Origin of the sequence: Paraprevotella xylaniphila YIT 11841, assembly GCF_900683745.1 — a bacterium.
Lineage (GTDB): Bacteria > Bacteroidota > Bacteroidia > Bacteroidales > Bacteroidaceae > Paraprevotella > Paraprevotella xylaniphila.
The window spans coordinates 3125757-3183427 of sequence record NZ_LR215980.1 but is presented as its reverse complement, the minus strand read 5'-3'; the positions used below and the strand labels follow the sequence as shown (position 1 = coordinate 3183427).

At 49.3% G+C, this 57671-nt stretch carries 44 protein-coding genes and 1 tRNA gene (2 of these 45 cut by a window edge); 30 read left to right on the top strand and 15 right to left on the bottom strand.

Annotation, left to right across the window (positions count from 1 at the left end; all coding sequences use genetic code 11):
* The 3 genes from E0E47_RS13275 to E0E47_RS17815 all read left to right on the top strand — a co-directional run.
* Positions 1-1234, top strand: partial view of a carbohydrate-binding protein gene (locus tag E0E47_RS13275; protein ID WP_130893941.1) — the 3' portion only. Its footprint begins 209 nt before the window's first position; 1234 of the gene's 1443 nt are visible here — the last part of the coding sequence; its start codon lies off the left edge, out of view; its stop codon occupies positions 1232-1234.
* A 14-nt stretch (positions 1235-1248) separates the two neighbouring features.
* Positions 1249-2682 carry a family 43 glycosylhydrolase gene (locus E0E47_RS13270; protein WP_008625877.1) on the top strand — a complete coding sequence of 478 codons (1434 nt, stop codon included), beginning with the start codon at positions 1249-1251 and terminating at the stop codon, positions 2680-2682.
* Between the two features lie 122 nt (positions 2683-2804).
* Positions 2805-5513: an FN3 associated domain-containing protein gene (locus tag E0E47_RS17815; RefSeq protein WP_130893940.1), complete on the top strand. Its 2709-nt coding sequence runs from the start codon at positions 2805-2807 to the stop codon at positions 5511-5513.
* Between the two features lie 99 nt (positions 5514-5612).
* On the opposite strand, the gene E0E47_RS13260 is transcribed toward E0E47_RS17815, so the two are convergent.
* Together E0E47_RS13260 and E0E47_RS13255 are read right to left on the bottom strand one after the other, a co-directional pair.
* Positions 5613-6275 (bottom strand): BamJ family beta-barrel-assembly machinery protein, encoded by a 663-nt coding sequence (locus E0E47_RS13260; protein ID WP_130893939.1) that lies wholly within the window; start codon positions 6273-6275, stop codon positions 5613-5615.
* A gap of 23 nt (positions 6276-6298) precedes the next feature.
* Entirely contained in the window at positions 6299-7840 is a 1542-nt protein-coding gene (locus tag E0E47_RS13255) for a glycine--tRNA ligase (protein WP_008625880.1), read from the bottom strand.
* 99 nt (positions 7841-7939) lie between these two features.
* Here E0E47_RS13255 and E0E47_RS13250 point away from each other — a divergent pair, with 99 nt between their 5' ends.
* The 4 genes from E0E47_RS13250 to E0E47_RS13235 all read left to right on the top strand — a co-directional run bounded on the left by E0E47_RS13250 (position 7940) and on the right by E0E47_RS13235 (position 12735).
* A complete protein-coding gene (locus E0E47_RS13250) occupies positions 7940-10675 on the top strand; it encodes a DNA gyrase/topoisomerase IV subunit A (protein WP_008625882.1) in 2736 nt (911 codons plus the stop codon).
* A gap of 1 nt (position 10676) precedes the next feature.
* Positions 10677-11579, top strand: a complete 903-nt coding sequence (locus E0E47_RS13245; RefSeq protein WP_008625885.1) for a DUF3316 domain-containing protein — start codon at positions 10677-10679, stop codon at positions 11577-11579.
* A 12-nt stretch (positions 11580-11591) separates the two neighbouring features.
* Entirely contained in the window at positions 11592-12608 is a 1017-nt protein-coding gene (locus tag E0E47_RS13240) for a S41 family peptidase (RefSeq protein WP_008625886.1), read from the top strand.
* A gap of 45 nt (positions 12609-12653) precedes the next feature.
* A tRNA-Leu gene (locus E0E47_RS13235) sits at positions 12654-12735 on the top strand.
* A 132-nt stretch (positions 12736-12867) separates the two neighbouring features.
* Here the strand turns inward: E0E47_RS13235 and E0E47_RS13230 are convergent.
* The 4 genes from E0E47_RS13230 to E0E47_RS13215 all read right to left on the bottom strand — a co-directional run bounded on the left by E0E47_RS13230 (position 12868) and on the right by E0E47_RS13215 (position 19704).
* Positions 12868-14325, bottom strand: a complete 1458-nt coding sequence (locus tag E0E47_RS13230; RefSeq protein WP_008625889.1) for a PI-PLC domain-containing protein — start codon at positions 14323-14325, stop codon at positions 12868-12870.
* Between the two features lie 153 nt (positions 14326-14478).
* The gene (locus E0E47_RS13225; RefSeq protein WP_008625890.1) at positions 14479-15759 is read right to left on the bottom strand and encodes a Y-family DNA polymerase; all 1281 of its coding nucleotides are present in this window, start codon (positions 15757-15759) and stop codon (positions 14479-14481) included.
* The gene (locus E0E47_RS13220; protein ID WP_040602640.1) at positions 15756-16202 is read right to left on the bottom strand and encodes a LexA family protein; all 447 of its coding nucleotides are present in this window, start codon (positions 16200-16202) and stop codon (positions 15756-15758) included. The genes E0E47_RS13225 and E0E47_RS13220 overlap by 4 nt, the downstream gene beginning before the upstream one ends.
* A gap of 877 nt (positions 16203-17079) precedes the next feature.
* Positions 17080-19704 carry an exo-rhamnogalacturonan lyase family protein gene (locus tag E0E47_RS13215; RefSeq protein ID WP_008625894.1) on the bottom strand — a complete coding sequence of 875 codons (2625 nt, stop codon included), beginning with the start codon at positions 19702-19704 and terminating at the stop codon, positions 17080-17082.
* A gap of 192 nt (positions 19705-19896) precedes the next feature.
* Between E0E47_RS13215 and E0E47_RS13210 the strand changes: the two genes are divergently transcribed.
* Positions 19897-21318: a glycoside hydrolase family 88/105 protein gene (locus E0E47_RS13210; protein WP_008625895.1), complete on the top strand. Its 1422-nt coding sequence runs from the start codon at positions 19897-19899 to the stop codon at positions 21316-21318.
* Between the two features lie 215 nt (positions 21319-21533).
* Here the strand turns inward: E0E47_RS13210 and E0E47_RS13200 are convergent, their stop codons facing one another.
* From E0E47_RS13200 to E0E47_RS13190, 3 genes are all read right to left on the bottom strand, one after another.
* The gene (locus tag E0E47_RS13200; RefSeq protein WP_130893938.1) at positions 21534-22700 is read right to left on the bottom strand and encodes a hypothetical protein; all 1167 of its coding nucleotides are present in this window, start codon (positions 22698-22700) and stop codon (positions 21534-21536) included.
* Between the two features lie 52 nt (positions 22701-22752).
* Positions 22753-25446 (bottom strand): TonB-dependent receptor, encoded by a 2694-nt coding sequence (locus E0E47_RS13195; protein WP_130893937.1) that lies wholly within the window; start codon positions 25444-25446, stop codon positions 22753-22755.
* A gap of 162 nt (positions 25447-25608) precedes the next feature.
* Entirely contained in the window at positions 25609-27072 is a 1464-nt protein-coding gene (locus E0E47_RS13190) for a hypothetical protein (RefSeq protein WP_130893936.1), read from the bottom strand.
* 90 nt (positions 27073-27162) lie between these two features.
* On the opposite strand from E0E47_RS13190, the gene E0E47_RS13185 reads away from it, so the two are divergent.
* From E0E47_RS13185 to E0E47_RS13120, 14 genes are all read left to right on the top strand, one after another.
* Positions 27163-27984, top strand: coding sequence for a DUF4595 domain-containing protein (locus tag E0E47_RS13185; RefSeq protein ID WP_130893935.1), 822 nt, complete (start codon positions 27163-27165; stop codon positions 27982-27984).
* 709 nt (positions 27985-28693) lie between these two features.
* Positions 28694-29224, top strand: a complete 531-nt coding sequence (locus E0E47_RS13180) for an NUDIX domain-containing protein (protein ID WP_008627229.1) — start codon at positions 28694-28696, stop codon at positions 29222-29224.
* A gap of 124 nt (positions 29225-29348) precedes the next feature.
* The gene (topA, locus tag E0E47_RS13175) at positions 29349-31697 is read left to right on the top strand and encodes a type I DNA topoisomerase (RefSeq protein ID WP_130893934.1); all 2349 of its coding nucleotides are present in this window, start codon (positions 29349-29351) and stop codon (positions 31695-31697) included.
* Entirely contained in the window at positions 31694-32221 is a 528-nt protein-coding gene (locus tag E0E47_RS13170) for a shikimate kinase (RefSeq protein WP_008627225.1), read from the top strand. Before topA ends, E0E47_RS13170 begins: the two co-directional genes overlap by 4 nt.
* Positions 32222-32229: 8 nt before the next feature.
* Entirely contained in the window at positions 32230-34122 is a 1893-nt protein-coding gene (gene speA, locus E0E47_RS13165) for a biosynthetic arginine decarboxylase (protein WP_130893933.1), read from the top strand.
* Positions 34123-34124: 2 nt separating this feature from the next.
* Complete coding sequence (argB, locus tag E0E47_RS13160; protein WP_040602826.1) at positions 34125-34898, top strand: acetylglutamate kinase; 774 nt, start codon at positions 34125-34127, stop codon at positions 34896-34898.
* Positions 34899-34979: 81 nt separating this feature from the next.
* Positions 34980-35489 (top strand): RNA polymerase sigma factor, encoded by a 510-nt coding sequence (locus E0E47_RS13155; protein ID WP_008627220.1) that lies wholly within the window; start codon positions 34980-34982, stop codon positions 35487-35489.
* Positions 35479-35994, top strand: coding sequence for a hypothetical protein (locus tag E0E47_RS13150; RefSeq protein ID WP_008627218.1), 516 nt, complete (start codon positions 35479-35481; stop codon positions 35992-35994). Before E0E47_RS13155 ends, E0E47_RS13150 begins: the two co-directional genes overlap by 11 nt.
* Position 35995: 1 nt before the next feature.
* Positions 35996-36493, top strand: coding sequence for a DUF4252 domain-containing protein (locus E0E47_RS13145; protein WP_008627216.1), 498 nt, complete (start codon positions 35996-35998; stop codon positions 36491-36493).
* 235 nt (positions 36494-36728) lie between these two features.
* Positions 36729-37763, top strand: a complete 1035-nt coding sequence (locus E0E47_RS13140) for a glycoside hydrolase family 43 protein (protein ID WP_008627214.1) — start codon at positions 36729-36731, stop codon at positions 37761-37763.
* 110 nt (positions 37764-37873) lie between these two features.
* A complete protein-coding gene (locus E0E47_RS13135; protein ID WP_040602825.1) occupies positions 37874-38371 on the top strand; it encodes a M48 family metallopeptidase in 498 nt (165 codons plus the stop codon).
* A 147-nt stretch (positions 38372-38518) separates the two neighbouring features.
* Entirely contained in the window at positions 38519-39010 is a 492-nt protein-coding gene (locus tag E0E47_RS13130) for a GNAT family N-acetyltransferase (RefSeq protein ID WP_130893932.1), read from the top strand.
* Positions 39011-39247: 237 nt separating this feature from the next.
* On the top strand, positions 39248-40189 hold the full coding sequence (locus E0E47_RS13125) for a CDP-alcohol phosphatidyltransferase family protein (protein ID WP_008627205.1): 942 nt from the start codon (positions 39248-39250) through the stop codon (positions 40187-40189).
* Complete coding sequence (locus E0E47_RS13120) at positions 40182-40904, top strand: IspD/TarI family cytidylyltransferase (RefSeq protein ID WP_130893931.1); 723 nt, start codon at positions 40182-40184, stop codon at positions 40902-40904. Before E0E47_RS13125 ends, E0E47_RS13120 begins: the two co-directional genes overlap by 8 nt.
* A gap of 19 nt (positions 40905-40923) precedes the next feature.
* Here E0E47_RS13120 and E0E47_RS13115 read toward each other — a convergent pair whose 3' ends face one another.
* Entirely contained in the window at positions 40924-42045 is a 1122-nt protein-coding gene (locus E0E47_RS13115) for a nucleotidyltransferase domain-containing protein (protein WP_008627202.1), read from the bottom strand.
* A 409-nt stretch (positions 42046-42454) separates the two neighbouring features.
* On the opposite strand from E0E47_RS13115, the gene E0E47_RS13110 reads away from it, so the two are divergent.
* The 7 genes from E0E47_RS13110 (at position 42455) to E0E47_RS13080 (ending at position 51012) form a co-directional block, all read left to right on the top strand.
* Complete coding sequence (locus E0E47_RS13110) at positions 42455-43222, top strand: META domain-containing protein (RefSeq protein ID WP_232038440.1); 768 nt, start codon at positions 42455-42457, stop codon at positions 43220-43222.
* A 78-nt stretch (positions 43223-43300) separates the two neighbouring features.
* A complete protein-coding gene (locus tag E0E47_RS13105) occupies positions 43301-45223 on the top strand; it encodes a TlpA family protein disulfide reductase (protein ID WP_130893929.1) in 1923 nt (640 codons plus the stop codon).
* A 24-nt stretch (positions 45224-45247) separates the two neighbouring features.
* Positions 45248-45946 (top strand): DUF5041 domain-containing protein, encoded by a 699-nt coding sequence (locus E0E47_RS13100; RefSeq protein WP_130893928.1) that lies wholly within the window; start codon positions 45248-45250, stop codon positions 45944-45946.
* An 82-nt stretch (positions 45947-46028) separates the two neighbouring features.
* Positions 46029-47354 carry a TolC family protein gene (locus E0E47_RS13095; protein ID WP_130893927.1) on the top strand — a complete coding sequence of 442 codons (1326 nt, stop codon included), beginning with the start codon at positions 46029-46031 and terminating at the stop codon, positions 47352-47354.
* 23 nt (positions 47355-47377) lie between these two features.
* On the top strand, positions 47378-48469 hold the full coding sequence (locus E0E47_RS13090) for an HlyD family secretion protein (RefSeq protein WP_008627193.1): 1092 nt from the start codon (positions 47378-47380) through the stop codon (positions 48467-48469).
* Between the two features lie 4 nt (positions 48470-48473).
* Positions 48474-50114 carry an MFS transporter gene (locus E0E47_RS13085; protein ID WP_130893926.1) on the top strand — a complete coding sequence of 547 codons (1641 nt, stop codon included), beginning with the start codon at positions 48474-48476 and terminating at the stop codon, positions 50112-50114.
* 22 nt (positions 50115-50136) lie between these two features.
* Entirely contained in the window at positions 50137-51012 is an 876-nt protein-coding gene (locus E0E47_RS13080) for an AraC family transcriptional regulator (RefSeq protein WP_130893925.1), read from the top strand.
* Here the strand turns inward: E0E47_RS13080 and E0E47_RS13075 are convergent.
* A complete protein-coding gene (locus E0E47_RS13075; protein ID WP_008627188.1) occupies positions 51009-51617 on the bottom strand; it encodes an L-threonylcarbamoyladenylate synthase in 609 nt (202 codons plus the stop codon). The genes E0E47_RS13080 and E0E47_RS13075 overlap by 4 nt on opposite strands.
* Positions 51618-51780: 163 nt before the next feature.
* Between E0E47_RS13075 and E0E47_RS13070 the strand changes: the two genes are divergently transcribed.
* Positions 51781-54069 carry an NADP-dependent malic enzyme gene (locus E0E47_RS13070; protein WP_130893924.1) on the top strand — a complete coding sequence of 763 codons (2289 nt, stop codon included), beginning with the start codon at positions 51781-51783 and terminating at the stop codon, positions 54067-54069.
* A gap of 101 nt (positions 54070-54170) precedes the next feature.
* Here the strand turns inward: E0E47_RS13070 and E0E47_RS13065 are convergent, their stop codons facing one another.
* The 4 genes in view from E0E47_RS13065 to E0E47_RS13050 are tightly spaced (at most 18 nt apart) and all read right to left on the bottom strand, a layout consistent with a single transcriptional unit that may run on beyond the window.
* Positions 54171-54947: a CPBP family intramembrane glutamic endopeptidase gene (locus tag E0E47_RS13065; protein WP_040602831.1), complete on the bottom strand. Its 777-nt coding sequence runs from the start codon at positions 54945-54947 to the stop codon at positions 54171-54173.
* An 18-nt stretch (positions 54948-54965) separates the two neighbouring features.
* Positions 54966-55910 (bottom strand): riboflavin biosynthesis protein RibF, encoded by a 945-nt coding sequence (gene ribF, locus E0E47_RS13060; protein ID WP_130893923.1) that lies wholly within the window; start codon positions 55908-55910, stop codon positions 54966-54968.
* A gap of 12 nt (positions 55911-55922) precedes the next feature.
* Complete coding sequence (locus tag E0E47_RS13055; protein ID WP_008627184.1) at positions 55923-56534, bottom strand: HAD family hydrolase; 612 nt, start codon at positions 56532-56534, stop codon at positions 55923-55925.
* A gap of 1 nt (position 56535) precedes the next feature.
* Positions 56536-57671: the 3' portion of a calcium-translocating P-type ATPase, PMCA-type gene (locus tag E0E47_RS13050; protein ID WP_130893922.1), read on the bottom strand. The gene runs 1489 nt beyond the window's last position; only the last 1136 of its 2625 coding nucleotides appear in the window; its start codon lies off the right edge, out of view; the stop codon is at positions 56536-56538.

Here is a 57671-nt window from a genome sequence, read left to right as displayed (position 1 = left end):
CGGTTTTGAAGTTTCTCCCCACGAAATTTCCCCCAACGGTAAAGGCTCTGTTACCGTGAAACTGGTAAGCTCCAAACGGCAAACTGACGGCAAGGTTATCCTGCGGAGCGGTGACACGCGTTACTACGTGGATGTAAAAGGAGAAGGGAAAGACCTTCCGGTCAAAGACTTGTCTGCCACACCCGTCTACAAAGGAGGGGGGCAGGATTCTTTTGAAAAAGAGTTTTCACCCTCTAAAAACGGATATACCATAGAATTCAAAGTGGCCATTCCTGCCGATGGGAACGAGTTCAATCCCTTTGCCATCAATGCCGACGGACAGGGTTTCAAAAGCTATGTCACGTCTACGGCCTTCGGATTGTGCCACTCCACGTCCAAAGCCGACGGGTTCAAGAACCCTTCCACCAACGTGACCGGCGGACGTGGAAAGTTCTATAACAACGACGGCAAAGCACACATTTACCGCATCGCCGTGATGCCGGACAACCGCGCCTTCTTCTATCGCGACGGCATAGCCGTGGACACGGTGCGCCTGCACGATTACGGTTTGCAGCCCGAATTCGCAAGCGGTAACGGGGACATCAAGGAAAACCTGCTAAAGAATCCCGGATTCGAAGGTGAATTTGAAGTGTTCGGGGTTAAAAATGCGGAAGACGTGGCTAAGGGCATAGAGGGATGGTACATTGACATACACGACTATTGGTGCAGCCAACAGTTCATCGTTCCTGAAGAAATAGACCAAGCCATAGGTGTCGACAATCATGTGGCACAAATCAAGCCCTACATGTGGGCCAACGGTTGGGGCAACGGCAACATCAACCAAATTGTAGACGTGGCTCCTAATGAAACCTATACACTTACGGCACTGGTCAAAGGAGGCATCCGGGAAAAAGAAGGGACCTTGGCCGGCAGCATGTTTATCGAGGAGATGCAGAACCGTGAAAAGAGAGTCAAAGTGGATATTGCCAGCGATTCATGGGAAACATATTCCTTGGATTATACCACCTCGGCCGATTGTAAGCAAATCCGTGTGGTATTCCAAACGGAAAGTGGAAAATGGGGAGAGCACCGCAGCCCGTTGGAAGTAGACAACGTGAAACTGACCGGCGTATCGCGCCAATATACCCCCAAAATCGGTTTCACCAATCAGGACGCTCAAGTGGAATACTTCACATTCGACACCACAGGAGCCTACGCACCGGCATCTCCTGAAATCACGGTGAATATCAACTAACCTGCAAACGAAGCATGAAGAAACTGTTTTTGACCATCGTATGCTTATGGGCATGGCATGTCCACTGTACGGCACAACTTACCCAATTCCACCCGGGCGAAGTATGGAACGATGCCGAGGACGCTCCCATCAATGCCCACGGAGGCTGCGTGGTGTTCCACAATGGCACATACTATTGGTTTGGCGAGGATCGCACGAAATTCGAATCGAACGGCGTCAGTTGCTACGCCTCCACAGACCTGTATAACTGGAAGCGCGTCGGACTGGCCCTGAAAGCCGACGGAACGCCCCGTGAAGACTTGAACGACATCTCGCAAGGCCGCCTTTTTGAACGCCCGAAGGTCATATACAACCCGAAGACCAAAAAATGGGTGATGTGGAGCCATTGGGAAAAATCGAGCAGCGACTACGGAGCCGCACGGGTATGCGTGGCCGTGAGTGACAGTGTCACCGGCCCTTATACTTTCTATAAGACCTTCCGTCCGAACGGAAACGAATCGCGCGACCAAACGTTGTTCGTGGACAACGATGGAAAAGCCTACCATATATGCTCTACGGCTATGAACTCCAATACAAACATTGCCCTCCTGCGCGATGATTATTTGGAACCGGAGGGGACAAACCTTCAAGTACTGAAAGGCGAAAAGTGTGAAGCTGCAGCCATCTTCAAATGGAAGGACGTATATTACGGCCTGTTCTCCGGTTGCACGGGATGGAATCCCAACCCCGGAAGGAGAGCCATGGCCAAGGACATCATGGGAGAATGGAAACTCCACGGCAACTTTGCCACCGACCCACTGAAACAAGTCAGCTACCGCTCACAACCTTGCTACGTGTTGAAAGTGGAAGGCCGGAAAGACGCTTTCATCTATATGGCTGACCGTTGGAACCCCAACGACGTGGAACACTCCACTCACGTTTGGTTGCCTGTCAGCATGCGTTCGGGACTTCCTGTCGTCCGTTGGTACGACCAATGGGATTTAAGCGTCTTCGACAAAATGTACCGCTACAAACGGGCTGCGGAAATCGTCTCCGGAAACATCTATGCCTTGTTGGAACAGCAGGCCGACAGGTTAGTGTCCAAACCGGCCAATGGTTTTACCATTGCTGACGACAATGATGAAATCAACCTGAACTTCATCTTCCAGACCACAGGCTCTCCTGATGTGTACAAGTTAAAAGACACGAAAAGCGGCAAGTTCCTGACAAACACTTTCGGTTCCTTACGCCTGAGCAACGAAGAAGCAGACAGCGATAACCAAAAATGGAAATTTATCCGGCAAACAGGCGGATTCTATCGCATACAAAGCCTGCAAGACCAGAAATTCATTTCCGTCTCAGGCAACAACACCTTCGACGGGACTCCTTTATATCTCGCCACCGGAGGAGAACCGCACTACTTCGGAGTGTACTTCGATTCGGACAAATACGCATACCCTACATCTTAAACTATTCAATAAAAACACTTGAAATTAGGTTAATGTTATGTAAGTGCGTATCCGTGATGGCCTCGCACTTACTATCTTTAAAAAAAACTGCAATCATTTTATAAACATCAATTATCAATCTTATGATACAAAACAAATTACGAACTAAGGGTTATATCCTTGGTGTATTCTTGCTCGGCAACAGCTTACAGGGCATGGCCTCTACCGGCAAGACTGATGGCAAACATATAGTCATCGGGACTGTGATTAACCGACAGCCGCAGCTGCCCACAAATATCCAAATCGGGACGGACAAACTGGCTGTCAAATGGGAAAAGACAGATGCAAGCCTGTTCAATACGGCTTTCAAGCAAACAGAAATAAAAGGCGAAGTGAACCGGAAAGGCACAAAGGATACGGTTATGGCTTACGTGTGGACTTTGCCGGAAAATCTGGTGTACCTAATCGACGCAGGCCGTATCGCCCCACAATCTTCACAAATATTCGAGGCTGCCAAAGCTTTGCGCGGACAAGCCCTGCTCAACGACAAACCGGATCAGAAATATACCTCCGCAACCGATTTATGGGGTTATGTGGAACGCGAACAACACGAGAACCAAAAGGTATATGTCAAAGCCGGGAACGAAGCCGACTGGGCTTCCTCTTACCTGAGTGACGGAAAGGATAAGGACGAGGGACTGACCTATAAACTGACCCTCCAACCGGGAAGATATAAAGTGTGGGTCGCCCATGTCCCCAATGTCAAGCTTAATTTTACCAGTTATCTCCGAGTGAACCAAAAGATATACGACACCAAACAGGTTTCCACCACCATAGCGGAAGACTGGGTTCATCCACCTGTCTGGGTCACCCATGAGCTGAAACTGGCACAGCCTGCGACTTTCACTTATGAAAGCAACAAGATCGGCGGAAAGGAATGGGAAAACGGCAGCATCAGCCTGATTGCCGTGGAACAAGTCAGTGCCAATGTCGAACCGCCCTTCATTTCACCTTCGGGTGGTGACGTTTGGGGAAGCCAAACCGTAGAATTACAATATAAAGATCCATCGGTGGAAATCTACTATACGCTTGACGGCAGTGAACCAGACAAAAATAGCATAAAGTATTCCATTCCGTTCACCCTCAATAAAACCACAAGGGTGAACGCCATCGCCTACAATACGGAAGGGGCCAGCAAGATGACCTCGGCCGACTTTGCCATCAGTACATGGGCTGTCACGGCAACTCCGTTCAAGCTCGTCGGCGAAAACGAAGTGAAGAACGTAAAAATCAACTGGATGCAAAGGAATGACGCAGACGTGTACAAAATATACCGAAACGGCACCTTGATTGGGGAGACCCGGGGAGACACTTACGATGATTACGGGTTGTCTTTAGGGGAAAATTACACCTATCATGTAGAAGGCTACAAAGAGGGCCGAAAGATAGCCACGTCGGAACCGCAGTCGGCCATGCCCTTCAGACCTTCGCAAGATTGCGACGTATACGACAACCGCAACGGTCAATATCTGAAAAATAGAAAAGGCGGCATCGCCGGAATGAAAATAGGAAACCTTTATTTCTCTTATAGGTTGGAAAGGAAGAAAAAAGACGTAAGTGGACAGGAAAAAGACGGTTGGCTGCTGTCTGAATCTTATTCCAAGACTGGCAAGGAAGGAAGTTGGAGCACACCACGTGAAATCGCATTCTATCCGGGTGTAAACTTCGAAGGTATCGGTTTCCGTTATAATGAAAAGACTGGCAAGGTCGTACTCTCCGCCCATTATGAAGACCAAGGAGGATATACTGCCGCCAAGATATTCCTTGCACAGATTACCCCGAAAGGCGGAATCGAAGTAGGTACCATGGAACGGCCATTAGGATATGACTCCCGCGACCAGGCTTTGTTTATAGACGATGACGGCACGGGCTACCTTCTCTCTGCCACCAACATGAACAGCGATATCAATATCTACAAATTGGATGAGACGTGGACTCGTCCTGTCGCATTAGTCAATACAATATGTAAAGGACAACACCGCGAGACCCCTTCCATCATCAAAAAAGACGGCGAATACTATTTCTTCAGCTCCAAAGCATCCGGATGGTATCCCAGCCAGGCCATGTATGCCTCAGCTGAGAAACTGGACGGGGTATGGACTTCATTACGGGAAATCGGTAACAACTCTACTTTCGGGGCACAGTTCAACAACATCCAAAGGAGGGGGACGGACTACGAAACATTCGGCGTGTGGAGTTACCATTGGGGTGCCCAATACCACCACAAAGACCCAGACGGGAACTTCCCGAGGATTTCCGTAGCCAAATTCAACAAAGGCTATGCTTCCATGGATTATTACCGTTATATCGAATTTTATGATTCATACGGCATCGTCCCCGTACAAAACGGCAGGAATCTCACGCTGAACGCACCGGCCTCTACCACCACGGTTGGTGCCAACCCTCATACGGCATCCTGCATCACAGACGGAGCCGACATGAATTCCTCCGTTTACTTCCAGAGCAGCACGTACCCGTACGTCCTGACCATAGATATGCAGAAAAAGGCCAAGATATCGGAGCTGAACTTGTCTACCAAATTGGTCAATGGTTCGGAAACGGCATATAAATACACAATCGAAGGGAGCGTAGACGGCGAACACTTCCAAACCTTGGTAGACGGAACGGACAACTGGCAAGTAGGGTTCCAGATACTCCCCGTCACGGACTCATCGGTTTACAGATACCTCAGATTAACGGTACTGAGAATCATCAATGTGCATAACAATAATCCGGCCGCTTGGGCCGATGGTGTCTATGAGCTCACCGCATTCGGTACGCCCGTAGAATAAATCGAACAACATTACCCCAAACAAATGGCACGACAGTCACAAACCTGCCGTGCCATTCGTTTTCACATATCCATATAAAATTTATATTCCTGTTACTTCTTATTTCCAGTCCGGAACGTCCTCTCCCGGTTCGTAATATTCTACCAGATTGGCATAAAACGTCAACGTGGAATAAGGCAGCACCGAACCTGCCGACTGACTTCCGTAAGCCAGTTCAGAGGGTATATATACCCACCAGACATCACCTTTGTGCATGTATTGCAAAGCTGTGGCAAATCCGGGCACGGCACTCGAAACTCCCATCTTGGCCGGCACGGCAATCTGATTATCCAGTTCGCCCATGAAAGACTGGGAGAACACCTTACGTTCTTCCACCCATTCTCCGTTCACCATATTCTGGGTAGGCATCAGATAGCCCCGGTAATTGACACGGACCGTGTCGGACCATGTCGGACTGTCCGTTCCCGAACCCTGCTGCTCAATATACACGCAAATCGAATCGGTCAACGCCCCAAGTATATTTTGGGACTTCGTCGTCGACTTGAACATACGCCAATTACAATAGGCTTCCCACTGATTACCATATAGTTTTTTGGCTTGCGCAATGGAGTCCCTTGCCTCGGCAGCTATTTGGGAAAAATATTCAGCATTCCGAGCCGGCCAGTTCGCATAAGCATCATACGTGTCATCTTCTTCTTTACAAGCCCCCAAAGTGCATAAAGAAAAAAGAACGACCGCCAGATACAATAAACCTTTTTTCATTGATGTCCGTCTTTTAGGCAGGATTACATAATCTTTTTCAGCAACGAAGTGATGCTCACACGGTCTTCAATGATACCTTGCAAGTCGGCAATGTTCACTCGCTTCTGTTCCATCGTGTCGCGATGACGCAGGGTCACGGTATTGTCCTTCAGCGTATCGTAATCCACCGTCACGCAATACGGCGTACCAATGGCATCCTGTCGGCGGTAACGCTTGCCGATAGAATCCTTCTCATCGTATTTGCAGTTGAAATGGAAACGCAGGTTGCTGATGATTTCGTGCGCTTTCTCAGGCAGACCGTCTTTTTTTACCAACGGCATGACGGCCAGTTTTACCGGAGCCAATGCCTCCGGCAATTTGAGCACTACGCGAGTTTCCCCGTTTTCCAGTTTCTCTTCCTCGTAGCTGTGGCACATGATGGAAAGGAACATACGGTCCACACCGATAGAGGTCTCAATGACATACGGCGTATAGCTTTCGTTCGTTTCGGGGTCGAAATATTCTATCTTCTTGCCCGAATACTTGGCATGCTGGCTCAAATCAAAGTTCGTACGGCTGTGGATACCTTCCACTTCCTTGAAACCGAATGGCATGTGGAACTCGATGTCACTGGCCGCATTGGCATAGTGCGCCAGTTTCTCATGGTCGTGGAAACGGTAGTTTTCCGCCCCGAAACCTAATGCCTGATGCCAAGCCATACGGGTCTTTTTCCACGTTTCGAACCATTGAAGCTCCGTACCGGGCTTCACGAAGTACTGCATCTCCATTTGCTCGAACTCGCGCATACGGAATATGAACTGGCGAGCCACAATCTCGTTACGGAACGCCTTGCCGATTTGTGCGATACCGAAAGGCAGCTTCATGCGCCCCGTCTTCTGCACATTCAAGTAGTTCACGAAGATGCCTTGGGCGGTTTCCGGACGCAGGTAAATAGTGGAAGAACCTTCGGCCGTAGAACCGACCTCGGTCTTGAACATCAGATTGAACTGACGGACATCGGTCCAGTTGTGCGTGCCGCTGATGGGACACACAATACCCTCATCCAAGATAATCTGTTTCAGTTCATTCAGGTCGCCCGCATTCATCGCATCGCTGTAACGTTGGTGCAACGCATCGCGTTTCTGCTGATGTTCCAACACGCGGGGATTGGTTTCGCGGAACTTCTGCTCATCAAAGCTATCCCCGAACTTCTTGGCCGCCTTGGCTATTTCCTTGTTTATCTTTTCTTCGTACTTGGCAATCTGGTCTTCAATCAATACATCCGCACGATAACGCTTCTTGCTGTCGCGGTTGTCTATCAAAGGGTCGTTGAATGCGTCCACGTGCCCGCTGGCCTTCCACGTCGTAGGGTGCATGAAGATGGCGGCATCGATACCCACGATGTTCTCGTGCAGCAACACCATGCTCTGCCACCAATATTGCTTGATGTTATTTTTCAACTCCACACCGTTCTGACCGTAATCATACACGGCACCCAATCCGTCATAGATGTCGCTTGAGGGAAACACGAAACCGTATTCCTTACAATGTGACACTATTTTCTTGAATACATCTTCCTGAGCCATACTCTATTCGTAAAATATTGATAAATCTTTCGCAAAAGTACGCCTTTTTTTTCATTAAAATGTTATTTTTGCGTTAAAATAGATATATCATAAACAAATATGAGCGAAGACAAAGACGAGTTGACAGACCTGACTACGGAAACGCCTGAAGAGGACAACAATGCACACTCCAATTACCAACCGGAAACAAATCCCCATGACAGCATTACACACCACTTGAGCGGGATGTACCAGAATTGGTTTCTGGATTATGCCTCTTACGTGATTCTCGAACGGGCCGTGCCCCATATCAACGACGGTTTCAAACCGGTACAACGCCGCATCCTGCACTCCATGAAGCGTATGGACGACGGGCGCTACAACAAGGTGGCCAACATCGTGGGACATACCATGCAATTCCATCCGCACGGAGACGCTTCCATCGGGGATGCCTTGGTGCAGTTGGGACAGAAGGATTTGCTCATAGACTGCCAAGGGAACTGGGGAAACATCCTTACCGGTGACTCGGCGGCTGCTCCGCGTTATATCGAGGCCCGGCTTTCCAAATTCGCCCTCGACGTGGTGTTCAACCCCAAAACCACGGAATGGAAACTTTCATACGACGGACGGAACAAGGAACCGGTGACGCTTCCGGTCAAGTTCCCGCTGCTGTTGGCCCAAGGCGTGGAAGGCATTGCCGTGGGCTTGTCATCCAAAATCCTGCCGCATAACTTAAACGAGATATGCGATGCCGCCGTAAACTACCTGCATGGCGAACCGTTTCAACTTTACCCGGATTTCCTGACAGGAGGAAGTATCGATGTAAGCAAGTATAACGACGGCGGACGAGGGGGCGTAGTGAAAGTACGTGCCAAAATCACTAAGATAGACAACAAGACGCTGGCCATCCGTGAGATTCCATACGGAAAGACCACCACAACCCTGATTGACTCCATTCTGAAAGCCATCGAAAAAGGCAAAATCAAAGTACGCAAGGTAGAGGACAACACGGCTGCCGAAGTAGAAATCTTAGTGCACCTGACGCCGGGAGTAAGCTCGGACAAGGCATTGGATGCTCTCTATGCCTTTACCGACTGCGAAGTCAGTATCTCGCCCAACTGTTGCGTCATCGACGACAAGAAGCCTTGCTTCCTGACCGTCAGCGAAGTACTGAAACGTTCAGTGGACAACACGCTCGGACTGCTCCGCAAGGAATTGCTCATCCGAAAGGGAGAGCTTCAAGAGAGCCTGCATTTTGCCTCGCTCGAAAAGATATTCATCGAAGAGCGGATTTACAAAGACCGCAACTTCGAACAGGCCAAAGATATGGACGCGGCCTGCACACACATCGACGAACGGCTCACGCCCTTCTATCCGCAGATGATAAGGGAAGTGACCCAAGACGACATCCTCAAACTGATGGACATCAAAATGGCCCGGATCCTGAAATTCAATAAAGACAAGGCCAACGACGCCATCGCCCGGATGAAAGATGAGATCGCACGCATCGACCGCGACTTAGACAACATGGTGGAAGTCACCTGCAACTGGTTCCGTATGTTGAAAGCCAAATACGGCAACGAACATCCGCGTCATACCGAACTGCGCAATTTCGATACGATCGTAGCTACCAAGGTGGTGGAGGCCAACGAAAAACTGTATATCAACCGCGAAGAGGGCTTTATCGGCACATCGCTCAAAAAGGACGAATTCATTGCCAACTGTTCCGACATCGACGATGCCATTATTTTCTACCGCGACGGAACTTATAAAGTCATCCGTATCAGCGACAAGACGTTCGTGGGCGAAACGGAAAGAAGCAAGGCTGAAAAGAAAAAAGCCGAAATCATCCATGCCGCAGTTTTCAAACGCAACGACAAACGGACGATTTACAATGTCGCCTACCGGGACGGCAAGGACGGTTTCTATTACATCAAGCGTTTCAATGTAACTTCCATCACCCGCGACCGTGAATACGACCTGACACAAGGCAAACCCTTTTCACGCGTCGTCTACTTCACGGCCAATCCGAACGGAGAAGCGGAGGTCATTAAAATTACCCTGAAACCCGCCCTGAAACTCAAAAAGATATTTGTGGAAAAGGATTTCAGTACTGTGACTATCAAAGGCCGCCAAAGCATGGGTAACATTTTAAGCAAAAACGAGATACAGCGTATCGGCCTGAAATCCCACGGCGGTTCTACCTTGGGCGGACGCAAAGTATGGTTCGACCACGATGTCAACCGCCTGAATTACGACGAGCGGGGAGAATACCTGGGTGAGTTCCACAGCGAAGACCTGATTTTGGTCATCCTGAAAAGCGGAGAGTTCTACACGACCAATTTCGACGTAAACAACCATTATGAACCGGGCATACTCCGTATCGAAAAATTCTCACCGGACAAGATATGGTGTGCCGTTCTCTACGATGCCGACCAACAAGGTTATCCTTACGTCAAGCGTTTTGCGTTCGAACCGAGTACCAAGCCCCAAAGTTTCATGGGAGAAAACAAGGACAGCCGCTTCGTCTTGCTCACGGACGAAACCTATCCAAGGTTGCAAATCACGTTCGGCGGGCACGACAGCTTCCGCGACCCGCAGGAAATTGATGCGGAAAGTTTCATCGGCATAAAGAGTTTCAAAGCGAAAGGCAAACGGCTCACCACGTTCGATACGGCAACCATTACCGAACTGGAACCCATACGCCGGCCGGAACCGGAAACCGAAGAAGCCGTGGCGGAAGAAACGGAAGAAAAAGACACAGAAAAGGAGAATCTGGATCCGGATGCCGGTAAAAGCCAAAGCGACATCATAGATGAGCTTACCGGGCAAATGAAACTTTTTGAAGACGAATAATATGTCTCACTTCTTACCGGCCTATACAACCGTTTCGTCCCGAATGTCCCGCTCCGTCAGAGAGCGGGCACTCATTTTCTTATTAGCCATAGGGACATTTCTTGGTATCAGGCCATGCCAAGCCCAAGATGCCGCCCCCCTTCCGGAAAACCGCTATACGACACACGCCACACTCTTCGGTGCGGGACGCACAAGCCTATACGAGACTTACCTGTCTCCCTCCACTTATACCGGGCCTCACCTGAGCATTCTGCATGAGACCTTACGTAAAACCCACTGGTTAGACGGACGCATCACGACACAAAGCATCCTCGACGGATTTTTTTGTTATACCTCCAACCGGGCCGGAAACTCCGACGAACTGGGGGGCAAGATAAATTATTCCATCGGTTGGCATTACAACTGGGTCGTGGGCAGACGGTTGCGGCTGATGGCCGGAGGAGAAGTCCATGCCGGACTGGGAGCGATTTACAACAACCGTAATTCCAACAATCCGGTACAGGCCAAGGCTGACATCGACATAGACGCATCCCTGATGGCCGTCTACCCGTTCCATATCCGCAAAGTACCCTTCACCGCCCGCTACCAAACCAGCCTGCCGCTCATCGGAGCCATGTTCTCCCCACGCTACGGACAGTCTTACTATGAGATGTCATTAGGCAACTATGACCACAACGTATGTTTTACTTATCCGGGCAATGCGCCGTCCATGCGCCATTTCCTGACATTGGACTTTCCCATTGCAGGATTTACGTTCCGGGCCGGCTATTTGTGCGACATCCGCCAAAGCCGTGTAAACGGACTGCGCAGCCATATCTGGAACCATAGTTTCATGATAGGCTACGTGAAACATTTCAGCTTCGTCAAACGTAAAGAGCCGCAACACCGCCCGTTTATCCTGTAACCCACCATCGGTATGAAACATTACATCTTTTTTATATTCTGCGCCATTCTCGCCCTGCTTTTCTGCCCGAGTTGCATTCGTGAAGAAGAGCCGGACAACACGCCAGTCAATAATTTCGAGACACTTTGGCGCATTATCGACACCCAATACTGCTTCCACGACTACAAGGTGCAGGAAGGATGCCTGCCGTGGAACGAGGTATATGCCAAATACCGTCCGCACGTACATGACGGAATGACTTCAGCCCAACTATTCGAAGTCTTATGCGACATGCTGTCCGAACTTCGCGACGGCCACGTCAACCTTTATTCTGCTGCCGACGTAGGCCGTTACTGGAGCTGGCATGAGAATTACCCGAGTAATTTCAACGACAGTGTCCACCAAATTTATTTGGGGACGGATTACCGCATCGCCGCCGGCATGTATTACAAGATTCTCGACGACAACATCGGTTATATATATTATGGAAGCTTCAGTTCCGGCATCGGTGAAGGCAATCTGGATGAAGCCATGTATTATCTGCGCTTGTGCAACGGACTGATTGTGGACGTACGCAACAATTCCGGCGGCACGCTGACCTACGCCGAACGATTGGCCGAACGGTTCACCAACGAAAAACGACTGGTAGGCTACATCGCCCATAAAACCGGAACGGGACACAATGATTTTTCGTCCCCCGAAACCGAATACATCGAACCGTCGAAAGGCATACGTTGGCAAAAGAAAGCCGTCGTGCTGACCAACCGTTCGTGTTATAGTGCCACCAATACGTTCGTACGCGATATGAAAGAATGCCCCTTGGTCACCATTATGGGCGACCGCACAGGTGGCGGTTCCGGCCTCCCCTTTTCGTCCGAACTCCCCAACGGATGGTCTGTCCGCTTCTCCGCCTGCCCGATGTACGATGCCGGAATGAACCAAATCGAATTCGGTATCGAACCGGACACTTGCGTATCGCTCACACAAGAAGACCTGGCACGCAACAAAGACACAATGATAGAAGCCGCACGAGAATTTCTGAAACGATAATTTGGCCAAGCCGATAAATCTTTCTATCTTTGCAGCCGTCTTACCGCGCCTGTGGTGAAATTGGTAGACACGCCAGACTTAGGATCTGGTGCTTTGCGGCATGTAGGTTCGAGTCCTATCAGGCGCACAGAAAAAGAATCCTGAACACTTATTGATGGGGTGCTCAGGATTTCTTTTTTTATGGACATCAAAAGCCTCCTTCCGGCTTGGCTTTCGCAATCCCAATCCAACTTGTCTGTACCCAATACCAGAAGCGGCCTTATTGACAAACAACCTTCCGTACCTTGCCCTCAGGGAACTTCACAATGTTAACCGTACCACGACGAAGAGCATCCAAACGTTCTCCGGTGAGCGAGAATATCTGACAATCGTTTCCTATATGTTCAACCTGCACTGCATGAATATCCGACTCCTCATCAAACTTAGCTTGGGCTTCTTCGGCATCCTTCTCGATTTGCCTTATAATTTTATAGGTTCCGGTATAATCCACCGTATAACTTTCCGTGAACAGCCATCCGGCGTACAAACTGTCAATCTCATATTTTTGTTGGTCGATAACCTCTTTTGCCGCAGCCAGTTCATCCTCAAAGTCTGCGGCAACATCTGCACATTCGGTCGCAATAGCTTCCCGAACCTCTTGTAACTTCGTATAAAGTTTATCTATCCTATCTAATGCCCTATCGTACACAGTCCTATTTCTCCGTTCCAACCACTTATAATTGTTGGCAATCAAGGTATCCACCAACTCGCGCCCACGCGTCAGGTACTTTCCATCCACCTCGTTAGGGCTCCGGTCCACACAATAATCCATCAGGATAACCCCCGTAGGTCCCGCTTCATGCGTCTGCAAATACTCTATAATAGCCGCATTCGTGTAGGTCGCATTCTCGCGATAACCATTAGCTGTAGATAGCGACCCGGGATAAGCCGATGCAAAGTTAAATACCCACACCACGTCCGACTCGTCTTTTGTCACATGTTTCGTACTATGTTCCAACATTTCGGTTACCGCGCTTACCTTCTTGGCCACACCTCCTTCACTATCTTTCGTATTGGCATAATCCTGCACCCACAAAGGAGATTTATAATCCAATGCCGCGCTCTCCCCTATAATACTACACGAAGACTGTGCATTCCAATCCAACCAACCGCACCAACTTTGGAAAAAACCGCCTGTTATCGGTTTGACGGCATATTGGTCACGGCTCAACAGCAAGATTTTCCCCCGCATGTCCCCTACCGTCAAATTCCGCCGGAACGGCACAAAATAATCCTTCAAATCCTCACGCGACAACAATTCGCGCAACATGGTTTCATACGTGGCTTTATCGTTATCGTAATTGGAAGCATACAAACAATGGATTATCGCAAATTCGGAAGGATGAGCTTTCAACGAATCCCGCAGCAAATACAAAGCGGCATCAAAACGAAGTTTCGTCTCAGAAATACCATGGTTGATATTCAGATAGTCATCTTTCACCTTCGGGCGGAAATCGAAAGCGCGGATACCGATGGACCACTGTGTGGCCACATCTATGTCTTGGCACTGGGAAAAGGTTGCCAAAGTAACCCCGTTCCCCGTAGCTGCATCATGCGTTCCGGGAATAGAAACTTGGGATACAAAAAGATTGTCCGGCAGACGTTTCATCCAATCTCCAGCTTTCACATGGGCACTCATGCAAAGCATCAGTAATAAAGTAAAGTAAACGTTTCTCATGATTCTCAAAAATTAAAAGGTTCCTAAAAATTGTTTTTCTTTCTATTACAAAGGAAGCAAATGTTTCCAATATCAGAATGACAATCAGGAGAAAAAAAACGGATCAAGGGTTCATTTTAGCATAAAATAACATAAAGAGGTAAACTGAAGCTCTCACACTTTCACTACCAAGACCTCATCCAGATTCGTCGTATAACGTCGCGAAGCGTATTGCCTCTCCGAAGCATATTCCTGTTCAGCCCCCAATGCAGCCACTTTCACCACGTTATGCCCGTTCTTACGGTTTATCTCATCCACGGCACGTATCAATGCCCCACGCTTTCCACGATCCATCTTATCAAACAAATCCGTTTGAACCGCTTCACGCGGTGACAAATCCCAAACGATAACTCCGGATTTCTTATAGTCGAAGCCCCCGTCATGCGCATGCAACCGCAACGCTTCCAAAGCCGCATGCACGATTTCGGCCGTATCCTGTGTCGGTACGGGCATACGTACCTGTTGTTGAATCATATTGCCGGGAACATCTGTCCGGAAACGGCTAGTATAGGCAAACACCGTGACTTGTCCGCAACAAGTACCTTGTTCGCGCAACTTACGGGCACACTCCGAAGCAAAATAAGCCACGGCCTCTTCCAAGACATGCCATTCAGACAATCCATGCCCGGGAAAACTGCGGCTCATGCAAATACTTTTTTTATAAGGCAAGTCATCCAAAGCAATACAGCTCTCGCCCTGCAATTCGCGCCACGTACGGACTCCGGCCACTGAAAATTCATGGCGTACCCATCCTTCGGAACGGCACACGAAATCCCACGCCGTACGGACGCCATGGTATTCCAGAACCTTTTGCATGCGACGGCCTATGCCCCACACGTCGCCGACCGCAAACCGCCTCAAGGCCTTCTCGCGCTTCTCTTCCGTATCTATTAAACATACCCCCTCGTATGCCGGATAACGTTTGGCATATTTGCTAGCCATCTTGGCCAATGTCTTGGTCCCGGCTACACCCAACGAGACTGGTATCCCCACGCCCTTTCCAATCTTGCGCACAATATCCCGGCCATACCCGCGCAGAAACTCCGCATCCCCCATTCCCGTCAAATCAAGTACGGCCTCATCCACACTATAAATATCCAACCGGGGCGTATAAGCCGAAAGCAAAGACATCACCCGCCGGCTCATGTCGCCATAAAGCGAAAAGTTACTGGAAAACACCGCCACCCCATGCCGCGCCACCACGTCGCGCACCTTGAAAAACGGCTCCCCCATCCGGATGCCCAAAGCCTTGCTCTCGTTGCTCCGCGCAATGACACATCCGTCGTTGTTGGAAAGCACCACTACTGGCTTGTCCCGCAAGTCCGGACGGAACACCCGTTCGCACGATACAAAGAAATTGTTGCAGTCCACCAACCCGAACACCCCATCTTTCATCCTTTATGCAGTTTTTTAATGACGTAAGTCACCACGCCCCAAACCCTGAAATCATTTTCTCCCGTAATCTTTATCGGTTGGAACTCTTCGTTGGCGGGGACAAGCCAAGCACAACAGTTTGCCGCATCGAGCCGGAACTGTTTGAGGGTGAACTCCCCGTCGATACAAGCCACCACATAGTCTCCCGTCCGAGCCTCGAGCGACTTGTCCACCACTACCAAATCCCCGTCCTCGATGCCGGCACCGGCCATGGAATGACCAGACACCCGGGCATAGAACGTCGTCTCACGATGCCGCACCAACTCTTTATTCAAATCAATACCGCCCGACATGTAATCCTGCGCCGGGGAGGGAAATCCGGCTCTTACCCCCTCCTCGGAATAAGGAAGAACCTGCGGTACCGACAAGTCGACCGGGCTTATGCTTAGTTTCATCTCATCCATACGGCAAAGATACGATATTTTACCCATTACGGATGCTGCGACACCACGCTTTTCCTTTGTCATCCGTCATTCCTTACCAAGAAAAAACAATCGCACGGCAACCTCACAAGAAGTTACCGTGCGACCCTTATCCTTTCGGGAAAAGACTATCGGAGCATCCTCATTTCAATACCTTCTTGCCGCCCACGACATACACGCCGGGACGCAAACCATCCAAAGCCCTGGAAACAGGCACTCCTGCCTTCATCCTCATACCGGAAAGCAACAGAAGATTTTCAAGTCAAAAACGCATAGTTTACATTTTTTGGACCAAATGCACAGCCCAAACATCGGACTGACAATCTGTCAAAACCTCCCTCACGAGAATCGCCCATTGGCAGGTTCCTCCGGCACGAACCGAAAATAAACGATTCTCGCGAAACGGGATACTGACAAAAGGGAAGGACACAAAGGCGTTGGGAAACAAAACGGAACGGAAAGAAGGACTTTGTACGCCCGGATCAAACGTGGCGTAAGCCCCAACCGGAAACCGCTGACTTTTTGCCGGATGTTTTCGTACATGAGAATTCACCAGATATCTCCAAGAAACGGAATAAAACCCGATTGCACAGGCATTTTTCGCCCTCTCCAATACCGTCACGAGGACTACTTCAAAAAGTTCTGCGGAGAAACATTTTCCGTTTGCAGCCAAATGAAAAATCATTCGCCTGCAAACGATTTGCATATATGCAGGTTTACGTTGCATAAGACCTGCATAACTAAATATTTATGCAGTCCGGATACTTTTTTGAATCGTATTACACCGTATTTTATCTTCCTCGGGAACTCCAAAAACTAACAAAATGTTACTTATACATACACGTCACGCGGATATCAACTATTCGGGAATGACTTCCTGCATGTAAATGGCTGCCAAGCTCCATGTGGCCGCATCGTTGGTACATACCACGGGATTCTCGTCCACCGGTGCTGGGACCTCGGGCACCTCCACACGGCGCACCGTGAAAGGTTTGTCATTGTGCCACACGTGCCACAGCTCATCCCAAGCTTCGGCTGCCAGTTCCCGGCTTCCCGTCTGGGCGGCGGCATAGGCCGTAAGGCGCGTCACGGGAAAAGGATTGTGCGTAATCGTGCGCGCCTTCTCCTTGTATTCCCGGGCAAAGGTGAGCCACGTGCGGTTCCATTCCGGCAAGTCTATCATTTCCATCAGCTCGTTCATCACTTGGAAACCGCCCATGATGGTGGTCAAATGTTCGGTGCGCTGCAAACCGGGGTCTCCCTCGTAGCTCAACACGCCCGTGGCAGGGTCGAAACCCAACACGCCCGGCCCTGTGAAGATGCCGTGGGGCAAGGCCGAGATGCTCTTCATGCCTGCGATGATTTTGTCGCGGTAAGCCGTGTTGCCCGTCCGTTCCCATTCCGTCATCCAGTTTCCGGCGTAGGCCAACCAATCGGGCCCGACACGCAAACGTGCCGGAGCCGTACAGGGATACTTCTCACGCGGAAGAGCCAACCTCATCGGATCGATGTCGTAAAGCTTTTGTTCGGCATCGCGCACTTCGGTCATCAGGTCACCGCTGCGCTCATCCGTGGTCAGATAATAATAGAAACGGTTCCACGCCGCTTGGCTGATGCGTGCCTCCTTCGCTCCACACCCCCAGTGGCTCACGTTGTGGCGCGAACCTAACCCGGCCATCGGGCCAAGATGGTACACGTCGCATTCTGTCGTATGACGACTCATGGCCACGGCCATCCGCCAAAGGTCGGCACGGCCTGTCCGCAGGAAACTGTACCACAACCACATGTTAGAGGCCAGTTCCGTGTTATCCCACGCATATCCTCCCACGTCATACCTCCACGTATGGCGCACGGAATCGTAGGTGTGCATAAAGTCACCGTAGTTCCAGAAACCGTACCAACGATGTTGATCGACAGCCTTCACATAATAGTCCAAATAGTCTTCCAGACGGTCCTCCACCCGTGCCCGCTTCGGGTTGCTCCGGTCGGGCAGGCTCCACACCCCAAAGGCATGCTTGGCGTGGAGGTATTCCGGTGTGCACAACAAGGGGGCGTCTTCGGCCAACATGGATGCCGTCCGGGCTACCGTCTCCTTTCCCCCATAAGCCACAGACGGAACGAGAGTCAGCGTATGGGTACGCGCCACACCGTAGGGCGTGCTCATCCCTTCCTGCACGTCCTCATAACTGGCCTCCAAATCGTGCGCCACATCGTCGTAATGCCGCAAGTCCATCGGCCCTGCGTCGGGACTCCACATCCATACGGTCAGGCTGGCATTCCGGGCAGCGGCACTGTCCACCTGCAAAGCCGTGGGATAGGATTGCCAAAAATCTTTCAGAGCCACGCCCAATCCGCCGCTTACGTCTCCGGCAAACACATAACCCGGCGCACGGGTTCCCGAGAAAGTCCCAATCCACGGACGGTCGGCATGCGTACGTTTACGGATAGAAAAAGCGTCGGCCGTCGTCTGGCTCAACCGGAAACCGTCCCACACCGCCCAACGGTCGAGAAGATGACGGTTCTTGGCATCGAACTTCTCATAGGCCGGTATGCGTCCGCCACGCATCTGCCTCGCCTGCCAATCCTTTTTCCCATCCAACGACAACACGCGACGGCCCACCAAAGGCTGCACCGGTTCCGCCCATACCCCACCATCGGCCGTGGCGAAAGCTATGTGACGATTGTAAACGGCCTCGCGCATGGGAACCTCGAAACGGATGCCCAGACTACGGATGAAATCGTGATCCATGTCACCATCGAACACAAAAGTATGTACCATCTTGACTTGTTCGCTCCCGGCATAAAAATAAAAGCGTACGGTGAACGGAAGCCATTTCCGCCCCGTGACATCGTTCGCATAGCGGCCTTCCGCCCGCACCAATACCCGGACATCCCCGGCACGTTCCACCGTGACGCGTTCCACTTGCCCGCGATAGCCGGTGAAATGCAATACCGCCTCTCCTTCTGCCGACGGACGGTCCTGCGTGGAGCACAGCAAGGCGGCTTGTCCGCCTACCGTCTTCCCTCCGTAGCGGAGGCTGTCAAGCAGGCAACCACCCAGTTTGGGAATATAAGCCTCAACCTTTCCGGTGGACACCCGGAAGAAAGAGGGTGTCTCGTCCACCCGCACCTTTGCCCCGGAACGGTTCTCTTTTTTGGGTTTCTTCAAGATGGTTTCAAAACGGATGTCTTCCGCTTCTTCCGGTATCACGGCGGCCACTCCGGCCCATTTGACCGAACCGTCCGGCCAGTAAGCCAACGGCCAACAGTCCGACGGGATGTCCGTCCCGTCCCCGTATTTCAACACCACACGGCCATCGGCCTCCAGTTCCCCCTTCAGGAACGGAATGCCCAAACTGACCGGACGGTCAGACGAAGGCCGCGTACCGACCCAACGCAAATCGCCCGAAACCTTGTTTTTACCATAAAGTCCCATGGAAAGCATGGACAATCCCATACACAAAATTGAAATCAGGTTTTTCATGATGCTACAATTATCTACATGCAAAATTCAACATAACTTCCGTAATTTCCAATTTTATCGGAAAATAAATTTTAAAAAACCGCAGGATTATCCTCTTACGTTACGGATTTATTCCTAATTTTGCATTTGGATTACCTGTATTTTTGCGACAATCCGACACAGATTATTAACCTGATTTTATAAACGAGACGCATGAAAACCATCTGCAAAGCCTGCTTCCTTGCCGTAGGCATCCTATCCCTCGGTCACTCCGTCACTGCACAGGAAACTGAAATCAACGACATGACCACTCCGTTGCACTTGCTCCAACCGGAATACAAAGTACCCTATGGCAACCTGACCGTCGAACAAGTCAAGAAAGACATCGACCGGGTGTTCGCCTACATTGAGCAGCATACCCCTGTACGCGTATTGGATACCGACGGAAAAGAAGTGACCGACTACCGACACATCCCCCACGGCTCCACGCTCGACCGAGGCACATTCCGCATCGGAAGTTATGAATGGGGCGTGACTTACCAGGCACTGCTGGATGCTTCCGAAGTGACAGGAGATGCCCGGTACAAAGATTACGTCGTCCGCCGTCTCAGATTCTTGGCCGAAGTCGCTCCGGGATTCCGCAAGCTTTACGAACAGTACAAAGATACCGACGCACAGATGGAACAAATCCTGCACCCGAAAGCATTGGACGATGCCGGAGCCATGTGTTGCGCCATGATGAAGGCGTGTATCGCCGACCCGTCCTTGCCGCTGTCCGACCTGATAGAAAATTATTTCGCTTTCATCGAACACGGACAATACCGCCTGCCCGACGGCACATTCGCACGCCACCGCCCGCAACACAACACCATCTGGTTGGACGACATGTTCATGGGAGTCCCTTCTTTGGCCTATCGTGGCATTTATAAAAAAGAGGAATCCACAAAATATTTCAACGAGGCGGCCAAGGTCAGCCGTCAGTTCATCGACCGCATGTTTGTACCGGAAAAGGGGCTTTACCGCCACGGTTACGTAGAAGGACTGGCACAACAGCCCACTTTCCATTGGGCACGTGCCAACGGATGGGCCATACTGACCAACTGCGAACTGCTCGACGCCCTGCCCGAAGACCATCCCGACCGCCCGTTCCTGCTCGAACAACTGCGCCGCCACATCAAGGGATTGGCGGCCTACCAAAGTTCGGAAGGTTTCTGGCACCAGCTTGTGGACCGCAGCGATTCCTACTTAGAAACTTCGGCCACGGCCATTTATGTATATTGCATCGCCCACGCCATCAACAAAGGATGGATAGAAGGCATCACTTACGGCCCGGTGGCGCAGCTCGGATGGCATGCCGTCAGTACGCAAATCAAGGAGGGCGGGCAAGTGGACGGTACTTGCGTGGGTACAGGAATGGGATTCGATCCTGCGTTCTACTACTACCGTCCGGCCAACTATCAGGCCGCCCACGGTTACGGTCCCGTCATCTGGGCCGGTGCGGAAATGATACGCCTGCTCGGTCATTGGCATCCACGCACGAACGACAGCGGCTTACATTATTATAAAGTGAAACAAACCAACCCTTCTCCGCTCTTCTACCTCACCGAAGACGGGCAAGGAGAAGCCGTAGAATAAACAGTTACTACATCACCGTATGTGCCCGGCGTGAAAAAGACGGTTTCGAGGACAGCAAAGCATGGTTCGATTACTTGCGTCTGTGGAAAACCGAATTGGACAGCCCGTGCACCGCCAGCGTCCGATAAACAAGAGGCATACGGAAAGACCGAAACAATCCCCCGGTTGCACCACTGTGCATCCCGAGGGATTGTCTTTTAAAATAAAGGTATTGCTTATTGAACAGCCGTCACCCAAGCGTCATTCAACCAAGCGAAAGACAAATCACCGGCCACATCGTCCCACGTCGTGGCTATCCGGGCATTTTCAGCATTGCCTTGTCCTGTCAGGAAATTGGCCGAAAGATATTTTCCACCCGTCACGTCGTTCTTCAACACACCTGCAATCTGTACATTTTTCAACACGGAAGTACCGTTGGCCAAAGCATCGTCGGTCTGCGTCGTTTCAATAGTGAGCGGATTAGGCTTGCCCGCTACCTTCGCGCCGTCGATATTAGCCCGTGTACCGGCACGCAAACGGATGCCGCGCTTGTTCTCGCTGCTGCCGTTGCCCACCAAATAAAGGTTGCGCAAAGTGGGGTGAGCCACCGGAGTTGCGTCGAAATTGTCGCCGTTGTTGTCGGCTTCAATCAAACAGTCGCAAGAAGCATCGGTCTGGTAAGCCACAAGGTTGGTAGCCGTGCCGCTCCAACCTTCTGTCCAGTCGAAACTATCGTCCGTGCAATCCACTACTACGCAATGGTCTACATTCACCGTACCGCCAAAGAACTCCAAACCGTCATCGGCACCTACGTAAGTCTGCACGTATGAAACTTGCGTACCCGCACCCACACCGTAGAAAGAGATGCCGTTGGACTCGTGTTCGTCATCCAGGGCAAAACCCGTATATTCCAAACGTACATACTTCAATACACCGGAATTATCATTGGCATCATTGCCGCCATAAGCGGCATTACCGATTTCAGAAAAGCCCGAACCCGCATTGGTGGGAGCATAACCGCAGATGTGCAAACCGCCCCAACCACCAGCAGTCTTATTTTCGGCCGTCATCACGATAGGATTTTCCACTGTGCCCACTGCATTGATTTTGGCTCCTTGCTCGATCAGGATGTAAATAGGATCTTCGCTGTCGGCTGCCGTTATCTTCACACCTTCTTCGATGGTAAGCACGGCGGGTGCCTTTACCTGCAACTGACTGGTCAGCTTGTACTCCGTATTGGCCGTGAGGGTCATGTTTTCCGTCACGATGCCGCCTAAGTTTTCAACACTCGGAGCGGGAGGCGGCGTAGTTCCATCCTCGTCGTCGTTACAAGCCGTAAATACAGCCATAGAAGCACACAGAGCCATAGCCCACGTGGAAACTTTCATGAAATTTGTTTTCATCTTTCTCTCTTTTTAAAGTTTTGAATTGAATTAATTTATGCTTTTACTACTTTTATAATGTATACGTCACTCCGAAGCTCAACCCCACACCTTCGTTAAAGCGCTCCACTTCCACCTCGGTATTCTTACTCGGTATCTCCTGACGGAACACCACATCGGTATTCAAAAGATTCTTGGCCGAGAACTTCACGCTCCAATGAGCGTTGAACTTCATATTGGCATTGAAATCCAATGTATGGAGAGCAAGCTGCTTCACATCACCGATACCCTGTATACCCACTGCCTGTATGCGCTCGCCTTGCAAGTTGTAGAGCAAGGCCACGGTGAGTTGGCTTTCTTTTCCGAACTTAGGCGAATAGGTGAGGTCGGCATTCATCAGGTAGGGCGACGCACCTTGCAGCGGACGTTCGGCATTGGTGTAAACCCCACCTTCCGGAAGGTTTACGTTGGTGTACATGTAAGACGCGTTGATTCCCGCTTTCAAGTCTTTCACTATTTCCTTGCGTGCTTCCACTTCAATCCCTGCTGCCAAACCGTCGGACGCGTTCTGGAAAGAATGCATCATGGCTCCGCCGGACGTAGTCTGCGTACGCTCGATAGGACTGTCCAAATACTTGTAGTAGGCCGTGACAGCCACCATGTCGGTGGATGACGGACGAAAGAACTCATAACGCAAGTCTATGTTGTAGTTGTAACCGTTGTCCAGATTCTCATTACCACGTACTTGGGTGCCGCCATAAGACTCCTGATAAAGGAAAGGGGCCATCTCGACAAACGAAGGCCGTGTCACCGTACGCGAAGCCGCCAGACGCAAGCTGTTTTTCTTGTCGAACGTGTACTTAAGATTCAAGGCCGGGAAAAACTCATCGGTGTTCAGGTCGCGCCGCATCTCCATGCCGCCGTCGTTATAGTATTTCACCCACTGACGCGTGCTTTCCATACGTACGCCCAAGTTCACCAACAAGGCCTTCACCGGATAATAGTCGGCCTCGATGAAACCGGCCCAGATGCGGCTACCGGCCGAGTACTCATTGCGTTTCTGATGGCTGCGGTTGACGGTAATGCTACCATTCTGCACGTTCCCAAAGTTCAAGTAACCGTCGGTATGATAGATGTCGGTCACATTAAGAGATTCCATCTCTTTCAAGTTATAATAGAAGCTCGTGCAGGTAAAAGCCCTCGTCTTGTCACGCAAGGCCGCACCGAACCTCAACTTGTTTTCATCGGAAAAACGGTACTGAGCCTGTACGTCACCTACCCATTCGTCCTCGTCCAACTTGCCGAAATAGCGCATGGTTTCCTGGGCATTGAGCTTGAACAAATCCCAAGTACCGTCGGACATCTGCCGGAACATCACCTGACGACGGTCAGGTTCCTCACTGGAAGTCTTGCTATACGAACCGCTCCAATCCGTATCCCACATTCCAAATACGTGGTGTCCGGCCAACTGGTAGTTCTGCAATTCATACACATGGCTGTTTTGGTTACTGCCTTTCAAGCGGATACCTTCCTCGTCATGCCCTTGACGCGCCATATAGCTGTCCACCGCATTACGGGCATAAAAGGCCGAAAAGCCCACACGGTCTGCCTTGCGGAACGAATAGCCCACACTGGCCAAACCGGCCATCTTGAGCGTTTGGGTAAAAGAATCGTAATCAAAACGGCTCATCTCCGTACCTGACGCCTCGAAAGTACGGACATAAGCATTATCCAGACTTTCGTTGTCGGTATCAATACCGAAAGTAGCCAACACATCCATCTTGTTGCCCCCCAACCGGAAAGTGCGGCCGAAACCGAAACTACCGTTCAAGTCGGGGATAGCAAAAGACTTGTTCACCTCGAACGTGGTGGGGAAGATATTATGATTGCGACTGTACTGCCGGTAATCGGAAAGCGGCAAATCCATGGCCTTCCGGTCCATAGAAGGAGTCTTGAACATCGTATTCGCCCTATCCATCTGATAGAAGTCGCCAAAGACCGTCCCCACCTTACCACCGGTACCGAAGGATATGTTGAAAAAATCCTTCGTGCCTCCTTCTTTGGTACTGATGTCCACATGGGCACCGGAATAGTCGGCAAACGCACTGGCCTCGTACACCTTGCTCACCGTGATGTTCTGCACGGCGGAGGAAGGAAAGATATCCAACGGTATCAGCTTGTTATCCGGGTTGGGTGAAGCGATGGGAAGTCCATTGAGCGTGGTGGAACTGTAGCGGTCACCCAAACCGCGCACAATCAACTGGCCGGCTTCGGCGATGGAGATACCTGTAAGTTTTTTCACTCCTTCTTGTACGTTGGAAATACCTTTGATAGACATTTCGCTTGCGCCAAGGTTTTCAATGGAAAGCACCGCGTTCTGGCGTTCAGCCAGCAAGGCGCGCTCCAACTCCAAGTTTTTGCGCGCGGTAACGGTCACTTCGTTCAGTTGTTTGTCATCAGTAGACATCTCGACCTTCACGGCCACATCGCCTTTGGCCGGAACTTGCAACGTCAGTTTCTGGGGGAAAAAAGAAACATAGGAAACCTCCAAGGTATAGGTTCCCTTCTTCAATCCACGCAAATGAAAATTTCCATTGATGTCAGCCGTAGTGCCGATGTGCGTACCGGCGATACGCACGGAAGCACCCATCAGCGGTTCGTTCAATTCTTTGTCGACGACCACGCCCTTGATGTCGCCTGCCTGGGCTACCGCCACGACAGCGGTCATCAACGCTACAGCCAAATTACGCTTTTTCGATAAACTCATTCTTATGCCTCTTTTTGTTCGCTGCAAAAGTAGGCACGTCACATTTCAAAAAGCTTACAAAAGGATGAATCTTCCGAGACAGCACTTCATCGTAACAGGTTCTTAATGTACGTGAAAAAACTTCGTATCCGATTCTTCCAAACTATTTCAAAAAAACAAGTTTCACCACTCCATCAAGCCTCCGATGCCCCTGCGGGTCAGTGTGATCCGAAACCTACGATAACCAGTCTTGCCCTGATAACGGTAGCGCATGATGAAATGGACATAATAAACCTTCTCGGCCGCCTGCGTGTGAAACTCACCTTTCCCTTCATTCATATACACCGGTACATGAGGACTGTCCATCCGCCGCAAGAAATCCCGCAGATTGACACGAATGATGTCATTGAACCCTTGCAACGGGTAATGACTCAAATGCTTCAACTGCTTATCCAATATGGAAATACGGCGACGGTACACGATAACCGTCTCCCGCAAGGCACAATGGCCGGCCTCCAACTCCGACACACGGCCACGCTGCGCACGCACTTCGAGCGGCAATTTTTCTTCATTCACAAAATCACACCCTTCCTTTCCCCACCCCACCGGCTCGCCGTGCATCACCAGTTTGATTTTATAGTCGTAGAACTTACTGCCCAACTTGTTGGCGAACCAATAATGCATCAGGTCCTTGATGCGGTCTTTGAACATATAACTCACCACCAATGCAATGAAAAGCGGCATGGTGAAATTTCCGTAAGTCTGCTGGAAGGAAAAAGAAACGACCGTGGCAAAAACCATGCTCAGCCCGGCCGCCAACATGAAAAACACTTGCTGAAGGACGAAAGTATTGCTTTTCTTGTCTGCCAATATATACAAATCGCTCTCGATGTACTTCTTCAGTTGCCCGGCCCTGTGCAGGAAATTACGGTTATTATCACTGTTGCCTTCCTCCGGCAACAGAAATCCCCGCTCCCGCTGGTAAGCCAAATCCCCATCTATATAGGTTGCTGCAGCCGCCACCACACGGGTATAATCCTTCGGAAAATGCTCGCGTGCATATTCCATGATACGGAACAGATGCATGTTGACCATACGGCACAGATACTCCTCTCCCAAATCGTAACGCGACCGCAACTCGAAAGCCACACGGTCAAGACCGGCCTTACGGGGTATCTCCCGATAAGCAGCCATAATGCGTGCCAACAAAAGCACAATGCCGTCCAGGCGAACCTTGAAGGCATTCACTTTCGTTTCGCGGTAAAGCCCGATGGCTGCCGTACGCAAAGCACTACGAGTGATACTGCCGAACATCTTTATCTGGTGTTCATACGTTTTTTCATGCTCTTCCGAAGGTTCCTCCGCCAATTCTCGGCAACACATCTGCAGCCGCGACAATGGCAGGGCTTCTTCGTCGGCCACTTCCTCCAAAGTATAGACCGGCGTAATCAGGCGCACCAAAGCCCGGAAGTCCCGGTAGAAATTACTTTTGGGATACGTTTTGGCGTTGATATAAAGGGAGTCCGGAATGAAGATCCACGTATCCATCATGAAGTCGCTCACCGCAGCCGAAGGACTGTAGCGCGAATACCCCACCTTGAACTCCAGGGTATAACGGTCGTGTATCTTTCCTTGAATATCCAACATAATGTTATGGACAAATCTACGAAAAAAACATCAGAATGCCACACTAAAAAAACTGATTATTCGTTGTAAAGACATAATTAAAATGATATTATGAACAAGGTATTCAGCACGGTAGTTTTGACAGTTCTGTTATTTGCCAACTGCTCGCCCAACGAGGCATACACTCCGGACACAGAACTCGGACTTCCCCAAAAAGAGAAACCGAAGCGGTTAAGCAAAATGTGGAGTAACAATCCACACAATCCGTTTTTTGAAACATTCGATTACGATTCCATCGGCCGAGTTATCCATTTCACTGCCCAAATAAGATACTCAACGACTTCCGACACCATAGAATTCTTTTACCGTTACGAACCGGAAAATAACCGCATCATAGCTACCGGTGAATACTACCGGTACGAAGACTTGGACATTGCTCCCCAATTATCGCACATTACCATCGTAGACACTTTGTACCTGAACCCACAAATGAATATAGAATATGCCGTACGGAATGACTGCGTGAACGGAACAAGAAAGCGAAGATGGACATATTACTTTGAATACGACGACAACGGGCAACTCATTACTTCCGTTTTAGGACGGTTTAGGCCAAAAACCACCTGCCAATGGGAAAACGGAAACATAACGCGTATGGATGGTACAATCTACACATATACACATTTGACAAACAACCTGCCAAGTTCCATCCTTCCCGGAGTCAATTCGGATTGGTCACCCCTATCCCAATACGGATGGTTCGGCAAACATCCGCAGAATTTGCCTTATAAAATGGAATCGGAAGGCAACCCTGATACAAAATTCGTCTATAATTACCGAATGGAAAACGGACTCATCTCATTCAGTACATGTACACATTCCAACCATGGACATTTCGTTGAAGAAGACACCACATATTATGAATGGAAATAGGGCTGCCAGCACCGGCCCGCCCCACACGACCTTTGACGGACAGGCAACCGCACGAGCCGGAGTAGACCGGCACATTTCTTATTTGACAATATGACAACATTTTTACCTCCCTCATGGACAATATGAAAGAAAAGAGAGTGTTTCATGAACGGTCGAGTAGCCGTTAAGCATTCAAAACAGGAGCAAATGAAGAGATTTCCAGATACATATTTTTAGGATTGGGGCTATATTTTTGCATTCATTAAGCAAAAAGGCATTTTGTTTGGCTGAGAGAAATTTTTCGTTCGGCTGAGAAAACGTTTTTTTTCTCAGCAAGACGGGATACCGTTATCCATATGTCGGCGGAAAACGCGCCTGAAAACGGAAAAACAAACTGCTGAAAACACCTCTTTTTCCGCTATTTGGAGAGAAAAGAAGCACAAAAATGCAATGTCATTTTGCAAGGCGGAGCACCCTGCGGGCTTACACACCCCTCATCCAAGAGCGTAGGACACCATGGTCCGGCTGACTTTTTGGAAGCAAAAAATCCTTTGGAAATGACACTTCGGTTTCTCACAATGGTGCGAGAATCGCGTATTTGCAACGAAATTCCGGTTGGAATGCGAATAAACGAACCACTCAAAACCAGAATTGACGTTTTGACAAACCGGATTTATTCCGTAGCTTTGCAATCCAAGAGAAAATAAACTTAAAAAAACAGACTGTCATCATGATGCACGAACATCCTTTCGCACAATTCCACTTCTGCCCGAAGTGCGGCTCACCGCGCTTCGTGGAGCATAACGAAAAATCGAAACAATGCGAAGACTGCGGCTTCGTTTACTATTTCAACCCAAGTGCAGCTACAGTAGCGGTCATCCTGAACGAACGGCAGGAACTGCTGACATGCCGGAGAGGAAAGGAACCGGCCAAAGGCACGCTCGACCTGCCCGGCGGATTCTCAGACTGTTTCGAGAGCAGCGAGGAGGGAGTAGCACGGGAAGTCAAAGAAGAAACCGGACTGGAAGTAACCCACACGGAATTTCTGTTTTCCCTGCCCAACACTTACCTGTATTCCGGATTTCTGGTACACACCGTAGATTGTTTCTTCCACTGTACGGTGGCAGACAGCAGCCTGGCCCATGCCATGGACGATGCAGCCGAACTGTTGTGGATTCCCATGAAAGAATTGCGCCCGGAAGACTTCGGTCTGGCATCCGTGAGAAAAGGCATCGAAAAGCTGTTGGCACAATGCCCTTAATCCCCTCTCCCAAAGGGAGACTTGGCGCATGCTATTCCATTTATTCAAAAAAATTGTTATATATAAGGTGTAATCTATCTTTTTTTTCTACTTTTGCTGCCGAAATTTTATAAAGGTACAGACCATGCAGAAAAATTTGGTGATCGTGGAGTCTCCTGCCAAAGCCAAAACCATCGAAAAGTTTTTGGGAGCAGACTACAAAGTATTATCCAGTTACGGGCACATCCGTGACTTAAAGAAAAAAGAGTTCAGCATTGACACGACGAACTTCGCACCGCAATATGAGATACCTTCCGAAAAGACCAAACTGGTGAACGAACTGAAAGCGGAAGCCAAAAATGCCGGAACCGTCTGGTTGGCTTCCGATGAGGACCGTGAAGGAGAGGCTATCTCATGGCATTTGTATGAAGTGCTCGGCCTGAAACCGGAACAAACCAAACGTATCGTGTTCCACGAAATCACCAAACCTGCCATCCTGCAAGCCATCGAACACCCGAGGGACATCGACCTCAATCTGGTAAACGCCCAACAGGCACGGCGGGTACTCGACCGTATCGTGGGCTTCAAACTCTCTCCGGTACTTTGGAAGAAAGTAAAGCCCGCGCTCTCGGCCGGACGCGTGCAAAGCGTGGCCGTACGCCTGATTGTGGAACGCGAACGGGAAATCCAACAGTTCAGAAGCGAAGAAAGTTATCGCGTAGTAGCCCTTTTCACGCTTGCCAATAGCAAGGAAGGCACGGAAATCAAGGCCGAACTGAACCAACGCTTCAAAAACAAGGAGGAAGCCACCCGTTTCCTGGAAAACTGCAAAGACGCGGCCTTTACCATCCGCGACATCGCTACCCGGCCGCAAAAGCGTACACCGGCGGCTCCGTTCACCACTTCCACGCTACAACAGGAAGCGGCTCACAAGCTCGGTTTTACCGTGGCACAAACCATGATGATAGCCCAACGCTTGTATGAATCTGGGCGCATCACCTACATGCGTACGGACTCTGTCAATTTGTCTTCGCTGTGCATCAATGCCAGCACGGCCGTCATCAAGGATTTGATGGGCGAACGTTACGTCAAGAGCCGCCAATTCCATACCAAAACGAAGGGGGCGCAGGAAGCCCATGAAGCCATCCGCCCCACCTATATGGACCAGACGGAAATAGAGGGCACGCCACAGGAACGCCGTTTGTACGATTTGATATGGAAACGTACGGTCGCTTCCCAAATGGCCGATGCAGAAATAGAAAAGACCACCGCTACCATTCAGATAAGCGGGCAAGACGCTGCTTTCGTTGCCACAGGAGAAGTCATCAAATTCGACGGATTCCTGAAGGTATACCGGGAAAGTTTCGACGAAGATCCCGAAAATGAAACGGCTGAAGGCAACCTGCTACCCCCGATGGAGACCGGGCAGCAACTGGAACGGAAAGAGATACAAGCCCTGCAACGGTTCACCCAACCCCCTCCACGCTACAACGAAGCAAGCTTGGTTAAAAAACTGGAAGAATTGGGCATCGGACGTCCTTCCACTTACGCGCCGACCATCAGCACCATACAGCAACGCGAATACGTGGCCAAAGGGGACAAGGAAGGAGAAGAAAAGGAACTGGTCATTCTTACGTTGAAAGGAAACTGCATCAGCCAACAAGCCAAACAAACCGTCATCGGAGCAGAAAGGGGCAAACTGGTCCCAACAGACGTGGGGACGGTGGTCAACGACTTCCTTTTGCAATATTTCCCCGAAATCATGGATTACAACTTCACGGCCGAGGTGGAAAAGAAGTTTGATGACATCGCAGAAGGAAAAACGGAATGGACGCAAATGATGAAAGACTTCTACGGCGACTTCGAACCGGAGGTGGAAAAAACCCTCAATGCCAAATCCGAGCATAAAGTGGGCGAACGTTTGTTGGGCACAGACCCGCAAAGCGGAAAGCCTGTGTTTGTCAAAATCGGACGTTTCGGCCCGGTGGTGCAAATCGGAACGGCAGAGGACGAGGAGAAACCGAGGTTCGCCCAGATGAAGAACGAGCAAAGCTTGGAAACCATTACCTTGGAAGAAGCCCTCGAACTGTTCAAACTTCCTCGCGACCTCGGCACTTTCGAAGGCACGACCGTATCCATCGGTACAGGACGTTTCGGACCTTACGTCTTGCATAACAAGAAATATGTATCGCTTCCCAAAGGCAACGACCCGATGAGTGTCACCCTCCAAGAGGCCATCAAACTCATCCTTGAAAAACGGAAGGCCGAAGTGGAACGGCATTTGAGAAAATTCGAAGAAGAACCGGAATTGGAAGTTCTCAACGGGCGCTACGGCCCTTATATCGCCTATAAAGGCAATAATTACCGCTTGCCGAAGACCTTGGCAGAACGGGCCAAAGAGCTGACTCTTGAGGAGTGCATGGCCGTGGTCAAGGAACAAGACGAGAAACCTAAAACAACGGCACGTAAAAGAACTTATAGCAAGAAAAAATGACACGTATCATCTTAATCGGTTACATGGGAGCCGGAAAGACGACCGTAGGAAAGGCATTGTCACAAAGCCTGGCTCTCCCGTTTTATGATTTAGACTGGTATATCGAAGAACGCTACCGCCGGACCATCCCCCAAATATTCGCGGAAAACGGAGAAAACGGATTCCGCGAGATTGAACAGAAAGTCCTGCACGAGGTAGCTGAGTTCGAGAATGTCATCATCTCCTGCGGCGGAGGAACGCCCTGCTTTTTCGACAATATGGAATACATGAACCGGCAGGCCCAGACGGTATACTTGAAAGCCTCTCCCGACGTGTTGTTCCAACATCTGAAAATGGGAAAAGTGGAACGCCCCCTGCTGAAAGACAAAACGGAGGATGAAATGAAGCAATATATCCGGGATTCCCTCGCGGTACGCGAACCCTTTTATAGCCGGGCACAATATACATTAGATGTCAATTTATTAGAGAACTACGATAAAATAAAGGACTCCGTCCGTTTGCTTCGTGAACTATTAAACCTATAAAGAACGTAATGAGAAAATGGCGTATTGAAGACTCCGAAGAATTGTACAACATCAACGGATGGGGAGTCAACTATTTTGGAATCAACGAAAAAGGACACGTTTACGTAACCCCGAGAAAGGATAGCGTGAAAGTCGATTTGAGGGAACTGATGGATGAATTGGCCATCCGGGACATGTCGGCGCCTGTATTGGTCCGTTTTCCCGACATCCTGGACAACCGTATCGAGAAAACCAGCAACTGCTTTGAGAAGGCAGCCAAGGAATATGACTACAAAGGAGAGAATTTCATCATTTATCCCATTAAGGTCAACCAAATACGTCCCGTGGTAGAAGAGGTCATCAGCCATGGCAAGAAATTCAACTTGGGCCTGGAAGCCGGTTCCAAACCGGAACTGCATGCAGTCATTGCCGTCAATACCGACTCAGCCTCTCCCATCATCTGCAACGGTTACAAGGACCATAATTACATAGAACTGGCCCTATTGGCCCAAAAGATGGGCAAACGCATCTTCTTAGTGGTAGAGAAACTCAACGAGCTGAACACAATCTACGAGGTTGCCCAGAAACTCAACGTAAGGCCCAATATCGGCATCCGTATCAAATTGGCTTCGTCTGGCAGCGGGAAATGGGAAGAAAGTGGCGGCGACGCCAGCAAGTTCGGCCTGACATCCAGTGAACTGTTGGAAGCGCTCGACATGTTGGAAGCCAAAGGCATGAAAGACTGCCTGAAGCTTATCCATTTCCACATCGGTAGCCAGATTACCAAGATACGCCGCATACAGACCGCCCTGCGCGAAGCTTCGCAATTTTACATCCAACTCCATCATTTGGGTTATGATGTGGAGTTCGTGGATTGCGGCGGCGGACTGGGAGTAGACTACGACGGTACACGCTCCAGCAATAGCGAAAGTTCTGTGAACTACTCCATCCAGGAATATGTGAACGACTGTATCTATACTTTCGTCGATGCGGCCAATAAAAACAACCTTCCGCATCCGAACCTGATTACGGAAAGCGGACGGTCGCTGTCTGCCCACCATTCGGTGCTCATCATGCAAGTACTGGAAACCGCTTCCCTTCCCCGTATGGACGAGAATTTCGAGCCTTCGCCGGAAGCTCACCAACTGGTAAAGGACATGTATGAGATTTGGGACAACCTGAACCCACGCACCCTTCTGGAAAACTGGCACGACGCCCAGCAAATCAGGGAAGAATCACTGGACCTGTTCAGCCACGGCATCGTAGACCTACGGACACGTGCCGACATCGAAAGCATGTATTGGAGCGTCACACGTGAAGTCAACCTGTTGGCGCAGACACAGAAACATATACCGGAAGAACTAATGTCGCTCGACAAGCTGTTGGCAGACAAGTATTTCTGCAATTTCTCGCTGTTCCAAAGCCTGCCGGACACATGGGCCATAGACCAACTCTTCCCCATCATGCCGATACAACGGTTGGACGAACGCCCGAACACGCATGCCACGATACAGGACATCACCTGCGATTCGGACGGGAAAATCGCCAATTTCGTGACCAACAGCCATATTTCCCACAGCCTGCCGGTGCATACGTTGAAGAAAGGCGAGAACTATTACCTCGCCGTGTTCCTGGTCGGTGCCTACCAAGAAATATTGGGCGACATGCACAACTTGTTCGGCGACACCAACGCCGTGCATGTTTCCGTGACGGACAAAGGATATGCCATCGACCAAATCATCGACGGTGAAACCGTGGCCGAGGTGTTGGAATACGTCCAATATGAACCGAAGAAACTGGTCCGCCGCCTTGAAGTATGGGTTTCCAAATCCATCCAAAGCGGAAAGATTTCGCTCGAAGAGGGTAAAGAGTTCCTGAACAACTACCGCTCGGGACTTTATGGTTATACTTATTTGGAATGAACATGAAAGAGAAACTCACCATCATCAAAGTGGGCGGCAAAATCGTAGAGGAAGAAGACTCGCTCCGCCAACTGTTGGCAGCTTTCACGGCCGTTGAAGGCAATAAGATTTTAGTACATGGCGGAGGACGTTCTGCCACCAAAGTCGCAGCCCAATTAGGAATAGAAAGCCAAATGATCAACGGTCGCCGCGTCACGGACGCAGACATGCTGAACGTAGTCACCATGGTGTATGGCGGACTGGTCAACAAAAACATCGTGGTACGCCTTCAGGCGCAAGGTGTCAACGCCTTAGGCTTGACCGGTGCCGACATGGATGTGATACGTTCCCACAAACGTCCGGTGAAGGATGTGGACTACGGTTTCGTAGGAGATGTAGACGCAGTTAACGGTACGCTTCTGGCCGACCTGGTCCGTAAAGGCATCGTGCCCGTCATGGCTCCCTTGACGCACGACGGGCAGGGACATATCCTGAATACCAATGCCGACACCATTGCCGGGGAAACCGCCAAAGCCATGGCCGATGCGTTCGATGTCACCCTGATGTACTGTTTTGAAAAGAAAGGCGTATTGAGAGACGCAGAAGACGATGACAGCCTCATCCCTCATATCAACGAAAGCGAATTTAAACGTTATGTGGAGGAAGGCATCATACAAGGCGGAATGATTCCGAAATTGGAAAACTCATTTGAAGCCATCCATGCCGGAGTAAGCAAAGTCATTATCACTTTAGCCACAGCTATCGACGGCGTATCCGGCACAGTTATAGAGAGATAGGACAAGACGAAAAAAATATTTCAAAAAAAATGGCGGGTGAGTGTAACTTTTCAGGCACTCGCCCGTCATTATTACAGAGAGATGAAAGAAATCAGTTTTCGGAACGATATATTGCCCCTGAAAGACAAACTCTATCGGTTGGCTCTTCGTATCACATTCGACACGGCAGAAGCGGAAGACATCGTTCAAGAAACACTGATAAGGGTGTGGGACAAACGCAACGAATGGTCGCAACTGAACTCTATCGAAGCTTATTGCCTGACCATTTGCAGGCACCTTTCCTTGGACAGAAGCGAAAAAAAAGAAGCGCAGCATATCGTCTTGGACGAAAGCCTGCATAGCCGCCCCGATACTTCCACTCCATACGACAGCCTGACGGCTCGTGAAGGGCTCGGACTTCTCCAAAAACTGTTGAAGGAATTGCCGCAAGCCCAACAGGACATCGTCCAACTGAGAGAAATAGAAGGCAAAAGCTATAAAGAGATTGCAGCGATTCTGAATCTGAGCGAAGAACAGGTGAAAGTCTATCTGTTCCGTGCCAGACAACGAATCAAGCAAAAGTACACAGAAATACAAGGATATGGACTATAAGTACATAGAACAACTTCTGGAACGCTATTGGCGATGCGAAACCTCATTGGAAGAAGAAGCCATACTGAAAACCTTCTTCAACCAAACCCATATACCAAGCCACCTCATGCCTTACAAGCCACTCTTTGTAAGCGAAAAGATGTGGCAGGAAATAAAATTGGGTGAGAATTTTGACGCAAGAATCATGGCGCACATAGAGAAGGACGAACCGGTGAAAGCACGTAGAATCACGTGGGTACGCCGGATGATGCCCCTCTACAAAGCCGCTGCATCCGTAGCCATCATCCTCACGTTAGGCAATGCTGCACAAAGTTCTTTCCACCGTGAAGCCGCCGTGGAGAATGACTATAACTATGAGAATTACCAGGATTCATACAATGATCCGGAAATGGCTTACAATCAGATATCCGATGCCTTACAAATGGTGTCGCAAAGCCTGAGCGAAGCATCCAAACAGGATTCTCTCCTGCAAATGCAGCCTAAAGAGGCACAAAAAGAACAATAAAATGAAACGCGTTCTTTGCTTATTGTTAATAGCATGTTCAATCCACACGTGGGGGCAGGATTTTGCGTCTAAGTTCATGGAACAATGTTCCAAGGAAAACGGTGAAATACAATGCCAGACTGTCAGTCCGAAAATGATGGAGAAACTCGTGGACACCATGACGGCCCCGAATGGAGACAGAGATGAAGAGGTTCCGGGATATCTCCTTTCCAAACTGAAAAGTGCCCGAATCATCACGGCAACAAAACAAAGTGAGAAGTTTTTCCGAAAAGCCGAACATCTCATAGAAAAGAACAAAAACAGATTTACCCCGTGGGTAGAGAACCAACCCGGACAAAACAATAAAATCTTTGTCCGTAAACACGATGAAGTGATACGGGAACTGGTAGTGCTGAACCTGAATCCGGATGAGAAAACACTGACCATCGTCAATCTTACAGGAGATATGGACGATCGGTTCATGAAAATGCTTTCATCGGGGACACTCAAACAAGATTAATGGAACATTTTATGCTTTTTCTATATAAACAAGTTAGTGCTTAATAAAACGCAATGAAACTGTGAAGTTTCAATTCTCTCAAATTTTTTCATAACATACTAACGACGAAAAGGGCTGCCTGTGGAGGTGGCCCTTTTTCATTTTTACGGATTTTGCATGCCCAAACCTTGATTTTTACTCAAGATTATACTATCTTTGAAGCGAATTCTAATTTTATAAACCTGGCCATTATATTATGTTGAGAAGATTTGTAATTGCTGCAGTGGCCGTATGTGCATTGGGAACAGTACACATTCAGGCACAAAAAAACGAGTTCTTCCGTCCCAAAGAAGTTTGGAACGACACGGAAGGCAACCCCATCAACGCTCACGGAGGCGGTATCTTATACCATAGAGGTACATACTATTGGTACGGTGAATACAAGGTCGGCAAGACTGTCCTGCCCGCCGACGCGACTTGGGAACGCTATCGTACGGACGTAACCGGAGTAAGCTGCTACTCCAGTAAAGACTTACTGAATTGGAAATTCGAAGGAGTGGCCTTGAAAGCCATTACCGACGACCCTAACAGCGACATCCACCCGACGCAAGTACTCGAACGTCCCAAGGTAGTTTACAACAAAAAGACCAAAAAGTTTGTCATGTGGATGCACATAGACAGCCCGGATTACAGCAAGGCTGAAGCCGGTGTGGCCATCGCTGATTCACCGACAGGTCCGTTTAAATATCTGGACGGATTCCGTCCGAACGGTACGATGAGCCGTGACCAAACCGTATTCGTAGACGATGACGGAACTGCTTACCAGTTCTCTTCATCGGAAGAAAACCAAACCATGCACATCAACCGGTTGACCGACGATTACACCAAACCGGACGGAAAATACGTACGCCGCTTTGTCGGCATGGCAAGAGAAGCACCTGCCGTCTTCAAGCACGGAAATAAGTATTATATGCTTTCTAGCGGTTGCACCGGTTGGGATCCCAACAGTGCTGAATTAGCTGTAGCCGATTCCATCATGGGAGAGTGGACAGTTTTGGGAGACCCTTGTACGGGACCGGATGCCGAAAAGACATTCTACGGACAAAGCACTTTCGTCATCCCCGTGCAGGGCAAGAAAAATGCCTATATCGCGTGCTTCGACATGTGGAAAAAGAAAGATCTGCAAGACAGCCGTTACATTTGGTTGCCTATGATGATTGACAAGCAGACCAACAAAATTACGATTCCATGGCATGCTGAATGGAATCTGGATGTCTTCAAAAAGAAATAGGCAAAGTTACACATATTAAATGCCTGACTTCCCCGCCACGATTCTAACCGCAAGAAACGTTTGGCGGGGATTTTGGAACCGTGATATGCCTTCATGACAAACCCAACAAAATGATGATAGACGGTAATTTTAAGATAACTACCGACCAACTGACCCTCACATTTACAGAGGGACAGCGGCAGGACTTTTTCATCCGGCATACTCCCCACCGCGTGGAAATCATCTATCCTCCGCAAACGGATTTCGAACACTTGCAACCTTGGCTTTTCAAGGTCGTCACGGAGGCATTGCGCAAGCAAGCCAAGGCCATACTACTGCCACGGATTGAGGAATTGGCTTCCAGTCACGGATTCCATTACACCCGGCTCAGCATCAATTCGGCCCGTACACGTTGGGGAAGCTGCTCCAACAAAGGACATATCAACCTGTCGCTATATCTGATGATTCTCCCTCTTCGGTTATCCGATTACGTACTGCTCCACGAGCTTTGCCACACCCAAGAGATGAACCACGGCCCTCGCTTTTGGACCTTAATGGACAAAGTGACCCAACGGCAATCCGGCACGCTCAGAAACGAGTTGCGCCACTACCCGTCTCCTTTCCGATAGGATAACATCGAGACGGAAGAAAGCCTCTGCCTCTCCTTAACGTCCTCCAACACGCCATCCACCCTCCCAAAGTCTTTATAAAAACCGCCTTCATTTGACCAATCAATGGAAACCAATCCTTACCACCCGACCAACGAAAGAAAAACCATGCATATCCGACTTGTAAAATCCGACAAGAAACGTTTCCTATACCTATTGCTTCTGGCCGATGAACAAGAATCGATGATAGACCGCTATATAGAACGAGGCGACTTGTTCATCATGGAAGAAAGAGGCGAAGCAAAAGCCGTAGCCGTAGTCACTCGCGAAAAACAAGGAGTTTATGAACTTAAAAACCTTGCCGTAGCTCCCGCCTGCCAACGCAAAGGTTACGGACGGATGATGGTGGAGCACGTATGGCATTACTATGCAGACTGCCACACCCTGTTGGTCGGCACGGGCAACAGCCCGTTAACTCTACCATTTTACCGTAGTTGCGGATTTACCCATTCACACACCCTGCCCGATTTCTTCACCCGGCACTATGACCATCCCATCATAGAAGGAGGCATACTGCTGAAGGACATGATTTACCTGAAACGGGAAAGACAAAACCCCAATCGGGACAGTGCAGTCCCTACTTCAGATACGGAGCCATAAAAGACCATGGTGTTTCAAGAAAACCGACAAACCTCCCCAAATGCCTCTTCTCTATCCCCTTGCCTCATTTTGCGTTTTCCTCTCGCCTTTTACGTAAAATACCCACAAAAACAAAGGTTTCGTTCTTTTATTCCGGCCTTTTTCCCCTGACAGCTTGCAGATTCCGCTTTTTTTTACGAATATTGCAACACTTTTAGAAAGAAAGGGAAAACTAGAACTTTAGGAGGCTCACAAAATATGACATCATCCACACTGAAAGAACGTGTACAAGACACGCTGAAATCAGAAGACACGGAAGGGACGTTCGAACTTTACGTCACGCGCACTCCGGGTTATCTTTGGGCTTTGCTGTTCAAGAAACTACATATCCATCCCATCGCCGTCACGCTGCTCTCCATCGTCATCGGAGCATTGGCCGGTTACTTCTTCTGGTGGGACGACCTGTACATGAACCTCATCGGTATGTTTCTTCTGATATGGGCCAACTGGTACGACTGCGCCGACGGGCAACTGGCTCGCATGACGGGGCAGAAAACGCTAATCGGACGTATCTTGGACGGCTTTGCCGGCGACGTATGGTTCTTCTCCATTTATTTTTTCCTGTGCCTGCGCCTCACTGGCGAACCGGCTCCGTGGGGGCAACCATGGGGGATATGGATTTGGCTGATGGCCGCTTTCTCCGGTTTCCACTGCCATGCCAAACAATGTGCCGTGGCCGACTATTACCGCAACATCCACCTTTATTTCCTCAAAGGGGCATCGGGAAGCGAATTGGACAACTATGCCCAACAACGCGCCCTGATGCGATCGTTACCCTGGAACCGCAAGGAATGGTTTCACAAGATATACCTCTATTTTTATGGAAACTACACGCGGGGACAAGAGCGGCAAACGCCCAAATTCCAAAAGTTCTATGCCCTCGTCCAGCAACGTTATCCGGACGAGGTACCGCAAACGTTGAAAGAACGATTCCGTACAGCGAGCCTTCCTTTGATGAAATACACGAACATCCTGACTTTCGATACACGGGTTATCGTACTGTTCGTATCGCTGTTTATCGACATGCCCTGGCTCTTCTTCGTTTTCGAGATTATCGTACTCGAAGCCTTGCGTTACTACACCCGCCATGTACATGAAACTTTTTGTGACCGGTTCACAAAGGAGATAGAAAATGGATAAGCCACTCAACGTCGTATTACTGTTAGCCGGAGGACATGGCTTCCGCATGCACACCGACCGCCCCAAACAATTCATAGAGATTGCAGGTGAGCCGGTCATCTCCTACACCCTGCAAGCGTTCCAACGCCATCACGAAATCGACCGTATTTATGTGGTCTGCAATCCGGAATGGAACGATTTTGTAAAAACGACGGCTCGAAACGGCAGAATAAGCAAGCTGCATACGCTGTTCCCGGCCGGAGACACTAGCATCGACTCCCTGAGAAACGGTATCGCAGGCCTATATGCAGAACTGGGGGAACAGAACCCTACCGTCCTGACCCACGAAGCCGTACGCCCTTTGGTATCTGACGAAATCATCAGCCTCAACCTGGACACTTTCCGCACGCATGGAAATGCCGTCACTGCCGTCCGTAGCCAAGAGGCTTACATGGTAAGCCCCGACAGTATTTCTTCGGAAAGGTGCATTCCACGTGAGCTTCTGCACCGCGCACAGACCCCGATAACCTTCAGCCTGAACGACCTGACAGAAGCCTTCCGCAGGGCAAGCCAAATCCGAATCAGCCGCAGCCAATCCCTGTATACCCTGATTACGGAAGTTTTCCCTCTAAAAAAACTCTACATCTCATCCGGCTCCGAACTCAACTTCAAGCTTACGTTGCCCGAAGACATCGAAACCTTGAAGGCTCTTCTGACTTATCGGAAACAAAAGTGAACCGCAAGCCGTTGCCCGATTATTTCTTTGCCGGAAAATAACCGTGACGCGACCGCCACACGTAATGCCATATTTTAAACAAAGGACTCCAAAGGACTTCACCGGGATAATCCGTCAGGAATCCCATGTTGCGCGACACCTTGCGACGGAAACGGCCGAAAGGTGTCTCATTTGCATCATGCCGGATGCGTTCATCATGTTGCCCGAAATTTCCGGCCTTCATGATTTCGGCCAACAGGCGCTGCCCCCGTCCGGGCGATGACGGCACCAACAGATGTTCTTCCTCTAGCCCGAAAACCGTTTGCAATACATACATCACCGCGCCGGCAAAACGTTTGAGATGCAAACGCTCCAAGCACCGCACGGCTTCCTCCCGCTCCGCTTCGGAACAGGGTTGCCTCAGCACAAAGTGGTAGTCCAATAATTGGCGCAAACCGATGCCTTCATCGAACAAATGACGGTAAACATGCACCAACAGGTACACACGGTTCATCGCCAAAGTGGGCACGGCCACCTCGCCCACCCGTTCGGGTAACTGCACCTTATGGAGCAATGACAACGTTTTCCATTCCTTAAAATAACGTTGTAGCCTGAGGTTCATCCCCCAACTGTTCATCCATGAAGGCGTAAAATGCAATTCAATCTCAGCCTCTTTCAATACGGGAAAGTCCACATGATGATAAACCACCTCCACGCCGGGGCAATACTTCCGGGCATAATCCACCACCATCTTGCGTCCGTCGTTCATCCACAGGTCGATGTCGCCGGGCGTGCGATGCAGCGGGCGGGGATAAAACAAGGAATTACCCTGTCCTTTCAGCAGGACAGTGCCCATTCCTTCTTTCAAAAACTTGTCATACACCATCACGAGCGTCCGGTTGAGCCTGCGGTTGCGTGTTTCTATTTGCTGCACCAGTCCGATCCAAGGCATCACGACATCCACCGGAGGCTTCTGGATGACGGATAAACGCTCCACGCCATCCAACACGATGGCAGCCACGGCTTGTTTGCAAGCCATGTCATACACTGCCGCCCATCCGTCCTTGTCTAAAGCCACGTCACGGTCGTGGCACGTCCCGATTCCTAAACGCAGAAGCTTGAAGAAGGCTTCGTCAGCCTGCATATATCTTGTTTTTCCCATCTTTATTTATCAGTATTTTTCACACCTTGTTTTCACAAACGCCTCTGCAAAGATAACATTTTTCCGATGCAAATCGGCATTCCAACGCAAAGTTATTTTAAATCACTCATTATGAACAAATTATACGACATCCAAAGACCTTAATTTCAAACTCAGCAGAACGGAAAATCAATCTAAGCCAAACAATTTTTCATTCTAAGCCAAACGATTTTTCAATCAAAGGAGATTGAAACGGGCCAATCAGCACAACGCTTTTACACAGAAAATTTCTCCGGCCCCTCACAATAGAAAACAATCGTTCCTGTAAATTAAAACAACTTAAAAAGATGAGGATACAAGGAAAAAGAGGTATATTTGCAATTTACAATACTAAATCAACTCAAAAATGAAAATGAAAAAATCAAGCGCAATGGGAATAGCCATTCTTACCATTATTTTAGCAAGTGGTTGCGGAAGCAGCAAGAACACCCTACAAACCAGTGCTTTGGAGGGCGAATGGAATATCATTACCGTAAATGGCAAAGAGGCTATAGCCGACAAAGAACCATATATAGGAATGGACATGAAAGAGAACCGGATATACGGCTGTGCCGGGTGCAACCGCATCATGGGGTCCATCCAAGTGGATAAAGACAAAGCCGGACGCTTGTCTTTCGGGCAAGTGGCTTCCACACGGATGCTTTGCAGCGACATGGCAACCGAACGTGCCGTATTGGAAGCTTTGGGCAATGTGACCGGTTATAAAGGTACGGAAAAAGAACTGACCCTGACAGACGGCAACGGCAACGCCCTGTTCACACTGAGCAAACGTCCCGCCGCCACTTTGGCTTCCTTGAACGGCAAATGGAATATCACGAAGGTCTACGACGAAGCGGTAGAAGATATCGAAAAAACGGAGAAAACACCGTTCCTTGAATTCAATGCCGACAAAAAGACATTGCACGGCAATGCCGGATGCAACATCGTAAACGGGGGCATCGAACAGGAAAAGGAAAAACCCGCTTCACTGAAGTTCGACAAGTTGCTTTCCACGATGATGGCCGGCCCGGGCATGACGGTAGAAGGCAAAGTGCTGGAAGCCATGAACAAAGTGAGAAGCTTTATCGTCAAAGACGAGCATACGGCTGCCCTGTTGGATGAAAACGGCGCGGAAGCGTTGACGTTGGTGAAACAATAAAGGCGCCTATACCTGAAAATATTAACCGGGGGATGCCTGATTATCCAAAAGGGCATCCCCTTTTTAAACATCAATATCATGAATCATTTCTTTATGCATGCTCCCAAGTGGAGAACCGGAGCGGGCGTACTGACTCTCTTGGCATGGCTCACGTCCTGTGGCCCGAACAACAAAGCGGTGGAATACCCTTTGATTGAAACGGCCAATACCAACGCACTTGACATTGCAAAGGTAGAACTGACGGACTCGGCTACCATCCTGCACACCGACGCGTATTACCGTCCCCACAACTGGATTCGCATTTCTTCGGAGTCGTACCTGCAAGCCGGAGGAAAACGGTATATGCTGACCGGTGCCGAAGGAATCACTCCGGATTCATTGTTTTGGATGCCCGAATCGGGCGAAGCTTCATTTACCCTCTGCTTCGAACCGCTCCCTTCCGGCACGACATCATTCGACTTTATCGAATCCGACTGCGAGGACTGTTTCAAGCTCTTCGGGATAGACCTGACGGGGAAAAAAACATTCGACATACCGGACGACGTACCCGAAAGCTTGCGGTTGGTCGACTGGGATGCGGAAGTGCCCGAACCGATTTTCAAAACGGGCACCACGACCGTCAACGTCCATTTCCTGCATTATCGTCCGGAATTAGGCAAAGAGGCCAACCTCTATGTCAACACCCTCTTCGGGACGCAACAGCCTTATACAGCCACCATCGACCCCGAAACCGGCAAGGCTTCGTTCAGTTTCCTGCAATGCGGTACGGCGAAAGCAGCCGTAGTCCTCAACAACAGTGCAGCAGGAAGCGCATGGCTGGCTCCAGGCGAAACGACTGAACTGTATGTGGACATGCGTGTATTGGGGTATTACCTTTCGCTCCGCCGTGAGGAAAAGAAAAAAACGACATATCCGGCTACTTTCCAACGACTCTATTCCTCGGGCACGTATGCCAACCTGAATAACATCGACAACCAATTAGACAACAGTCCTTATTATGGCATGAACTTGCTTACTGGAGAATTTGCAGACTACCGCATGACCTCGGCCGAATATGCCGCCCATGTCGTGGACACCTACAAGGCTCTCGAAGACAGCATCGCCCAAAGCAACCTTTCTCCGCTCAAAAAGGAAATGAAACTGCTCGCTCTTCGACAGGATGCCTTCTCGGCCATGGCACAAGGCAATTACCTGCGCGAACATAACTACCGATACATAAACCATCAATGGGATTACAACTTCAAAGTGGAAGGTATCGAACCGCTGAAACCGGAGGATGCCAAGACCATCTGCCAACTGTTTGACATCAACGATTCCAAACTCTTGATGGGAATCTACCTTTCGGACTATGTGCGTGCCGCCAGTTCATCCTCTTTCGACTGGCCGCAACTGGCCGGTATCCCAAAAGGACTGGTAAAGGACTTGCGCCAAATCGCCGGTTACCCAGCCAAAGCGGAGAATGTCGCGCTCACCGATGCGGACTTTGCCCAAATGAAAGCCATGGACAACCCGTTCTACCTCGAAGCGTTCACCCTCATGCAAAAGAAGGCCAAAGACGAACTGGCCGCAGTGGAAGCCAAGTCGAAAGTGGAAACCACGCCCGACGTGCCCAAAGAACGGTTGTTCGACGCCCTCATCGCCCCTCACAAAGGCAAAGTGGTGCTCGTGGACTTCTGGAATACCTGGTGCGGCCCGTGCCGTGCAGCCATCCAAGCCAACGAACCGCTCAAATCCTCCAGTCTGAAAAGCGATGACCTCGTATGGATCTACATTGCCAACGAAACCTCTCCCATCGTGAAATACAAAACCATGATTCCGGACATCCAAGGCTTGCACTACCGCCTGAACCAGGAACAATGGGACTACCTGTGCGACAAATTCAAGATAGACGGCATCCCCTCCTACGTGTTGGTGGACAAGTCGGGGGCATACAAGCTGCGTAACGACTTCCGCGACCACAGTTTGATGATAAAGACGCTAATAGAAGAATTAGAAAAATAAAGGATATCACATAAAATTTAAAATATGAAAAGATTTTTATCTGTTGGATTGCTATGTATGTCTTTATTTACCACCATACAAGCTCAAACCACACATACAGTAAAGCACATGGAAACTCAATTGCAGGATGTACTCAATGTGCTCGAAGACATGGACATCCACATACACCGTTTCGATGTGAGCCAGTTCCTCGATGCCACATATCAAATGGAAATCTACGTGGATGAATATAAAAACCACCAAAAAACAGGCAGAACACACCACTTTGATTTGGGAAAGAATATCTGCTCTTTAGACGAAATACCGGAAGAACACAAGGAAGGTTTCCGGAAGGCCTACAAAATCCCTAACGGGGAAAAAGAGTGGGACAACATCAAGGAGATTTCCATTTATATACGACAAGATGAAAAGAACGATTCCACTGCAGAAATCCGCATATCTTGCCCCAACGTCGGCACGCAAGGTTTCAGATTCACCTTACATCCTGCCGACGGACGGGATTTCTACAGCTACCATACACGACCATTTGCCTTCCATGCCATACAAACAGCCGATGAAATGAAAATACCCCTCTTGCTATATGGCTCGGCATGGGCTGAACCGGGCACGACCTTCTTCCGTTTCTGCGGTGAAAACGAAATAGACCCGGAAATGAAAGCCGAAATACTTCGCCATATCCCACACTATTATATAATAGGTATAAGGCTGAACAAGAAAAGGTAAATATGAACATAAAAGACCTATTTATGAATACCCCTGTTTATCCATAAGCCGCTAACTTTGCGACAAACATAGGGGAAACATCATGAAAAGGCTATTGTTCATATTTTCTATATTTTGCCTGCCTATTGCCAAAGGGAACTCACAAGAGACCCTGACATTAGAACGTTGCCTGCAATGGGGCATCGAAAACAACTTGTCCTTACAAAACAGACGGAACGAAATCCGGAAAAGCCAGTACGGCATCTCTGAAAACCGGGCTAAACTCTTGCCGCAAATCAACGGATTCGCAAATTTCAACGACAACCCGCGACCTCCGGTTTCCGTAACGGACGGCTCATCGTACGGTGTACCCTATAACGTGACCCACACCCTGCAATACAGTGCCAATGCGGGCGTACAATTACAAATGCCCCTCTACAACCAAACGGTCTATACAGCCGTATCCATCGCTAAAACCATGGATGAGATCAGCCGCTTATCATACGGAAAAGCACGCGAAGACCTCATCATGCAAATCTGCAAAATATATTATCTGGGACAAACCACAACGGAACAGATTTCACTCATCAAGGCCAATATCGCACGATTGGAAGAACTGAGAGACATCACACAAGCCTTTTACGACAATGACATGGCATTGGACGTAGATGTCAAACGCGTCAATATCAACTTAGAGAACCTTCAAGTGCAATATGACAACGCACAAGCCATGTTAATCCAACAGCTCAACATGCTGAAATACATTCTCGACTATCCGGAAGAAAAAGAAATTGCATTAGTCCCGGCCAACACCGAAACGATTTCACAAGACTCGTTCAACGGCCTGTCTGAAGACTTATACGAACTCCGAATGCTACAATCCCAAGAACGCCTGGCAGAGCAACAGAAAAAAATAATCAACCACGGCTATATACCTTCACTTAGCCTGAGCGGAAGCTGGATGTATTCAGCATATACAGACAAAGGCTACCATTGGTTTCACTCTGGCCCGTCCAACCACTGGTACGATGCCCTGAGCCTGGGGCTCTCATTACGTGTGCCCATTTTTGACGGTTTGGACAAACGTTACAAGAAACGTAAAGCCCTCTTGGATATTGAAAACATCAAACTTACCCAAGAAGACACACGGAAAAACTTGCAAACCCAGTACCTGAACGCCACCAGTGACCTGCTGAACAATCAACGTAATTTCAAAAAACAAAGAGACAACTACTTGTTGGCCGAAGATGTTTACGAAGTCACCTCCGACCGCTATCGGGAAGGCATCGCTTCCATGACAGAAGTCCTACAAGACGAGATGCGGATGAGCGAAGCACAAAACAACTATATCAGCGCGCATTACAACTACCGGATTACCCGGCTCACGCTCATGAAACTGAGCGGACAATTGGACTCCTTAGTTAAATAAAAAACATAAACCCTATTGTAAAAATGGAAGCAACAGATACGAACAAGACAACTGGGACTCATCAGGAAAAAGCCCAAAAACTAAGAAAAGTGAGACGTTGGCAGATTGCCGTCAGCCTGTTGGGTATTGCCGTCATGGTTTGGGGGGTCATCGAAGTCATTTTCCTCTTCATCGGATACAAACACACGGAAACCAGCAACGACGCACAAATCGAACAATATATATCCCCCGTAAACCTACGCGCATCGGGATATATCAAAAGAATCTATTTCACCGAACACCAAGACGTACACAAAGGCGATACGCTATTGGTTTTGGACGACCGTGAATATAAAATCAGAGTAATGGAAGCCGAAGCCGCACTAAAAGACGCCTTAGCCGGACAAACCATCATCGGAGCAAGCTTACAGACCACCCAAAACACCGCTTCCGTATATGACGCATCCATTTCGGAAATAGAAATCCGTCTGGCCAAATTGGAAAAAGACCGCCAACGCTATGAAAATTTGGTAAAACGTAATGCCGCCACCCCCATCCAATTGGAACAGATTGAGACCGAATATGAGGCTACCCGCAAAAAATTGGAAGCTACCAAACGCCAACGCATGGCCGCCCTCTCCGGCGTGAACGAAGTATCGCACCGCCGCCAAAGCGCAGAAGCGGCGATACAACGAGCCACAGCCGCATTAGAAATGGCCAAATTGAACCTTTCCTATACCGTAGTCGTAGCCCCGTGTGACGGGAAATTGGGACGTAGGGCCTTGGAAGAAGGGCAATATATCAGTGCCGGACAGACAATTACCTATATCTTGCCTGATACGCAAAAATGGGTCGTCGCCAACTACAAAGAAACGCAAATAGAAAACCTCTCGGTCGGACAAGAAGTTTCCATCACGGTAGATGCAGTGAGCCAAAAGACTTTCAGCGGTAAAATCACCGCCATATCCGGTGCCACCGGCTCCAAGTATTCTTTGGTTCCGACGGACAACTCAGCCGGCAACTTCGTGAAAATACAACAAAGGATTCCGGTCCGGATAGACTTCACCAACTTATCGAAAGAAGACAACGAAAAACTGGCGGCCGGCATGATGGTCATCGTAAAAGCTAAATTCTGAGCCTATGCCTTCTTATCCGAAAAATTATCCGTTCTATAATTGGGTACCCAAACCTCTCGGTATCCTCATTTTGGTATTATTGTTCCTACCCATTCTCACGGCAGGAGGAGTATACTCTGTCAACAGTACCGAAATGATGAGCGGATTAGGCATTATCTCCGAACACATCCAATTCACCAACTTTGCCACCTCTATCGGCATGGCTGCCTTTGCACCTTTCCTTTACCGCCTGGTCCTCATCCGACGTGAGAAAATGATGTGCCTCGCCGGCTTCTCGCTCATGTATATCTTCAGTTTCATCTGCGCCAAGACCGACAGTGTATTTTTATTAGCCTTGTGCAGCCTGCTCATGGGATTCCTACGCATGGTACTTATGATGGTTAACCTATTCACACTGATTCTTTACGCAGGAGGCATTGAAGCTTATCTCAAAATCACCCCGGGCATGGAACCCGAAACAGCAAACGGTTGGGACAAACTTGACATTGAACGTAGTGCCGCCCAACCTGCAATCTATTTGTTCTTCATGATTTTGGGACAGATTGGCACCTCTATCACTGCTTGGATGGCTTTTGAATACGAATGGCAATATGTCTACTACTTCATGATGGGTATGCTGTTGCTTAGCATCTTGGTGATTTTCATCACCATGCCCTATCACAAGTTCCAAAGCCACCGCTTCCCCATCAACATGAGACAGTTCGGCAATGCAACTGTACTCTGCACCATGCTGCTGTGCTTCACCTACATCATGACCTACGGGAAAGTCTTGGATTGGTATGACGACCCGACCATCCGTTGGGCCACAGTGGGGGGAGTAATATCAGCCGGACTATTCATATATTTGGAAAGCATGCACCGCAATCCCTATTATATCTTGGGAGTATTGCGCCTGCGCACCATCCGTATGGGCATCCTTTTCTATTTTCTGCTCATGTTCCTTAACTCCAGTGCCATGTTTGTCAACGTATTCACCGGCATCGGCATGAAATTGGACAATTGGCAAAACGCCACGTTAGGCAACTGGTGCATGGCGGGTTACGCCATCGGCGGCCTGCTCACCATCGGGCTGAGCGTAAAAGGCGTGCACTTCAAATACCTGTTTGCCGGAGGTTTCCTCTTACTCGGACTTTCAGCCATGTTCATGTATTTCGAGGTTCAAAGCGCCGGACTATACGAACGGATGAAATACCCCGTCATCATACGCTCCACTGGAATGATGATGCTATACTCCCTCATCCCAACGTATGCCACCCAACGTATGCCCTACAAATACTTGTCCACGTGGATTTGCACAATGCTCACCGTACGGATGGTGTTAGCACCTAGCATAGGGGGAGCTGTCTACAGCAATTTGCTACAAGAACGGCAACAACATTACATTACACGTTACGCTCAAAACGTAGACATGCTAAATCCAGATGCCTCTACCTCGTTCAACGGCACACTTCAGGGAATGTACTACCAAGGGAAAAGCAAAGCGGAAGCTATCAATATGGCGGCAACTTCCACCAAAGGCCGCATTCAGGTACAAGCCACACTTTCGGCCGTCAAAGAAATGGCGGGGTGGACACTCTATGCTTGCCTTTTCTGCACAATTTTCACCTTAATCATACCGTATCCCAAACGAAAATTGCTAACTTAGCGAAAAGTTTAGCAAGCCATGTATGGAAAACCATAAAGAACGTTTAGTCCAACTAAACCGCAGCTTAACTGCAGGACATAACATTTGCAGTTCGGAAGGATTTCTCACTGATTTCCCCCCGATTTTAAAGACCTCGTTTGAAACAAACGGAGTCGGGTTAATTGTATGCCTGCAAGGACATTTTTCATTTTCACTGAACCAAAAAGACTTTCAAGCACAAGCAGGCGAGACGCTCTTCATCCCGGAGAATTCAACTTTCCGCGCATTACAGTCCACCAATGACTTGAAGATTTTCATCCTCATCTACAAAACAGATACACTTCGTAACATCATGGGAAACTTAGTCGTATCCATGTACCTCTACATGAAATTCGTGCCGGAACCCTGCTATGTCTGGAATACTGGAGAAGAAGCTGAAGTTATCCGCTATATGCACCTGCTCAATAGTACCCTGCACACTGAAAACGATTCATTCAACCTTTATGAACAAAAACTGCTTTTATTAGCCCTGACCCATCGCCTCTGTTCCATCTACAATCGTAAACTTGTCGCCAAATTAGATTCTATCGGTCACAAAAACGAAATATTCATGCGCCTCATCCAACTCATAGAACAACATTACACCCGAAAAAGAAGCGTGGATTTTTACGCTGACAAATTATGCTTGTCCCCCAAATACCTTTCCGCATTATCTAAATCTATTTGTGGATACACCGTACAAGAACTCGTATTCAAGTCCATTATCTGCAAAAGCATTTCACTGCTCAAAAATACCCAAAAGAACATCCAGGAAATCTCCAATGACCTACACTTCCCCAACGCATCTTACTTCGGTACCTTTTTCCGAAAACAAACCGGACTATCCCCCCAACAATTCCGTAAAAGTATGACTTTCTAAAACAAAAGTTCTCCTTTGCCTTGCCGGACAATTTCGAAAGCATCGTCCACACAGTCCACCACCGTTGAAGCCTCGCTACCTCCATATCCCCCGTCAATGACCAAAGCCACACGGCCTTCGTATTTCTCATGAATCAACTCAGGATCGGTAGAGTATTCGATAATCTCGTCCTCATCATGCACCGACATCGTGAGGAGTGGATTCCCCAATCCCTCCACCAATCCACGCGCAATACTATTGTCCGGCACACGGATACCCACCTCTTTCTTATTCTTATATATTTTAGGAAGCCGGCTGCTCGTGGGCAGAATGAACGTGAACGGCCCCGGCAAGTTTTTCTTCAAAAGTTTGAAAGCAGCATTGCTGACTTGCGCATATTCGCTGATGTTGGACAAGTCATAGCAAATAATCGACAAGTTGCTCTTCTGTGGATTCACTCCCTTCAGTGCACAAATCCTCTCCACCGCCCGTACGTTCAGGGCATCGCATCCTATGGCATATACCGTGTCGGTAGGATAAATAATCAACTCACCGTCTCTCAGCATTTTGAGGGCCTTGACCATCTCACGGGGGTTCGGATTTTCCGGATAAATTCTAATTAGCATGCTTTCTTTCCTTTTTATAGTTTACAAAGGTATCATTTTCTTTTGGTTTTGCAGCAAAGAGCTTACAATATAATGAAAAACGCGATTGTAACACGTCAAAATATAATTTTATTAGTATCTTTGTCCGGTATTAGCGAAAGAATATATTCCAAATCATAACAAAATGGCAAAAATAACCAAAGAAATGGCTTTGCGCTATCATGAACAAGGCAAGCCTGGAAAAATCGAAGTGGTGCCTACCAAGCCCCACAGTACACAAACGGACCTTTCACTGGCTTATTCGCCCGGCGTGGCAGAACCCTGTCTCGAAATAGAAAAGAACCCGCAGGATGCCTACCGCTATACAGCCAAAGGAAATCTTGTAGCCGTAATTTCCAATGGTACTGCTGTCCTCGGATTGGGCGACATCGGTGCATTGGCCGGCAAACCGGTAATGGAAGGAAAAGGACTACTTTTCAAGATATACTCAGGCATTGATGTGTTTGACATCGAGGTAAACGAAAAAGACCCCGAAAAGTTCATTCAGGCCGTAAAAGCTATTGCCCCGACTTTCGGCGGCATCAATCTGGAAGACATTAAGGCACCCGAATGCTTTGAAATCGAACGCCGCTTGAAAGAAGAACTCGACATCCCCGTCATGCACGACGACCAACACGGTACGGCCATCATCTCCAGTGCCGGACTGTTGAATGCGTTGGAAGTGGCAGGAAAGAAAATCGAAGACGTGAGAATCGTTGTGAACGGAGCCGGGGCTTCGGCCGTATCATGCACAAAACTGTATGTATCGCTCGGCGCACGGTTGGAAAACATCGTCATGTTGGACAGCAAGGGTGTGATTTCAAAAGACCGTACCGACCTGAACGAGCAGAAGCGTTACTTCGCCACCAGTCGTACGGACATCCATACGTTGGAAGAAGCCATCAAGGGTGCCGACGTATTCCTTGGTTTGTCACGCGGCAATGTGTTGAGCAAGGACATGGTACGCAGCATGGCTCCGTCACCCATCGTGTTTGCATTGGCTAACCCGGTACCCGAAATCTCGTATGAGGATGCCATGGATTCGCGTCCCGACGTGTTGATGGCTACTGGACGTTCCGACTACCCGAACCAGATTAACAACGTCATCGGATTCCCTTATATCTTCCGTGGCGCGTTAGATACCGGCGCCACGGCCATCAACGAAGAAATGAAACTGGCCGCCGTACGGGCTATCGCAGGCATTGCCAAACAACCCGTGCCGGACGTAGTGAACGAGGCTTACCACGTGAACAACCTCACCTTCGGCCCTTCATATTTCATTCCGAAACCGGTAGACCCGCGCCTCATCACCGAGGTGTCCATGGCTGTGGCCAAAGCCGCCATGGAAAGCGGAGTGGCCCGCAAGCCCATCGAAAACTGGGACGCTTACACCCTCCACTTGAAGGAACTGATGGGATATGAGTCGAAACTGACCCGCCAGTTGAGAGATACGGCCCGCCGCAATCCCCAACGCGTAGTGTTTGCCGAGGGTATCCATCCCAACATGCTGAAAGCCGCCGTAGAGGCCAAGGCTGAAGGCATCTGCCATCCTATCCTGTTGGGTAACGACGAGCGTATCGAGAAATTGGCGAAAGAACTCGACCTCAGCCTGGAAGGCATCGAAATCGTTAACCTGCGCCACGACCGCGAAGCTGAACGCCGCGAACGTTATGCCAAGATATTGGCCGAGAAGAAAGCCCGCGAAGGTTATACATTCGAGGAAGCCAACGACAAGATGTTCGAGCGTAACTATTTCGGCATGATGATGGTAGAGACTGGCGAAGCGGACGCATTCATCACGGGCGTGTATACCAAATACTCCAACACCATCAAGGTTGCCAAAGAAGTCATCGGCATACAACCGGAATACAACCATTTCGGTACCATGCACATCATGAACAGTAAGAAAGGTACGTACTTCCTGGCAGACACGCTTATCAACCGCCATCCCGACACGGAAACGATGATAGACATTGCACGGCTATCCGAAAAGACCGTGCGTTTCTTCAATCACGAACCGGTCATCGCCATGTTGTCCTATTCCAATTTCGGGACGGACACATGCGGAAGCCCAGCCAGCATCCATAAAGCCGTAGAGTATATGCAGGAGAACTACCCGAACCTACCCATCGACGGGGAGATGCAGGTGAACTTCGCCATGAACAATGAACTTCGCGACCGTAAGTACCCGTTCACTCGCCTACAGGGCAAGGAGGTCAACACCTTGGTATTCCCGAACCTGAGTTCGGCCAATGCCGGTTACCAGTTACTCCAGGCCCTGAATGGAGACGAAATTGAAATGATAGGCCCTATTCAGATGGGATTGAACAAACCGATTCATTTCACCGACTTCGAAAGTTCCGTACGCGACATCGTGAACATCACGGCCGTAGCGGTTATTGATGCCATCGTGATGAAGAAAAAGAACCAGTAACCAACAGGTTTATACCAAAAGAAATCAGGACGCACTGCCTTTTCCTTAGCTGTGCATCCTGATTTCTTTTAGTATAAACAGGATTAATATTTACCCCTTTCCTAACTGAACACCTTGTCCAAATAACGGTAACCCACATATCCGCAAACCGCAGCTGCCAAAGCCCAAACGGAAGCTGCGACGGCCCCGCCGCACAACTCCACCAAAGTCGTATCCGAATCTCCTGTACACCAAATCATGGCAACACCCACAAAATTATTGAAGACATGTGCCGCCACCGGAATCCAGATCGTTCCCGACCGCCAATACAACCAACCCAAAACCCAACCAAAAACTACAGCTCCCGGTATTTGTGCAGGATTGCCATGTATGACTCCGAATATCAAGGCTGAAAGCAAAATGGCCATCCACGGACGCATCCTGTGCCGGATAAGATGCCGCTGGATTCCCATCCGGAACACCAGTTCCTCGGTAACAGGCCCGACTAAAACAATGGCCAAAACTCCCCAAGGGTTATACACAAGCGTGGCAAATACATCCTTATTCAAGTCCTCTAATGTCAAAGTCTCCAATAACAGGTTCACAATAAAAATGACGGGCAACATCCATAAGACCACACCGGCGTATACCGGCCATTTTATTTGCCCGAAACGGAAACTTTTACGGTCTGTCCATCTCAACAAAGTCATCACCGCCCATACCACAACCCCGTTTAATAACAGAGAAATCCCCAAGGCCGATGGAGAAGCTGCCAATGCGTTCACATCCAAACGCCCTTCGTGAAGCAAATCCGAAAGATTGAAAAAGAACAAGACTACCAAGGAAGACAAAACCTGGGCCAACAAAAAAATAATCACCAGACAAATCGTACGTTTCATACCCATCTCCTTTCCAAGCTATTGCTCCTTGTTTAAAATCATTCTCACCATAGCCTCATCCTCGCGAAGCTGATGAACCAATTCCCCTTTATTCCTGAACTTCCTTTCATCTCTCAAACGCCTGACGAAACTCAACGTCAAACGACAACCGTACAAGTCCCCGGCAAAATCCAACAAATGTACTTCTATGGTGCGATTCTCACCGTTTTCCATCGTCGGCCGAAGACCGATATTCAACATTCCGCCCCAAACGTGTTCCTCTCCTCCTATTTTTCCTTTGACCCAAACGGCATATACACCGTTTTTCGGAATCAGCTTCTGTGAATCCTCTACCTGTATATTCGCCGTAGGAAAGCCCAGTTCATGCCCTACGTGGAAACCATGAACCACACGCCCCGTAATTTCGTACGGGCGAGTCAGGCAACGTGCCGCTATTCCTACCTCGCCTTCGGCCAGACAAGCCCTGACCATAGACGAACTTACGTTCACCTCGCTCATGGCAAAGGCGTCCGCACGAACGACTTCCATCCCCAATTCCCGTCCATATTCCACATATTCCGCAAATCCCTCCGAACGGTCATGTCCGAAACGATGGTCGTATCCGATAACCAGGACCTTTACAGATAACTTCTCTTTCAGTATTTCAGCCATAAAGCGACGGGCCGACAAAGCTGCCAATGCCGTGGTGAAATCCAACGTCAGGCAATAATCCGCTCCCGTCGTAGCCAACTGCCCGCATTTCTCGTCATACGTGGTCAGCAACTGAGGCTGATAAGCGGCTTGCATGACTTGACGCGGATGCGTACGGAAAGTGACCAGCAAAGAAGCCAAATCGTGCCCGACGGCATAACGGGTCAACTGCCGTATCAAAAAGCGATGCCCCCGGTGCACGCCATCGAAAAAACCAATCGTGGCGACACAAGCCTGATAAGGCAAGGGGTCAGTAAGCGTGATAAACTTCATTCTCCTTCGTCATTACTCCAACAAACCGAACCAATCTTCCGGCTGCCGGGAATGGAACACCTGTATACCCAAACTCTCTGCCGTCCTGCAATTTTCGGAAGAGTCATCGACAAACAATGTCTCTTCCGGCTTCAACCCGGCTTCCGACAACACCTTACGGAATATCCGTTCGTCCGGTTTGGCCAGATGCATCTGGAAGGATAGGAATATGCGGTCGAAACAATCTTCCATCTCCAGCCCCGTAGAAGCCATCAATTCACGGCATGAATATGCCCAGTGCATAGCATTCGTGTTGCTGAGCATATAAGTGCGGTAATCCGTCCGCAGATTACGGATGGTTTGCATGCGACGAGCCGGAATCCCGACCAACATCTTATTCCAAGCCCGAAAGATTTCTTCATCTTTCACATCTGCCCCGACTTTCTTCCGCACATAAGTGCAAAACTCATCCGGTGACATATCTCCGGTTTCCATCAAGGCAAACACTCCGTCCTGCACATAATCATTGATATAAGCACGGGCTTCAAAACCCAACGCCTCAAAAGCATGAACCGCTGCCTGCTTGTCCAAATCCACGATAATACCGCCGAAATCGAAAATAATATTTTTTATCCGTTTATCCATTTCATTCTGCTTTTTTCCGGCAAAGCCGTTTGAAGAAACGGCCTGCCTCTCCGACCCATAATACAAAAGAGCTTACAGCAAGCAATATTCCCCAGTCCCCGGCCGCCAAAGGTACAGTGCGGAATACCGGTCCGCCGAACTGTACAATCAACCACTGGCCACACAGGATAAGGCATAATACGGTCAACACGCCGACGCACCGGGAAAGATGCTTGAAAGCCGAATCTGTCGTAGAATAGGTCTTTGCATTCAACAAATTCCAGAACTGCAACAAGACAAAGAATGTGAAAAACACGGTCAGTTCATACACATCCATTCCTCCCGTGGTTTCTATACGGAGAAGCATGGCCAACAAGAACCCGACAAAGGCCATCCCATAACCCAATATCGACGTCCATATCGGACGGGTGATAATGAATTGCCCTACAGGACGAGGCCTCTCATTCATCACGTTCGGGTCAGCCGGCAACGATGCCAAAGCCAAAGCCGCAAAAGTGTCCATGATGATATTCACCCACAACATTTGGGTAACGGTCAACGGAAGAGTCGTTCCCATGAACGCACCGATAAGCACGACCAACAAAGCGGTGAAATTAATAGTCAACTGGAACATGACAAAACGTTGGATATTCTTATACAACGAACGCCCCCACATGACAGCCGTGACAATACTACGGAACGAATCATCAAGCAATGTAATGTCACTGGCTTCCTTGGCCACCGAAGTCCCCGACCCCATCGACAAGCCGACTTGGGCAAAGTTCAACGCCGGAGCATCGTTCGTCCCATCGCCGGTCACAGCCACGACTTCTCCCTCCGTCTGCAACAACTTCACTAGCCGTTGCTTGTCCAACGGACGGGCACGGCTCATCACCTTCAAATCCTTGATACGTTGCAGGGCTTCTTCATCGCTCAACGCAGCAAAGTCAACGCCCCGCATGCAATTCATCTTTTCGTCATCCCCTTCTTTCCACAAACCGATTTGACGGGCTATTTCCACAGCGGTACCCGTGCTGTCGCCCGTCACGACCTTGATTTGCACTCCGGCCTTCAAGCAGTTCTCCACGGCTTGGGGCACTTCCGGGCGCACAGGGTCACTAATAGCTGCCAAGCCCAACAAGGTCAACCCGCCGGATT

Coding starts and splice junctions, on each gene's coding strand:
- E0E47_RS13270 (WP_008625877.1), top strand. CDS start 1,249: ATGAAGAAACTGTTTTTGACCATCGTATGCTTATGGGCATGGCATGTC.
- E0E47_RS17815 (WP_130893940.1), top strand. CDS start 2,805: ATGATACAAAACAAATTACGAACTAAGGGTTATATCCTTGGTGTATTC.
- E0E47_RS13260 (WP_130893939.1), bottom strand. CDS start 6,275: ATGAAAAAAGGTTTATTGTATCTGGCGGTCGTTCTTTTTTCTTTATGC.
- E0E47_RS13255 (WP_008625880.1), bottom strand. CDS start 7,840: ATGGCTCAGGAAGATGTATTCAAGAAAATAGTGTCACATTGTAAGGAA.
- E0E47_RS13250 (WP_008625882.1), top strand. CDS start 7,940: ATGAGCGAAGACAAAGACGAGTTGACAGACCTGACTACGGAAACGCCT.
- E0E47_RS13245 (WP_008625885.1), top strand. CDS start 10,677: ATGTCTCACTTCTTACCGGCCTATACAACCGTTTCGTCCCGAATGTCC.
- E0E47_RS13240 (WP_008625886.1), top strand. CDS start 11,592: ATGAAACATTACATCTTTTTTATATTCTGCGCCATTCTCGCCCTGCTT.
- E0E47_RS13230 (WP_008625889.1), bottom strand. CDS start 14,325: ATGAGAAACGTTTACTTTACTTTATTACTGATGCTTTGCATGAGTGCC.
- E0E47_RS13225 (WP_008625890.1), bottom strand. CDS start 15,759: ATGAAAGATGGGGTGTTCGGGTTGGTGGACTGCAACAATTTCTTTGTA.
- E0E47_RS13220 (WP_040602640.1), bottom strand. CDS start 16,202: ATGGATGAGATGAAACTAAGCATAAGCCCGGTCGACTTGTCGGTACCG.
- E0E47_RS13215 (WP_008625894.1), bottom strand. CDS start 19,704: ATGAAAAACCTGATTTCAATTTTGTGTATGGGATTGTCCATGCTTTCC.
- E0E47_RS13210 (WP_008625895.1), top strand. CDS start 19,897: ATGAAAACCATCTGCAAAGCCTGCTTCCTTGCCGTAGGCATCCTATCC.
- E0E47_RS13200 (WP_130893938.1), bottom strand. CDS start 22,700: ATGAAAACAAATTTCATGAAAGTTTCCACGTGGGCTATGGCTCTGTGT.
- E0E47_RS13195 (WP_130893937.1), bottom strand. CDS start 25,446: ATGAGTTTATCGAAAAAGCGTAATTTGGCTGTAGCGTTGATGACCGCT.
- E0E47_RS13190 (WP_130893936.1), bottom strand. CDS start 27,072: ATGTTGGATATTCAAGGAAAGATACACGACCGTTATACCCTGGAGTTC.
- E0E47_RS13185 (WP_130893935.1), top strand. CDS start 27,163: ATGAACAAGGTATTCAGCACGGTAGTTTTGACAGTTCTGTTATTTGCC.
- E0E47_RS13180 (WP_008627229.1), top strand. CDS start 28,694: ATGATGCACGAACATCCTTTCGCACAATTCCACTTCTGCCCGAAGTGC.
- topA (WP_130893934.1), top strand. CDS start 29,349: ATGCAGAAAAATTTGGTGATCGTGGAGTCTCCTGCCAAAGCCAAAACC.
- E0E47_RS13170 (WP_008627225.1), top strand. CDS start 31,694: ATGACACGTATCATCTTAATCGGTTACATGGGAGCCGGAAAGACGACC.
- speA (WP_130893933.1), top strand. CDS start 32,230: ATGAGAAAATGGCGTATTGAAGACTCCGAAGAATTGTACAACATCAAC.
- argB (WP_040602826.1), top strand. CDS start 34,125: ATGAAAGAGAAACTCACCATCATCAAAGTGGGCGGCAAAATCGTAGAG.
- E0E47_RS13155 (WP_008627220.1), top strand. CDS start 34,980: ATGAAAGAAATCAGTTTTCGGAACGATATATTGCCCCTGAAAGACAAA.
- E0E47_RS13150 (WP_008627218.1), top strand. CDS start 35,479: ATGGACTATAAGTACATAGAACAACTTCTGGAACGCTATTGGCGATGC.
- E0E47_RS13145 (WP_008627216.1), top strand. CDS start 35,996: ATGAAACGCGTTCTTTGCTTATTGTTAATAGCATGTTCAATCCACACG.
- E0E47_RS13140 (WP_008627214.1), top strand. CDS start 36,729: ATGTTGAGAAGATTTGTAATTGCTGCAGTGGCCGTATGTGCATTGGGA.
- E0E47_RS13135 (WP_040602825.1), top strand. CDS start 37,874: ATGATGATAGACGGTAATTTTAAGATAACTACCGACCAACTGACCCTC.
- E0E47_RS13130 (WP_130893932.1), top strand. CDS start 38,519: ATGCATATCCGACTTGTAAAATCCGACAAGAAACGTTTCCTATACCTA.
- E0E47_RS13125 (WP_008627205.1), top strand. CDS start 39,248: ATGACATCATCCACACTGAAAGAACGTGTACAAGACACGCTGAAATCA.
- E0E47_RS13120 (WP_130893931.1), top strand. CDS start 40,182: ATGGATAAGCCACTCAACGTCGTATTACTGTTAGCCGGAGGACATGGC.
- E0E47_RS13115 (WP_008627202.1), bottom strand. CDS start 42,045: ATGGGAAAAACAAGATATATGCAGGCTGACGAAGCCTTCTTCAAGCTT.
- E0E47_RS13110 (WP_232038440.1), top strand. CDS start 42,455: ATGGGAATAGCCATTCTTACCATTATTTTAGCAAGTGGTTGCGGAAGC.
- E0E47_RS13105 (WP_130893929.1), top strand. CDS start 43,301: ATGAATCATTTCTTTATGCATGCTCCCAAGTGGAGAACCGGAGCGGGC.
- E0E47_RS13100 (WP_130893928.1), top strand. CDS start 45,248: ATGAAAAGATTTTTATCTGTTGGATTGCTATGTATGTCTTTATTTACC.
- E0E47_RS13095 (WP_130893927.1), top strand. CDS start 46,029: ATGAAAAGGCTATTGTTCATATTTTCTATATTTTGCCTGCCTATTGCC.
- E0E47_RS13090 (WP_008627193.1), top strand. CDS start 47,378: ATGGAAGCAACAGATACGAACAAGACAACTGGGACTCATCAGGAAAAA.
- E0E47_RS13085 (WP_130893926.1), top strand. CDS start 48,474: ATGCCTTCTTATCCGAAAAATTATCCGTTCTATAATTGGGTACCCAAA.
- E0E47_RS13080 (WP_130893925.1), top strand. CDS start 50,137: ATGGAAAACCATAAAGAACGTTTAGTCCAACTAAACCGCAGCTTAACT.
- E0E47_RS13075 (WP_008627188.1), bottom strand. CDS start 51,617: ATGCTAATTAGAATTTATCCGGAAAATCCGAACCCCCGTGAGATGGTC.
- E0E47_RS13070 (WP_130893924.1), top strand. CDS start 51,781: ATGGCAAAAATAACCAAAGAAATGGCTTTGCGCTATCATGAACAAGGC.
- E0E47_RS13065 (WP_040602831.1), bottom strand. CDS start 54,947: ATGAAACGTACGATTTGTCTGGTGATTATTTTTTTGTTGGCCCAGGTT.
- ribF (WP_130893923.1), bottom strand. CDS start 55,910: ATGAAGTTTATCACGCTTACTGACCCCTTGCCTTATCAGGCTTGTGTC.
- E0E47_RS13055 (WP_008627184.1), bottom strand. CDS start 56,534: ATGGATAAACGGATAAAAAATATTATTTTCGATTTCGGCGGTATTATC.